The sequence below is a fragment of the Burkholderia sp. Bp9031 genome (genome assembly GCF_003857965.1).
GTDB classification, from domain to species: Bacteria; Pseudomonadota; Gammaproteobacteria; order Burkholderiales; family Burkholderiaceae; genus Burkholderia; species Burkholderia ambifaria_A.
In genome coordinates, this window is record NZ_QTPW01000026.1 from 57,672 (window position 1) to 107,331 (window position 49,660).

The 49,660-nt window shown below is 65.0% G+C and carries 42 protein-coding genes and 2 pseudogenes (1 of these 44 running past the window's edge); 31 read left to right on the forward strand and 13 right to left on the reverse strand.

The window, feature by feature from the left end; genetic code table 11:
- The 3 genes from DIE15_RS27140 to DIE15_RS27150 all read left to right on the forward strand — a co-directional run.
- A protein-coding gene (locus DIE15_RS27140) for an adenylosuccinate lyase family protein (protein WP_124834799.1) crosses the window boundary here: on the forward strand, window positions 1–890 show its 3' portion. Its footprint begins 481 nt before the window's first position; the window shows 890 of its 1,371 coding nt (coding positions 482–1,371); its start codon lies off the left edge, out of view; it ends in the stop codon at window positions 888–890.
- Window positions 891–916: 26 nt separating this feature from the next.
- Window positions 917–2,323: a cation:dicarboxylate symporter family transporter gene (locus DIE15_RS27145; RefSeq protein ID WP_057928757.1), complete on the forward strand. Its 1,407-nt coding sequence runs from the start codon at window positions 917–919 to the stop codon at window positions 2,321–2,323.
- Window positions 2,324–3,053: 730 nt separating this feature from the next.
- A complete protein-coding gene (locus tag DIE15_RS27150) occupies window positions 3,054–3,986 on the forward strand; it encodes an MBL fold metallo-hydrolase (RefSeq protein WP_124834800.1) in 933 nt (310 codons plus the stop codon).
- 119 nt (window positions 3,987–4,105) lie between these two features.
- On the opposite strand, the pseudogene DIE15_RS27155 reads toward DIE15_RS27150, so the two are convergent.
- Together DIE15_RS27155 and DIE15_RS27160 are read right to left on the reverse strand one after the other, a co-directional pair.
- A pseudogene (locus DIE15_RS27155) lies at window positions 4,106–4,501 on the reverse strand (aminotransferase class III-fold pyridoxal phosphate-dependent enzyme); the annotation flags it as partial.
- Window positions 4,462–5,007, reverse strand: a pseudogene (locus tag DIE15_RS27160) (aldehyde dehydrogenase family protein); the annotation flags it as partial. The pseudogenes DIE15_RS27160 and DIE15_RS27155, both read right to left, overlap by 40 nt.
- Window positions 5,008–5,406: 399 nt before the next feature.
- On the opposite strand from DIE15_RS27160, the gene DIE15_RS27170 reads away from it, so the two are divergent.
- The 8 genes from DIE15_RS27170 to DIE15_RS27205 all read left to right on the forward strand — a co-directional run bounded on the left by DIE15_RS27170 (window position 5,407) and on the right by DIE15_RS27205 (window position 12,496).
- On the forward strand, window positions 5,407–5,886 hold the full coding sequence (locus DIE15_RS27170; RefSeq protein ID WP_057928755.1) for a MarR family winged helix-turn-helix transcriptional regulator: 480 nt from the start codon (window positions 5,407–5,409) through the stop codon (window positions 5,884–5,886).
- On the forward strand, window positions 5,883–8,024 hold the full coding sequence (locus tag DIE15_RS27175) for an FUSC family protein (protein WP_124834802.1): 2,142 nt from the start codon (window positions 5,883–5,885) through the stop codon (window positions 8,022–8,024). The genes DIE15_RS27170 and DIE15_RS27175 overlap by 4 nt, the downstream gene beginning before the upstream one ends.
- Before the next feature lie 34 nt (window positions 8,025–8,058).
- Window positions 8,059–8,271, forward strand: a complete 213-nt coding sequence (locus tag DIE15_RS27180) for a DUF1656 domain-containing protein (protein ID WP_006755496.1) — start codon at window positions 8,059–8,061, stop codon at window positions 8,269–8,271.
- Between the two features lie 2 nt (window positions 8,272–8,273).
- Entirely contained in the window at window positions 8,274–9,242 is a 969-nt protein-coding gene (locus DIE15_RS27185; protein WP_124834803.1) for an HlyD family secretion protein, read from the forward strand.
- Entirely contained in the window at window positions 9,239–10,738 is a 1,500-nt protein-coding gene (locus tag DIE15_RS27190) for an efflux transporter outer membrane subunit (protein ID WP_057928751.1), read from the forward strand. The genes DIE15_RS27185 and DIE15_RS27190 overlap by 4 nt, the downstream gene beginning before the upstream one ends.
- Before the next feature lie 182 nt (window positions 10,739–10,920).
- Window positions 10,921–11,346, forward strand: coding sequence for a molybdopterin-binding protein (locus DIE15_RS27195; protein WP_057928750.1), 426 nt, complete (start codon window positions 10,921–10,923; stop codon window positions 11,344–11,346).
- Between the two features lie 75 nt (window positions 11,347–11,421).
- On the forward strand, window positions 11,422–12,012 hold the full coding sequence (locus tag DIE15_RS27200; protein WP_057928749.1) for a nitrogen fixation protein NifQ: 591 nt from the start codon (window positions 11,422–11,424) through the stop codon (window positions 12,010–12,012).
- Window positions 12,013–12,130: 118 nt separating this feature from the next.
- Complete coding sequence (locus tag DIE15_RS27205) at window positions 12,131–12,496, forward strand: bleomycin resistance protein (RefSeq protein WP_057928748.1); 366 nt, start codon at window positions 12,131–12,133, stop codon at window positions 12,494–12,496.
- Window positions 12,497–12,603: 107 nt separating this feature from the next.
- Here DIE15_RS27205 and DIE15_RS27210 read toward each other — a convergent pair whose 3' ends face one another.
- Both DIE15_RS27210 and DIE15_RS27215 read right to left on the reverse strand, forming a co-directional pair.
- On the reverse strand, window positions 12,604–13,665 hold the full coding sequence (locus DIE15_RS27210) for a DMT family transporter (protein ID WP_124834804.1): 1,062 nt from the start codon (window positions 13,663–13,665) through the stop codon (window positions 12,604–12,606).
- A gap of 672 nt (window positions 13,666–14,337) precedes the next feature.
- Window positions 14,338–15,006: a ProQ/FinO family protein gene (locus tag DIE15_RS27215; protein WP_124834805.1), complete on the reverse strand. Its 669-nt coding sequence runs from the start codon at window positions 15,004–15,006 to the stop codon at window positions 14,338–14,340.
- A gap of 675 nt (window positions 15,007–15,681) precedes the next feature.
- Between DIE15_RS27215 and DIE15_RS27220 the strand changes: the two genes are divergently transcribed.
- Entirely contained in the window at window positions 15,682–16,266 is a 585-nt protein-coding gene (locus tag DIE15_RS27220; protein ID WP_057928745.1) for a DUF2889 domain-containing protein, read from the forward strand.
- A gap of 176 nt (window positions 16,267–16,442) precedes the next feature.
- On the opposite strand, the gene DIE15_RS27225 is transcribed toward DIE15_RS27220, so the two are convergent.
- Together DIE15_RS27225 and DIE15_RS27230 are read right to left on the reverse strand one after the other, a co-directional pair.
- Complete coding sequence (locus DIE15_RS27225; protein WP_057928744.1) at window positions 16,443–16,934, reverse strand: flavodoxin family protein; 492 nt, start codon at window positions 16,932–16,934, stop codon at window positions 16,443–16,445.
- A gap of 191 nt (window positions 16,935–17,125) precedes the next feature.
- Window positions 17,126–17,779, reverse strand: a complete 654-nt coding sequence (locus tag DIE15_RS27230; RefSeq protein WP_057928743.1) for a TetR/AcrR family transcriptional regulator — start codon at window positions 17,777–17,779, stop codon at window positions 17,126–17,128.
- Between the two features lie 83 nt (window positions 17,780–17,862).
- On the opposite strand from DIE15_RS27230, the gene DIE15_RS27235 reads away from it, so the two are divergent.
- From DIE15_RS27235 to DIE15_RS27250, 4 genes are all read left to right on the forward strand, one after another.
- Window positions 17,863–18,987, forward strand: coding sequence for an MBL fold metallo-hydrolase (locus DIE15_RS27235; protein WP_124834806.1), 1,125 nt, complete (start codon window positions 17,863–17,865; stop codon window positions 18,985–18,987).
- Window positions 18,988–20,200: 1,213 nt separating this feature from the next.
- Complete coding sequence (locus tag DIE15_RS37185; protein ID WP_185734558.1) at window positions 20,201–20,428, forward strand: hypothetical protein; 228 nt, start codon at window positions 20,201–20,203, stop codon at window positions 20,426–20,428.
- 436 nt (window positions 20,429–20,864) lie between these two features.
- On the forward strand, window positions 20,865–21,560 hold the full coding sequence (locus tag DIE15_RS27245; RefSeq protein ID WP_057928740.1) for a ParA family protein: 696 nt from the start codon (window positions 20,865–20,867) through the stop codon (window positions 21,558–21,560).
- Entirely contained in the window at window positions 21,553–22,584 is a 1,032-nt protein-coding gene (locus DIE15_RS27250) for a ParB/RepB/Spo0J family partition protein (RefSeq protein ID WP_057928739.1), read from the forward strand. Before DIE15_RS27245 ends, DIE15_RS27250 begins: the two co-directional genes overlap by 8 nt.
- Window positions 22,585–22,673: 89 nt before the next feature.
- On the opposite strand, the gene DIE15_RS27255 is transcribed toward DIE15_RS27250, so the two are convergent.
- Window positions 22,674–23,990, reverse strand: a complete 1,317-nt coding sequence (locus DIE15_RS27255; protein ID WP_057928738.1) for a replication initiation protein — start codon at window positions 23,988–23,990, stop codon at window positions 22,674–22,676.
- Window positions 23,991–26,522: 2,532 nt separating this feature from the next.
- Between DIE15_RS27255 and DIE15_RS27260 the strand changes: the two genes are divergently transcribed.
- Window positions 26,523–26,840, forward strand: coding sequence for a hypothetical protein (locus DIE15_RS27260; RefSeq protein ID WP_057928737.1), 318 nt, complete (start codon window positions 26,523–26,525; stop codon window positions 26,838–26,840).
- Between the two features lie 335 nt (window positions 26,841–27,175).
- Here the strand turns inward: DIE15_RS27260 and gcvA are convergent, their stop codons facing one another.
- Window positions 27,176–28,078, reverse strand: coding sequence for a transcriptional regulator GcvA (gcvA, locus tag DIE15_RS27265; RefSeq protein WP_057928736.1), 903 nt, complete (start codon window positions 28,076–28,078; stop codon window positions 27,176–27,178).
- Between the two features lie 140 nt (window positions 28,079–28,218).
- Here gcvA and DIE15_RS27270 point away from each other — a divergent pair, with 140 nt between their 5' ends.
- From DIE15_RS27270 to DIE15_RS27280, 3 genes are all read left to right on the forward strand, one after another.
- Window positions 28,219–29,508: an adenylosuccinate synthase gene (locus DIE15_RS27270; RefSeq protein WP_124834807.1), complete on the forward strand. Its 1,290-nt coding sequence runs from the start codon at window positions 28,219–28,221 to the stop codon at window positions 29,506–29,508.
- A 237-nt stretch (window positions 29,509–29,745) separates the two neighbouring features.
- Window positions 29,746–30,687, forward strand: a complete 942-nt coding sequence (locus DIE15_RS27275; RefSeq protein ID WP_124834808.1) for a LysR family transcriptional regulator — start codon at window positions 29,746–29,748, stop codon at window positions 30,685–30,687.
- A 327-nt stretch (window positions 30,688–31,014) separates the two neighbouring features.
- Window positions 31,015–31,986 (forward strand): aliphatic sulfonate ABC transporter substrate-binding protein, encoded by a 972-nt coding sequence (locus DIE15_RS27280; RefSeq protein WP_124834809.1) that lies wholly within the window; start codon window positions 31,015–31,017, stop codon window positions 31,984–31,986.
- 97 nt (window positions 31,987–32,083) lie between these two features.
- On the opposite strand, the gene DIE15_RS27285 is transcribed toward DIE15_RS27280, so the two are convergent.
- The 3 genes from DIE15_RS27285 to DIE15_RS27295 all read right to left on the reverse strand — a co-directional run bounded on the left by DIE15_RS27285 (window position 32,084) and on the right by DIE15_RS27295 (window position 34,835).
- Window positions 32,084–32,797 carry a dienelactone hydrolase family protein gene (locus DIE15_RS27285; RefSeq protein WP_057928733.1) on the reverse strand — a complete coding sequence of 238 codons (714 nt, stop codon included), beginning with the start codon at window positions 32,795–32,797 and terminating at the stop codon, window positions 32,084–32,086.
- A 305-nt stretch (window positions 32,798–33,102) separates the two neighbouring features.
- Complete coding sequence (locus tag DIE15_RS27290; RefSeq protein WP_057928732.1) at window positions 33,103–33,414, reverse strand: DUF4148 domain-containing protein; 312 nt, start codon at window positions 33,412–33,414, stop codon at window positions 33,103–33,105.
- A 455-nt stretch (window positions 33,415–33,869) separates the two neighbouring features.
- Entirely contained in the window at window positions 33,870–34,835 is a 966-nt protein-coding gene (locus DIE15_RS27295; protein WP_124834810.1) for a GlxA family transcriptional regulator, read from the reverse strand.
- A 223-nt stretch (window positions 34,836–35,058) separates the two neighbouring features.
- Between DIE15_RS27295 and DIE15_RS27300 the strand changes: the two genes are divergently transcribed.
- The 3 genes from DIE15_RS27300 (at window position 35,059) to DIE15_RS27310 (ending at window position 36,983) form a co-directional block, all read left to right on the forward strand.
- Window positions 35,059–35,700, forward strand: a complete 642-nt coding sequence (locus tag DIE15_RS27300) for an HD domain-containing protein (RefSeq protein WP_124834811.1) — start codon at window positions 35,059–35,061, stop codon at window positions 35,698–35,700.
- A gap of 345 nt (window positions 35,701–36,045) precedes the next feature.
- Complete coding sequence (locus DIE15_RS27305; RefSeq protein WP_124834812.1) at window positions 36,046–36,501, forward strand: antitoxin Xre/MbcA/ParS toxin-binding domain-containing protein; 456 nt, start codon at window positions 36,046–36,048, stop codon at window positions 36,499–36,501.
- Window positions 36,498–36,983, forward strand: coding sequence for an RES family NAD+ phosphorylase (locus tag DIE15_RS27310; RefSeq protein WP_057928729.1), 486 nt, complete (start codon window positions 36,498–36,500; stop codon window positions 36,981–36,983). The genes DIE15_RS27305 and DIE15_RS27310 overlap by 4 nt, the downstream gene beginning before the upstream one ends.
- Window positions 36,984–37,017: 34 nt before the next feature.
- Here the strand turns inward: DIE15_RS27310 and DIE15_RS27315 are convergent, their stop codons facing one another.
- On the reverse strand, window positions 37,018–37,530 hold the full coding sequence (locus DIE15_RS27315) for a DUF2165 family protein (RefSeq protein WP_124834820.1): 513 nt from the start codon (window positions 37,528–37,530) through the stop codon (window positions 37,018–37,020).
- Between the two features lie 541 nt (window positions 37,531–38,071).
- On the opposite strand from DIE15_RS27315, the gene DIE15_RS27320 reads away from it, so the two are divergent.
- From DIE15_RS27320 to DIE15_RS27355, 8 genes are all read left to right on the forward strand, one after another.
- Window positions 38,072–40,060, forward strand: coding sequence for a gamma-glutamyltransferase family protein (locus tag DIE15_RS27320; protein WP_124834813.1), 1,989 nt, complete (start codon window positions 38,072–38,074; stop codon window positions 40,058–40,060).
- A gap of 94 nt (window positions 40,061–40,154) precedes the next feature.
- Window positions 40,155–40,577, forward strand: a complete 423-nt coding sequence (locus DIE15_RS27325; RefSeq protein ID WP_057928726.1) for a hypothetical protein — start codon at window positions 40,155–40,157, stop codon at window positions 40,575–40,577.
- A 247-nt stretch (window positions 40,578–40,824) separates the two neighbouring features.
- Window positions 40,825–41,364, forward strand: coding sequence for a hypothetical protein (locus tag DIE15_RS27330; RefSeq protein WP_057928725.1), 540 nt, complete (start codon window positions 40,825–40,827; stop codon window positions 41,362–41,364).
- Between the two features lie 297 nt (window positions 41,365–41,661).
- Window positions 41,662–42,441 (forward strand): hypothetical protein, encoded by a 780-nt coding sequence (locus DIE15_RS27335; protein WP_124834814.1) that lies wholly within the window; start codon window positions 41,662–41,664, stop codon window positions 42,439–42,441.
- Between the two features lie 188 nt (window positions 42,442–42,629).
- Entirely contained in the window at window positions 42,630–43,880 is a 1,251-nt protein-coding gene (locus DIE15_RS27340) for a DNA repair exonuclease (protein ID WP_124834815.1), read from the forward strand.
- A 3-nt stretch (window positions 43,881–43,883) separates the two neighbouring features.
- Entirely contained in the window at window positions 43,884–47,354 is a 3,471-nt protein-coding gene (locus tag DIE15_RS27345) for a YhaN family protein (protein WP_124834816.1), read from the forward strand.
- A gap of 121 nt (window positions 47,355–47,475) precedes the next feature.
- Window positions 47,476–48,000 carry an HD domain-containing protein gene (locus DIE15_RS27350; RefSeq protein ID WP_057930254.1) on the forward strand — a complete coding sequence of 175 codons (525 nt, stop codon included), beginning with the start codon at window positions 47,476–47,478 and terminating at the stop codon, window positions 47,998–48,000.
- A gap of 9 nt (window positions 48,001–48,009) precedes the next feature.
- A complete protein-coding gene (locus tag DIE15_RS27355; RefSeq protein ID WP_057930255.1) occupies window positions 48,010–48,723 on the forward strand; it encodes a DUF429 domain-containing protein in 714 nt (237 codons plus the stop codon).
- A 150-nt stretch (window positions 48,724–48,873) separates the two neighbouring features.
- Here the strand turns inward: DIE15_RS27355 and DIE15_RS27360 are convergent, their stop codons facing one another.
- Window positions 48,874–49,311, reverse strand: a complete 438-nt coding sequence (locus DIE15_RS27360; RefSeq protein ID WP_162840581.1) for an ATPase — start codon at window positions 49,309–49,311, stop codon at window positions 48,874–48,876.
- Window positions 49,312–49,660: the final 349 nt, after the last annotated feature.

Here is a 49,660-nt window from a genome sequence, read left to right on the forward strand (position 1 = left end):
ATCTGCAGCAGGCGCTGCCGGTCACGTTCGGATACAAGGCCGCAATCTGGCTCGCGATGTTCGACCGGCATCAGCAGCGGCTCGCGGAACTGCGCTCGCGCGTCGCGGTCGTCGAGTTCGCGGGCGCGGCTGGCACGCTGGCGTCGCTCGGCGACAAGGGTTTCGAAGTCCAGAAGGCGCTTGCGGAAGAACTGAAGCTCGGTGTGCCCGCGACGACGTGGCACGTCGCGCGCGACGGCTTCGCCGAAGCGGTCAACCTGCTCGCGCTGATCACCGGCTCGCTCGGCAAGATCGCGATCGACATCATGATCATGGCGTCGACCGAGTTCGCGGAAGTGTACGAACCGTTCGTCAAGGGACGCGGCGCGAGTAGCACGATGCCGCAGAAGCGCAATCCGATTTCGAGCGAACTGATGCTCGCAGCCGCGAAGGCGGTGCGCCAGCACGCGGGCCTGATGGTCGACGCGATGATCCAGGATTTCGAGCGCGCGACAGGTCCGTGGCATGCGGAATGGATCGCGATTCCCGAGAGCTTCATCCTGACATCGGGGGCGCTGCATCAGGCCAAGTTCGCGCTCGGCGGGCTGATCGTCGATGCGCAACGGATGAAGCAGAACCTCGGCATCAGCAAGGGGCTGATCGTCGCCGAAGCCGCGATGATGCAGATGGCGCCGTTTACCGGGCGCCAGCAGGCGCACGACATCGTGTATGACGCGTGCCGCACGGTCAACGAGATGGGCGGCACGCTCGCCGAAGCGCTGGCCGCACTGCCCGAGGTGACGCGGCACTTCGATCGCGACGCGATCGAACGCATGACGGATCCGGTCAACTACCTGGGCCTCGCGCCGCAGATGGTCGATCGGGCAATCGCACTGTCCCGCGAAATCTGAGCGGACGTCGTGGAGGAGACACCATCATGAATCACGCACAGACCTCGCGCGACGAACCGGTCGCCCCGGCGCCGAAGCGCCCGTGGTATCGCAAGCTCGGCATGCAGGTGCTCGCGTCGCTGGTGCTCGGCATCGTCGCCGGGCTGCTGTTTCCGAAATTCGGCACGCAGCTGAAGATCCTCGGCGACGTCTTTCTCGCGCTGATCAAGGCCGGCGTCGCGCCGCTCGTGTTCCTGACGATCGTGCATGGCATCGCTTCCGCCGGCGACGTGAAGAGCGCGGGGCGAGTCGGCTGGCGGGCGATCGTCTACTTTGAAGTCGTGTCGACGATCGCGCTGGCGTTCGGCCTGTTCGCCGGCAATCTGCTGCAGACCGGCCAGGGCATGACATCCGTGGCGGTCGGCAAGGTGCCGGTCGCCGCGGCAAAGGCGGCGCCACAAGGGTTCACCGAATTCGTGATGCATCTCGTGCCGGACAACTTCATCGGCGCGTTCGCGAAGGGCGAGCTGCTGCAGGTGGTCGTGCTCGCGGTGATGGTCGGCATCGGCATTCTTGCGATTCCCGAAGGGCGGCGCGCGCGAATCAACGACGGGCTCGACCAGATTTCGGAGGTCCTGTTCTCGTTCATCAATCTCGTGATGAAACTTGCCCCGCTCGGCACCTTCGGCGCGATCGCGTTCGCGGTTGGCAGCAACGGGACAGCCGTGCTGGTCGCGCTCGCGCAACTCGTACTCAGTTTCTACGCGGTCGTGGTGCTGTTCATCGTCGTCGTGATGGGCATCGTCGCGAAGCTGGCCGGCTTCAGCATGTGGCGCTTCATGCGCTACATCAAGGACGAGATCCTGATCGTGCTCGGCACCGCGTCATCGGAAAGCGCGTTGCCGCGCCTCCTGATCAAGCTCGAGCGACTCGGCTGCGCGAAGCAGACGGTCGGTCTCGTGCTGCCGACCGGCTATGCGTTCAATCTCGACGGGACGTCGATCTTCATGGCGATGGGCGTGATGTTCATCGCGCACGCGTACAACGTGCCGCTCACGTTCGAGCATCAGATGGGGATCCTGCTGCTGATGCTGTTGACGTCGAAAGGTGCCGCGACGGTATCGGGCGGATCGTTCGTCGTGTTCGCGGCAACGGTGACATCGACGGGGCTGCTGCCGGTAGAAGGACTCGCACTGATCTTCGGCGTCTACCGCTTCATGTCGATGGCGATCGCAACGTGCAATACGATCGGCAACAGCCTGGCCACGGTCGTCGTTGCGAAATGGTCTGGCACGTTCGACGAGACGGTCGCCCGACGCCACCTTTACCCCGAACGCTATCCCGCAACAGCGCGTGCCGATGCGAAGCTCGACGATGGCAACCTGCTTCCCGAAGATTCTGACGACGTGAATCCGCATCCGCAGGGAATCCCGCTCAAGCGCGGCGGTCTGTAGCATCGATTTTGGGCGGAAGAGCGCATCGGTTCTACACTTTTGTGATCAAGTCGATGTTCTCGCCGGATGCCGCGTTTGACATCACTATCCATATTGATTGGACGGTTCGCTTTTCCTCGCGATGACCGAATCCGGAACTGAAACGGTCGTTTGAGAATTATCGGCGGCTATCCGTCTTGGGTCGGCAAGCGACGCCCATCGAAATCTGCGAGACACCCCAAAATGACGCGCCGCAATACTCCCATGCGACGGCGTCACCTCGCGCGTCGCTCGCCAACAACTGGCCGATCGGCAAGACCGGCAAGACGATGGCTCCCACGTACGACATGATGGCCGCCTGCGAGATCGGGGGGCGTGGCGCCGTCCGGCGTGATCGCGACGCGCAGGTGCTCCCTGCAGCGAGGCACCGTCCTCGGCAAAGCCCTCCGACGCTTCGACAGCATCGACTGCTTCGATGACATCGACCGCATCGCCCGCCGCGCGGCAACGGACGGCAACGGACGGCAGGCGATATACGTTCCGGCGGTCGGCAACGCCGGTACCGGATTGTTGCCTCTCGAACAACATGGTGTGCGCACGCGCGGGGCTACTGGCATCCGCCGCCCTTTCCTACAATCGCTCACACGCTCGATCGCAATACGAGCGCAACGAAGTGCGCGACATTCACGGTCGTGCTCTCGAACCGCGCCGCGCAGTGCGGATTACCCCTCGATCAACAGGACAACTGACCATGAGCAAATTAATTCGCAACGTGCAACCGGTTACCGCCCATCTGGGCAACGAAGGTTCGGGTGAACTCGTTTCTTCCCGCTACGGCGTACGCATCGGCGACATCGATGTCGTGCTGATCAGCGACGGCATTCTGCCGCTGCCGACCTCCACGATGTCGACCAACGTGAGCGAAGCGGACCGCAACGAATGGTTCGACGGCCGCTTCCTGCAACGCGACATGTTCGACTGGGCGCTGAACATCGCGCTCGTGCGCAGCGGCGATCGACTGATCCTGATCGACTCCGGCGTGGGCGACGGTTTCGAATACTTCACGCGCGCCGGACGGTCGGTCATGCGCCTGGAATCGGCCGGCATCGACCTGGCTGCAATCACCGATATCGTGATCACGCACATGCACATGGACCACGTCGGCGGCCTGAACGTCGAAGGCGTCAAGGCCAAGCTGAACCCGGAGGTGCGCATTCACGTATCAGCCGCGGAAGTGGCGTTCTGGAAGAATCCGGACTTCAGCAAGACGGTGATGCCGGAAACCGTTCCGCCCGCGCTGCGCAAGGCGGCTGCCCGGTTCGTCGAACTCTACGGCGAAAACATCGTGCAGTTCGATCAGACCGTGCAGGTCGCGGCGGGCGTATCGGCGCGCGTGACGGGCGGGCACACGCCGGGACACTGCGTGGTGGACATCGCATCGAACGGCGAAAAGCTGACGTTCGTCGGCGACGCGGTCTTCGAAGTCAACTTCGACAATCCCGATTGGCAAAACGGCTTCGAACACGATCCCGAAGGGGCGGTCGACGTTCGTATCGCACTGTTCAACGAAGCCGCCGAAACCGGCGCGATGCTGGCCGCGGCGCACGTCGCATTCCCGTCCATCGGGCATATCGCAAAGAACGGCAACGGGTTCCGCTTCGTTCCCGTGACGTGGGATTACTAAGTTAGCCTGGACGGCGAACGCCGTTTTCTCTCACGGCACGCGTCATGAAAAAAGCCGTCGCACGGAAGTGCGACGGCGTCTCCGCGCGCACCGACGCGCGCGTCATTACTTCAAGAAGCTCATGCGATGGTCGACATGTTTCGCTCCGCGACCTCGTCCACCGCTTCCTTCACGATACCGACGATCTCGTCCGCTTCCGCACGCGTCATCACGAGCGGCGGCGCAAACCCGAGAATGTCCCCATGCGGCATCGCGCGCGCGATCACGCCGCGCTGCAGCGCCGCGGCCGACACCTGCGCGCCGATCTTCCGTGCGGGATCGAACGGCGTGCGCGCGTCCTTGTCGGCCATGAATGCGAGCGCAGCCAGCATCCCGACGCTGCGCACCTCACCGACGAGCGGATGCGCATCGAACGCGTCGCGCAGCTTCGCGCCGAAATACGCGCCCACTTCCGCGGCGTTGCCGACCAGGTTCTCGCGCTCGAGAATCGCGAGGTTCGCGAGTGCGGCGGCCGCGCGACGAAGACCCGGTTCGCCGCGCAACAGTCCTGCCCGGAGGTCTGGAACTTCGCACTGACGGCGATCCGCACCGCCTGGTCGAGATCCGCATCCCCGGTCACGATGAACGGCGCGTTGCCGCCCAGTTCGAGCGCGATCTTGCGAATGCTGGCCTTCGCCGCGGTTTCGGTCATGCGCCGCTCAACGCGCGTCGATCCGGTGAAGCTCATCGCACGCACGCGCGCATCGCCGACGAGCGTTTCCATCGTCATCTGCGGTTCGCCGAGCACGACGCTGAACACGCCGGCCGGGAACCCGGCCTCGTCGGCGAGCTGCACGAGCGCCGAGAACGGCGTCTCGTGCGCAGGCTTCACCACCACCGCGCAACCGGCCGCGATCGCGGCGGCGGCCTTGCGCGCGATCATCGCGACCGGGAAATTCCACGGCGTGATCAGCGCCGCGACACCGACCGGCTCCATCACCGTGCCGAGATGCGCGCCGTCGATATGCGTCGGGATCGTGCTCCGGCGAGTGCACGATGCACGATCGAGAAGTCGACCAGCTCGCGCTCGGCCGTATCGAGCATGTAGTTCGACATCGATTCGGTCACACGCGCGGTCACGAAGCTGCCGAGCCCGGCGTCGCAGCGGGCTTGCAACGCCCCGACACGCCGGGCACGGATCGGCCAATCGCCAAGGGGCATGTCGATCGCCCCGGTCCGACCGATCTGGTCTGGTCCGATCCACCGGATCGCACGCGCTGCCTCGCGATCCACCGCGCGCTCACAACCTTACAGCTTGACCGGCCCCTGCCCGCCGCCTAAATTGCTCGTTGCAGGTTGGCACCCCGGCGAGCGTCAATGACACCCGGGTGACGAAAACGATAGTTTGCTATCGAATGTTTTTGCCCCTATCATCCCGCCCATGACCAATCTGCACGATCTTCGCCTCGCCGTCAGCAGCCTGCTGGTGCTCACCGCGCGCAAGTGGCGCCGCACGAGCGACGCCGTGCTGACCGCGTACAACGTGTCCGAAGCCTGCGCGACGCCGCTGCTGATCGCCGGCCGCCTCGGCGAAGGCGTGCGCCAGGGCACGCTCGCCGAATACGTCGGCATCGAGGGGCCGTCGCTCGTGCGCCTGCTCGACCAGCTGTGCGCGGCTGGCCTCGCACGCCGCGACGAGGATCCGCACGACCGCCGCGCGAAAACGATTTCGCTGACGGCCGCCGGCCGCGCGGTCACCGCGAAGATGGAAGAAGACCTGCGCGTGCTGCGCGCCCAGGTGCTCAAGGGCGTCACGCGCGCCGATCTCGAAGCGACGCTGCGCGTCCTGAACGCATTCAACGCGGCCGATGCGCCTCATCCGGCGTCGCGCCCGTCCCACCCCGCCGATTCCGCGTCATGACCTATCCGAGCCTTCGCGACTGGCTGTTCTCGGGCAAGACGTTCGCCGCGTCGATGCTGGCGCTGTACCTCGGCCTGTATTTCCAGCTGCCGCGTCCGTACTGGGCGATGGCGAGCGTGTACATCGTGTCGAACCCGTTCGTCGGCGCGACGCGCTCGAAGGCGCTGTATCGCGCGCTCGGCACCGCACTCGGCGCGGCCGCCGCGATCCTGTTCGTGCCGCCGTTCGTCGAGACGCCGATCCTCTTCAGCGTCATCGTCGCGACGTGGTGCGGCACGCTGCTCTACCTCGCGATCTCCGACCGCACCGCACGCAGCTACGTGTTCATGCTCGCCGGCTACACGATGCCGTTGGTCGCGCTGCCGACCGTCGCCGATCCGTCGACGATCTTCGACGTCGCGATCGCGCGGACCGAGGAGATCGTGCTCGGCATCGTGTGCGCGAGCGTGGTCGGCAGCGCCGTGTTCCCGAACCGGCTCGCGCCGACACTGATCGAGCGCACCGACGCGTGGTTCAAGGACGCCGCGTTCTACGGCCGCGAGACCCTGTCCGGGCACCTTGCCGGCAAGGCACTGTCCGCGTGCCGGCAACGCCTCGCCGCGACCATCACCGGCCTCGAATTCCTGCTGAGCCAGCTGAGCTACGACCATGCGCACCCGCGCGTGCTTGCCCGCGCGCAGGCGCTCGCGGGCCGCATGCAGCTGTTCCTGCCGCTGATGTCGTCGCTCGCCGATCCGCTGATCGCGCTGATGCGCGACCTGCACGTGCGCCCGCCCGCGCTCGACGCGCTGCTCGCCGACGCCGCGAAGTGGTTCGACGCGCCGCTGCCGGCCGTGAAGGCCGGCACCGACGGCAAGATGGCCGACGATCCGGTCGCCGACAACCTGCGCGAGCGCATCGCGTCGCTGCAGCCGCCCGACAGCGCGCTGACGAGCTGGGACGGCGCGTTGCTGTCGAACGCGCTGTGGCGGCTGCACCAGGTCATCGACATCTGGCAGGACTGCCGCTCGCTGCGCGCGCTGATCGCGAACGAGTCGGGCGTCTGGCAGCCGCGTTACCGGCACTGGCGGCTCGGCGGCACCGAGCGCTTCTTCGATCGCGGGATGATGCTGTTCTCGACGCTGACCGTGGTCGGCGCGATCGTGTTCGCGTGCTGGCTGTGGATCCAGTCCGGCTGGCACGACGGCGCCGGCGCCGTCACGCTCGTCGCCGTCGCGTGCAGCTTCTTCGCCGCGCTCGACGAACCTGCGCCGCTGGTGTTCAAGTTCTTCCTGGCAACCACCGCGAGCGTCGTGTTCGCGGGCCTGTACCTGTTCGTCGTGCTGCCGCATGTGCACGACTTCGCGATGCTCGTGCTGATGTTCGCCGGCCCGTTCATCCTGATCGGCACGCTGCTGCCACGCCCGCAGTTCAACATGGTGACGATGCTCGTCGCGGTGAACACCGCGACCTTCGTCAGCATCCAGAGCGCGTACGAGGCCGACTTCTTCATGTTCCTGAACAGCAACCTCGCGGGCGTCGCCGGGCTGCTGTTCGCCTACGTATGGACGCGGGCGACGCGGCCGTTCGGCGCGGAACTCGCGGTGCGGCGCCTGCTGCGCTCGGGCTGGGAGGACGTCGCCCGCTCCGCTTCGACGCAGCCGCTCGACGACCAGCGCAACCATGCATCGCGCATGCTCGATCGCGTCACGCAGCTGCTGCCGCGCCTCGGCGCGTCCGATGACCACCGCCATCCGTCGATCGAGAGTTTCCGCGACCTGCGCATCGCGCTGAACGCGCTCGACCTGCGCCGCTCGCGCCGCAAGCTGTCGGGCGACGTGCCCGACGCGATCGATCGCGTGCTCGCCGGCGTCACCGATCACTACACCCGCTGCGCGGCCGCGAACGCGCGCCAGCCCGCGCCGCCGGCGCTGCTCGCGTCAATCGACGATGCGCTGCAGCGCGTGGCCGGCCGCAACCTGCCGGGCGCGCCGGCCGCATCGGCCGACGACGGCACGACGCCCACGGCGCCGGCCACGCCCGCGACGCACCGCCGGCTGCGCGACACGCTGCACGCGCTCGTCGGCCTGCGGTTGTCGCTGTATCCGGCCGCGGCTGCGCAACCGCCGCAGGCCGCACCGGACGGAGCACGCGCATGATCCCGCTTTCCAACCAGTCCTTCCGACCGCGACCATGATCGGCGAAATCGACATCTTCGGCGTATTCGTGCCGGCTCCGCTCGTGCTGATGCTGATCGCCTATCTGATCAACATCGTCGTGCGCGCGCTGCTCGAGCGCGTCGGCTTTTACCGCCTCGTCTGGCACCGTTCGATCTTCGACCTCGGCATCTACGTGTTCGTGTTTGCCGCCGTCGTCATCGTGTCTCACCATCTCGTGGCTAGCTAACCGTGAAAAAAACCTGGCTCTCGGCAGGGCAGATCCTGCTCACCCTGATCGTCGTCGTCGTGGCTGCCCTCGTGCTGTGGCGGATCATCAATTACTACATGTTCTCGCCGTGGACGCGCGACGGGCACGTGCGCGCCGACGTGATCCAGGTCGCGCCCGACGTGTCGGGGCTCATCACCGCGGTGCAGGTCGCCGACAACCAGGAGGTCAGGCGCGGCCAGGTGCTGTTCGTGATCGACCAGGCCCGCTACACGCTCGCGCAACGGCTGGCGGAGGCGACGCTCGCGCAGCGCCGCGCGACGCTCGCTCAGGCGAAGCGCGAATATGCGCGCAACCTGCAGCTCGGCAACCTGGTCGCTAGCGAACAGGTCGAGGAAAGCCGCACGCGCGTCGAGCAGGGCGAAGCCGCCGTCGCCGATGCGCAGGTGTCGCTCGACACCGCGAAGCTGAACCTGCAGCGCACGACGATCGTGAGCCCCGTCGACGGCTACCTGAACGACCGCGCGCCGCGCGCCGGCGAATACGTGCCGGCCGGCCGCGCGGTGCTGTCGGTCGTCGACCGCAATTCGTTTCGCGTCGACGGCTACTTCGAGGAAACCAAGCTGCGCGGCATTCATATCGGCCAGCCGGTCGATATCGTCGTGATGGGCGAGCCGCATCCGCTGCGCGGCCACGTGCAGAGCATCGTCGCCGCGATCGAGGATCGCGACCGCACGCAGGGTGCGAACCTGCTGCCGAACGTGAACCCGGCATTCAGCTGGGTGCGCCTCGCGCAGCGCGTGCCGGTGCGCGTCGTGCTCGACGAGGTGCCCGACGACTTCCGGATGATTGCCGGCCGCACCGCGACCGTTGCCATGCGCTCGCCCGATGCGCGCCGTGACGACAAGGCGAAGCCGGCTGACGGCGCGTCGATGGCGGCCGTGGCGTCAGCCGTGCCCGCAGCCGCCAGCGCGACGGGAGCATCGCAATGAAGCGGCATGGCCTGCGCCTCGCGGCGGCACTCGCGCCGCTCGCGCTCGCACTCGGCGCGTGCAAGTCCGTCGGCCCCGACTACACGCTGCCGCAGCAGGCGTACGTGAATGCGCCGCTCGCGAACCATGCGCTCGACGACGCGAACGGCACGCTCGTGTCGCGCGACGCGGTGCCCGGCAACTGGTGGCAGCTGTACGACGATCCCGTGCTCGACGAGCTCGTGCGCAGCGCGCTGAAATCGAACACCGACCTGCGCGTTGCCGCGGCCAATCTCGCGCGTTCGCGCGCGGCGCTGGAAGTGGCAAACGAGCAGGGCGGCTTCTCCGGCAGCGCGGAAGCGGCCGTGCAGCGTGCGCAGGAATCGGCCGAGCAATTTCTGCTCGAGAACAAGCTGCCGGTCGTGAACGAAGGCACGGTCGGGATCAGCGTGTCATATGAACTCGACCTGTTCGGCAAGTTGCGGCGTGGCGTCGAAGCCGCGCGTGCGGACAGCGAAGCCGTGCAGGCGGCCGCCGACCTGGCGCGCATCACCGTCGTCGCCGATGTGGTGCGGGCGTACGTCGAATCGTGCTCCGCCGGCGACGAGCTCGCGATCGCGAAGCAGTCGCTCGCGCTGCAGCAGCAGCGCGTGAAGCTGTCGCAGCGGCTGCGCGATGCCGGGCGCGGCAACCAGACCGACGTGACGCGCGGCGTCACGCAGGTGCGCACGCTGTCGGCTGACATTCCGCGTTTCGAAGGCCGCCGCAAGATCGCGCAATACCAGCTCGCCGCGCTGCTCGCGCGCTCGCCGGCCGACCTGCCGAAGGCGGTCGCCGAATGCGAGCGGCTGCCGAAGCTGCGCCAGCCGATTCCGATCGGCGACGGCGCCGCGCTGCTGCGTCGCCGCCCCGATGTTCGCGAGGCCGAGCGTCGGCTCGCCGCCGCGACCGCGCGGATCGGCGTCGCGACCGCCGCGCTGTATCCATCGATCAGCATCGGTGCGTCGGCCGGTTCGGTCGGCATCGCCGCCGACCTGTTCTCGTCCACCACGAATCGCTGGTCGTTCGGACCGCTGATCAGCTGGTCGTTCCCGGTCAACGGCCAGCGCGCACGCGTGCGCGAAGCCGAAGCCGCGACCGGCGGCGCACTCGCGCACTTCGACGGCGTCGTGCTGAACGCACTGCGCGAAACGCAGTCGAGCCTCGCGACCTATGCGGCCGACGTGCAGCGCACCGATGCGCTACGCACGGCCTACGAATCGGCGCGCAATTCCGCCGACGAAACGCACCGGCTCTATGCGGCCGGCCGCGAGTCGTTCATCTCCGATCTCGATGCGACGCGCACGCTGACGAGCGTGCGCGCGCAGGTCGCCGCGGCCGAAGGTCAGGTCGCCGCCGACCAGGTGAAGCTGTTCCTCGCGCTCGGCGGCGGATGGGAAGGCAATGCGGCGCCCGCTGCATCGCAGCAGACGTCGGCGGCCGGCGCACCGGCTGCCGCGTCGGCCGCGGCCAGATAGAACGCGCGCGGGGCGGCTCGGCGCGCGTGACACGCCTGCTGTCCCGCACCATCGTGCGCGGTCTCGCATGTCCGATATGTCGATACCGGCGTCGCGCGTTACCTGCATTGCCGGTAAACTCGTGCGCAGTTCCCGTCATTCGCTCGCCGCCTGCCGGGCGGCCCCTTTCCCGGAGAGTCATCATGCGCACCAGCGCCCGTAACCAGTTCGCCGGCCAGATCGATGCCGTCAAGCCCGGTGCCGTCAACGACGAAATCACGCTGCGTACCCAGGACGGCCTCGACATCGTCGCCGTGATCACGCACGGCAGCGCCGCATCGCTCGGTCTCGCGGCCGGCACGAACGCATTCGCGCTCGTCAAGGCATCGTCGGTGATCGTGATGGTCGACGTCGACAGCAGCAAGGTGTCGGCCCGCAACTGCGTCGCGGGTACCGTGTCGTCGATCGCGAAGGGCGCGGTCAATTCCGAAGTCGTGATCAAGGCCGCGGGCGGCGCGGAAATCGTCGCGATCGTCACCAACGACAGCGTCGAGCGTCTCGGTCTCGCGAGCGGCAAGGCCGCGTCCGCGATCTTCAAGGCGTCGAGCGTGATCGTCGGGGTCGAGTGATCGCCCGATCATCCGATCGATTGCAATGACGACCCGTCGTTCGCCGCGCCCGCAAGCGGCGCGCAAGCGCGCACGATGACATCCGCGCTCGAGCACGCGCATCAACGCACATTGCAATCGCTGCTGTCCGGGGCGGCCGACGCTGCTTCCCCGGATGCCTATCTGTTCGGCACACTCGTTGCGGCACGCGCATACCGCAACGAGCTCGCGCTGCTCGGCCTGTCCCCCGTCCGATTGAGCGGTCTGCTTGCCCGCCAGTTTCCCCATCTGCGTACCACCGATGCCGTCGCACTCGTGTCGACCGTCGCCATCGCGCCGCTGCCGGTCGCGCATGCGCAATTCGTTGCGACGCTGCACGCGCTGCTGATGCGGGATGCACATCCCGCTGTCGCGCGCGACGATGCCGACTGTGTCGCGGCAATCATCGCGCATGCGTGCCTCCGCCCCGATCACCTGTGGCGCGATCTCGGCCTCGACGGGCGCGATGCGGTAACCGCGATGCTCGACCGCTATTTCCCTGCGCTCGCCGCGCGCAACGTCGCGCAGTTGCGCTGGAAGAAATTTCTCGCACAGGAAGTGGCCGGATCGCTCGGCCTGCCGCCCGGGCCCGCGCCCGGATGTCCGGGCTGCGAGGATTTCGGATGCTGCTTTCCCGCGGAACGATAGCCGACAATGCAGCCCGCGCGGCTTGCCGGTACGCATCGTTTGACCGATCGTGCGCGGCATCTGTCTGCGCGCTGTCCGCGCCTTCGTTCGATTGCGAACGCTCACCGGAGAAACAACCGTGACCGACGTTGCGAGTCCCAATCTGCCGTCGCGCGATTTCGAAGCCACGTCGCTGTTCTACGCGAAGCTCGGCTTCGACGAAACCTGGCGCGATGACGGCTGGATGATCCTGAGACGCGGCGACCTGCTGCTGGAATTCTTCCCGCATCCCGGCCTCGACCCGGCCACGAGCTGGTTCAGCTGCTGTTTCCGGCTCGCCGACGTCGGCGCGTTTTTCGACGAAGTGCTCGCGGCCGGCATTCCGGAGCAGGCGACGGGCTGGCCGCGCGCGCATCGACCGAAACGCGAGGCATGGGGCGGCACCGTCGGCGCGCTGATCGACCCGGACGGTTCGTTGATTCGACTGATTCAGACGGACAACTGAATCGATCGGTGTCGGCGGGGGCAGAGGGCACGAAACGACACCCCATAAACGGTTACCTTGCGATACGCATTGCGCGCGGCGCGCATCGTTCTCCTTGCGCCACGCGGTCAGTGTCGATGGCGGTGATGAATGTCCGGGAAATGCGCGTGACTGTGCGTGATCGGCAGATGCACGTGCGGATGTGTGTGCGGCTCGTTGCCGTCGTACGGAAAGTCGTGCGTGTGCTGATGATGTTCGTCATGCCGATGCCGGTGCGTATGCTCGAGCCGCTCGTGCGCATGTTCGTGTTCGTGCCGTTCGCGCACGTGCAGCCAGATGCCGAGCGCCATCAGCGCGGCCGCGATCCAGAACGTGGCGGACGGCAGCGCCGGCCAGATCAGCAGCGACAGCACGACGCCGAATAGCGGTGCCACGGAAAAATACGCGCCCGTGCGCGCACTGCCGAGATGACGCAGCGCGACGACGAATAACACGAGACTGATCCCATAGCCGCCGAGGCCGGTCAGCATCGCGGCGGCCGTCGCCGGAACGGCGGGCAGCGACGCGCCGGCCGCGAGTGCGATGCCGATATTCACGGGCCCGGCGACCAGCCCTTTCACGCACGCGATGACCATCGCATCGTTCGCGGCGACCTTGCGAGTCAGGTTGTTGTCGATTGCCCAGCACAGGCATGCGCCGGCGATCAGCAGCGCGCCGACCGGCACGCCCGCGCGCCCCGGCACCCACGACAGCAGCGTGCCGCCGGCGACGATCGCGACCATGCCGAGAAACACCTGGAGATCCACGTTCTCGCGAAACACGACCCACGCGATGACCGCCGTCAGCACGCCTTCGAGATTGAGCAGCAGCGCACTCGTCGCGGCCGGGGTGCTCGACAGCCCGAGCATCAGCAGCGCCGGGCCCGCGACGCCGCCGGCCGCGATCGCGCCGGCGAGCCACGGCAGGTCCGCGCGTTGCAGCGGCGCGGCATCCTCGGCCTGCGCGCGCTTGCTGCGCAACTCGCGCAGCAGAATCCCGATCGCAAGGCCGATCCCGCTGCCGAGATAGAACAGGCCCGCGACCATGAACGGCGACATCGCGCCAATCAGTGCCTTGGCGATCGGCGTTGCGGCGCCGAACAGCGCGGCGGCGGCGAGCGCGACGAGAATCGCGGAGTGTCTCGGGTTCATGATGCGATCTTTGCGCAGGGCGTTGGGCGTATGGAGTGGGTGAGCTTCATGCGATGCCGTGGCCTGTACGGTTTGCCGATGGCGTTCAATTTCGGGGAATGCAGGGCGCGTCACGTCGGCTTTCAGGCACCTGTCGCGTCATGCGTCGTCGGCAATGTATGGCGGCCGACGGTCCCGGCCAGGAGATTATCGCGTTTGTGTCGCGGGTCGCCAACTGGTGGCTGGGTGGCCCCGCAGCAGTGGCGGCCAGCCCTGATACCGCACGTCGGTCTCGTGACCATGTCAGTCCTTCGCGCCTGACAACGGCGCATGCGAGACAGAAAGGCGTGGGAGTGAATGCAACGCTTCCTCTGCAATTCCATTACATTAGGAAAACGAATTATTTGAATGAAAAGGGAATAGGTTCGTGATGCACACTGCCTCGTTCGATTTCGGTCGCCATGCTCGGTCGGCACAAGCGATGCATTGCGCAAGTCGTGTCGGCCGCCGCGCTTTCATCGCCGATTCGATCGACAGTTCAATGCAGGCTGGATGATGACAGACTGGCGATGTCGCCAGCGGAGGCAGTCCCGACCCGCCCCGAGCGGGGACAGGTCGGTCTGTCACGTGATGCGCTGCACGCGTGGTGCAGGCAGGCCGTCACCGCACGGTCGCGCGGCGACGCATCGCGCGTTACTCGCTCGCGGCCGTTTGCTGCTCGGCCTGCGGTGCTGCATCGGCCGGTGCTTCCGCGGTTGCCGGCTGCGGCGCGGCGGCGGCGGCCTGCGCTTGCGCCTTCGGCTGCTGCGGTGCACCCTTCGCCGCTTGCGCGCCGCCCTTGCCGCCCGGACGGCGCGACTTCAGCCGGCGCGCACGCGCCGCGTCGTCGTGCGTCACGCGCCCGGCTTCGTTACCTTGCAGGTCGACCCGCACCGCGTCTTCGACGAGACACGACCAGTAACGATTGCCGCGACACCACGTGGACATCGCCTCGCGCAGTTCGGCCTCGCTCAGGCCGACCGCCTGCGCTTCGCGGGCGAGGTCGTCCCAGATACCGACCTTCAGCGGCACCTTCGGGGCCGGATTCTTCGGGAACGCGCTCGGGAACCGGCGCTGCAGTTTCCCGATCGCGACGATGACTGGATCGACCGGCGTCGACGGCTTCGACGGCTTCGCCGCAGCGGGCTTGGCACCGGACGGCGCTTTGGCCGCGGCACCCGATTTGGCCCCACGAGCGGGACGATCGCCGGACTTCGGCTTCGCGCCGGCGTCCGGTTGAGCAGCCGGTCGCTTCGCGTTGCGCTCCTGCTTGGCCTTGGCTGCGAGCTGCGCCCGCAATTCGGCAAGTTGTTCAAAACCCATAAATTCAATCCACCAGGAATATAAGGTGTGGTTCGTGCAAGCCATTCCGCACGTCGGCGTTTCGCCGCATCGCCTGCGGCGTGCTGCACCGATGCGTAATATTGCGGGGCCGCATCGCCACAACCGCTGTTTCAGGCACCCGGCCACGATGCCGGACAAAGGCAGGAGTGGAAGTATACCGGTACATGCGGCAGTCGGTTGACTCACCGGTTCGCATTTGACGGATCCGGAGCGCGGGCGATGCATCCGCGCGGTCGCGTTGCGCATTATGGCGACGTTTTCGACAGGTTTCGACACACGCGTTACGTAGTGTCGCTTTCGGCACATTCGGTTTGGGTGCGCGGGTCACGCATTGCATCGGTTATTCCACAGTACGGAATGACAAGCGATGGTGCAGGCAGCGAAGACACCGACGCTTGCGGACTCGCACCGCCCGACAGACCGGGCCTTCGCGTACGATCCGTGCGGCGTGGTGGCGTGCGCATCGATCGCTACCGGTATTCAATTAGTTGCGTCCGCACCGATCACCGATCGTACGGCTGCGCCGGAAAATGCGTAGTATGGCCGGATCGATATCGTCGGCAGTCTGTCGCGGCCGGTTTCACGCCGCGCGGGTCGGCCGATGATCGCTGTTGAATGCAAAGAGACCCCGGTTGTACGAAACGGAGCGGATATATGAATCCCCGGCACGACCTCCCGCGCGACGGCATTACGCGCGAAGAGATTCACCATAGGCAGATCGACATGCGCGGCTATCGGCGCAGCGACGGCCTGTTCGAAGTCACGGCCTGTCTCGCGGACCGCAAGACGAGCGATTTCACCCCGCCGGGCGGCACACGCACGGTCGCGGCGCTGGCTCCGATTCACGATCTCGGCGTGACGCTGGTCTTCGACGCCGACATGATCGTGCGCGCGGTATCCACGTTCATCAAGTCGCATCCTTATGCACAGTGTCCGGGCGGCGGCGACACGCTGCAGGCCCTCGTCGGACTGCGTATCGGTGCCGGCTGGAACAGCGAGGTCCGCAAGCGCCTGCCATCTTGCGACACGTGCACCCATCTGAAGGAAATTCTCGGTCCGGTCGCGACAGCGGCCTATCAGACGATGGTCGGCATGCGTCCGCCGTCGCTGAATGACCGCGACGGCGACGGAAAGCCGCTCAAGATCGACAGCTGCTATGCGTATGGCGCTTCGCGCGATCTCGTGAAAAGCCTGTGGCCTGAATACCATCAGCCGATGGTGTCGGCCAAGGGTGGCTAGGACATCGATACCCGACCGGTGCCGCTGCTGCGCAAGGCGATGCGGGCTAGCGGCGATGTTGCGCGAGAGGTGCGTGTCGCCCGGACTTGGTGCGATTGGAGACCGCTCGGCAAGCGTCGCACTCCGGTCCTTGCGTGCGGCCGTGGCCCCGCTTCGACCGCGTTGATCGCCGATAATCAGAACACGCCGAGCGCGAGCCCCGCAGCAAGACCGGCACCGATTTCCGCGCAGCGCGCGAGATCGTCGCTGTCGATCGTCTTCGGCGCGAGGATGCGCTCCGGCGTCTGCGCATGGGTACAGACGATCAGGCCGGGCGCCACATTCCTCAGCCGCCAGCCGGTCGCGATCCGGTCGATCTGGCGCAGCGCGTTCTGTCCGTCGCTGCCCGCGCAGATCATCACCGCATACGGGCGGCCGTTCACGCGATCGAGCACCGCGTAGTAGCAGCGATCGAAGAAATCCTTCATCAACCCGGACATCGCGGCGAGATTTTCCGGCGTCGCAAACAAGTAGGCGTCGGCGGCGAGCACGTCGTCCGCGCTCGTCGCATCCGCACGCTGCAACCTGACGTCGACGCCGGATTGCTCGCGTGCGGCAGCGGCGGCCGCTTCGGCCATCTGTTGCGTGCCTCCGGTCATCGTGTGATAGACGATCAACAGCGTCTTCATCGGTGTTCACTCACGTTCGGTTTCATATGCGCCCGTCACACGGGTCGGTACGGCTCAAACAGGCTCATGTCGACGTGTGTGCCGGCCCTGCGTCGCCCATAGGCACCAGGCGCTTTCTTCCAGGCGGCAGATGCATCACGCACGCGCAAATCGGCGCGCCCGTTCCGCGTCGCGCTTCGCACGACGCGCGGTCAGCCCTGCCCGGCACCTGACGCACCGGTGTGGTCCGGACGCGCGTAGTACGCAAGAAACATGTCGGCCGCCGTTTCCGCGACCTTCTGCTGTTCCTGCGCGCCCAGCGGCGGCTGGCCCATCGTCACCTGCGGCCAGAACGCGAATGCTTTCACGATCCCGTGCAGCTGATGTGCGGCGAATGCGGGATCCGTCGCCGACAGCCGGCCGGCCGCCGCTGCCGCACGAATCCAGACCGTCACGTCTTCTTCGCGCTCGCCCATGCGTTCGACCATGTCGCGCGCGCGCTCCGGTGAATGGATGGCCGCGCCGATCGCGACGCGTGCGAGCGCGAGAAACGCTTCGTCGTTCAGCAGCCGCAGTTTGCGGCTCAACAGCGCGAGCAATTGATCGCGCAACGGCACGTCGGCGCAGTAGGCCGGCGCGCCGGCGGTCAGTGTCGCGTCCCACAACTGATGCAGGATCGCTGCGAACAATGCTTCCTTGCCGGGGAAGTGATTGTAGACAGTGCGCTTCGACACGTCGGCGCGAGCGGCGATGCGATCCATGCTGGTCGCGTCGTAGCCGGCCGCGCGAAATTCCTGGATCGCGGCGGCGAGAATCGCCGCGCGCTTCCGATCGGTCAGGCGCTGGGGGGAAGAGCTCGTATCCATTAAAAAATTTTACACCGGCGAGTTTACTTTTCCCAGGGATAAACTACACTGCTTAGTGTACTTTTATTTCCGGACGAATCGACATGGCTTCGCCTCTCGTTTTTCTTCATCGTGTATTGGGTTTCGCCGCCGCCAGGCGTGGCCGCACGCTATCCGGCGAGTCGCCGCAGCACAACGGCGAACGTTTCAGCAATGTCGCGCCGCGACCGGCCGAAGGCTTCGCCAAGATGCTCGGCATTGCATGGAACATGCTGGTCAACAAGCCACGCAACACGATGCCGACAGGCGCATTGCCGATCGATTCGCTGACGCGCGAGCAACTCGACGCGGCCCCCGACCGCAGCCTGTATCGGCTCGGGCATTCGACGCTGCTGTTGAAGCTGCGCGGTGAGTTCTGGCTGACCGATCCGGTATTTGCCAAACGCGCATCGCCGTTTCGACGCGTCGGCCCCAAGCGCTTCCATGCGCCGCCGATTGCGCTCGAGGATCTCCCGCCGTTGCGCGGCGTAATCCTGTCGCACGATCATTACGACCACCTCGACCGTGACACGGTACTCGCGCTTGCGGCCACGACTGGCGTGTTCATCACGACGCTGGGCGTCGGCGACCGTCTGATCGAATGGGGTATCGACGCCAGGAAGGTGCGTCAGCTCGACTGGTGGCAAAGTGTCGACGTCGACGGACTGACCCTGACCGCGACACCGGCGCAGCACTTCTCCGGGCGCAGCCTGTTTGACGGCAACAGCACGCTGTGGGCGTCGTGGGTCATCGTCGACGACGATCTGCGGGTGTTCTTCAGCGGCGACACCGGTTACTTCGACGGCTTCCGGACAATCGGCGAACGCCTGGGTCCCTTTGACGTGACGCTAATCGAGACCGGAGCATACGACCCGCAATGGCCGTACGTACACATGCAGCCGGAGGAAACCATGCAGGCGCATCTCGACCTGCGCGGTCGCACGCTGATACCGATTCACAATGGCACGTTCGATCTCGCGATGCATCGTTGGCAGGAACCGTTCGAGCGCGTCACCGCGTTGGCAATGGTGCGAGGTGTCGATCTGTCGACGCCCAGGATGGGCGAACGGCTCGATCTGAATGAGCCACATCGCGGCGAACGGTGGTGGCGAACCGTCGATGACGCAGAAAAGATACGCGCAGCGAAAGTCAGTCGGTGGCAACCTTGCGCATCGCAAGCAGCGGAGTAAGGTCGCCGGTCGCCCGCGCTTCTGGTTGGAAGCGGGGCGACGGCTTTTTCCTCACGGCACGGGGGTTCGGCGACAAACTAACCGATTGATGATCGGTGACGCCAATCGTCAGCCCGGAAAGCAGATGTTCGGCGTCGGCCGAATGCTCGGGCCGACGACGGTGATGCCTTACTCCTCTCGACGCAGATTCCGAATTCGTCCACGCCTCGATCGTCCCCTGAGGCTGCGGCGGCGATCATCTCAGGCTGTCTACGGAGTTGTCTTTCGCTCAACGCCGTCCTTGGATGCCCTGTAGATTCAATATAGCCAGGCACAAGCCTCGACCTCTCCCGACATCTGTCAATTTCGCCATCCGGCAAGCGCGTTGTCACGTGACAACTGGAGATGGAGAGGAACCATATCTAGCGAACTCCTCTGGCCTGGTCAGCGTGATGTACCAAGTCGCTGGTGCGTCGGCCAGGCTGCGTGCTTCGGAGCATCTGGAACGTATTATTTACTACAAAATACGTTATCAATGACACATTTTGGCATCGGGCATCGTTGCCTTGAACCGATTTCCCGCGCGAGCTTCATGCGCCCCCATTTTGCATGTTGATCACGTTCATTTTGCGTGAAACAACATGAAGAAAGTGGCACAACCTATTGCTGGACAAGGGTTTACGAAGACACCCCATTTTTCTGAAATGTTTCACGCCCCGCGGATTCGTGTCGTCGTGGATCACCAAACATGTGAATTCGCCTTGGATAGAGGAATCGCACGACGATGCTGGGTAGATCCGATGCCGGTGCCGACCTCCATCACTCGTTGATACAACAAGCTCCGAATATCCGCCCCTCCCCTGCCCTCATTGCCGTTGCAACGGCAGACGTCCGTTCGCGGAATTTAATGGGGCCATATCATTAATCCGGAATCCCAACCGGCAGCCGTATTGAGGTTGTGCGCTCGCACCGATCAGAAACGCCTATCGGGAAAGCACCAGCCAGTCTGACCAGTTGGTGGGAATTCAGCTTGCGCACACATCTCGGCTCGAGAACGGGGGCCTACGCCGATATCCCACTGGTCATTTCGGCGTGACACCGCAGTGGTTGTCACGTGACAACCACTCAGCCTGCATGGCGCATACACCAGCGACGTGACGCAACTACAACCACGTGGATATCCCCGGATTCCTTCATGTTAGTAATCTCTACAGTGGCCCCGCTGAGGCAGAGGATGTCCGTCCACTATCGCCCGATGAGGTTGTCACGTAACAACCCGCAGTCGCAGTCGCAGTCGCAGTCGCAGTCGCAGTCGCAGTCGCAGTCGCAGTCGCAGTCGCACGAGCACGAGCACGAGCACGAGCACGAGCACGAGCACGAGCACCAGCACCAGCACCAGCACCAGCACCAGCACCAGCACCAGCACCAGCAGTTACATTTGGACTCAGACTGCAGCAACTAGGAAACAGGATCTGACGGAATCACAACCACATGTCGAATCTGCATGATTCCGTCGATACAGATTTACTGTCCCTGGTCAGCCTTGTCGACTTGTCACGTGACAACCGCAGATTCCGATGCCGTTCAGGCTAGCCAAGTCGTTAGCAAACGGCACCAGCGATTTCAGAAGAAGAACGAAACCGTGCTTCGAATCTCCACTGCGATTCCTGGTCGCTTCTCAACGCAGAGCACTCTATTTAGCGTCTTCTATATCGAATGATATTTTCGTCAGTTTTTATTTTTCATTCTATTTCAAGCAACAAATAACCTGTTGACCACTTGGTCGGCTTGTCACGTGACAATTGCATCAATCAGCAAACTCATTTCGTCATCTAATACTTTTCTGGACTTTCGAGCAATAACTGCATATATTATGCAAAACTCCTTGGAGGAATTTAATGGCTTTCAAGATCGCCGTCAGCAATCAAAAAGGTGGTACTGGAAAGACGACCATCTCTGTCAATATCGCAGCGGCCTTCGAGGCCGGCGGCAACAAGGTCGCGTTGATCGATGCCGACCCTCAAGGCACGTCAGTCAGATGGGTGACGAGCGGCGAAAATACGCTCCCGATGACAGTGCTGTCGTTGGCCCCCGCCGGTCGCGGAATTGGCGGCGAGATCAAGAAGCAAGACTCGAATTTCGATGTGATCGTCGTTGACTGCCCAGGCAACCTCGAAGATCCGCGCATCGCGTCCGTGCTCGAAGTCGCCGATTTCTGTCTCGTGCCGCTGTCTCCGTCGCCGGCCGACCTGTACAGCACCGTCGCGATGATTCGCATGATCGAGTCGATGCGTGCCGTTCGTAACCCGAATTTATCTTCCGCGCTGATGCTGAATAGCGTCAATGGAAAAACTAAAATGCGTGAAGAAATTTTAAAAATTCTAAGAGCTGAAGAAATAGGGGAGCATCTGCTCGACAGCCAGATCGCGCAGCGCGAGGTCTATCGGCAGACATTCGCTCTCGGCACCACGATCCATCATCACAATCGATACCTGAAGGGACTGAAGGAAGCCCGCGCGGAAATCGAGAGATTGGTCACCGAAATGGCCCAATACATCGCGTCGACGCGCGCTACCGGAGCCGCTCATGGCTAAGGACACCTCGAAAGACAAGAAGCCGACCGGCAACCTGCATCTCGCCGCCGGCCTGCTGCGCGGGCTCGCGCAGGAAAATGCGGCGCTGGAAACACGCCTGCCCGAGCCGGCGCCCGCATCGAATCCCGCTGCCGAAGCGGCCGCCCCCGTCGGGCCGAGCGCGGCCACGCCCGCCGATGCGCCGGATCTCGGCGCGCCGCAGAAGGTCGCGGTCAAGGATTGCATCCCGAACCCGTTCAACCCGCGCGTGTTCTATTCGGAGTCGAGCCTGCACGAGCTCGCGCTGACGCTGAAGCGGGAAGGGCAGATCGAGCCGATCAAGGTCACGCGGCTTCCGGAATTTCCCGGCAAGCTCGTCGTGATCGACGGACAACGCCGCTTGCGCGCGACGAGCATCAACGGCGACGAGACGATCAACGCGACGTTCCGCACGGACCACACACCCGAGCAGCTCTATACGATCGCGTATCGCGCCAACCACGACCACGAACGCCAGACGATCTTCGACGATGCAGTCGCGTGGAAGCGTCTTCTTGACGAAAAGGTCTTCCCCGACCAGAACACGCTCGCGGAGAAGATCGGCAAGGACAAGGCATCGATCAGCAAGACACTGTCGCTGAACGCACTGCCAAATACACTGCTCGAGCGGATGGCCAGCGCGAACGACGTGGTCGGCCTCCAGGCGGCGTACTTCCTGAAACTGATCTTCGAGCGCTTGGGCGAACCGGCTGCCGACCGTCTGCTCACGGCGGTGATCGACCGGAAAAAGTCGGTACGCGACCTCGAGAATTTCCTGCGCGCGCAGAGCGACGGCAACAAGAAGACGGGGCGCACGCGCTACAGTGTGCGTCACGATTTCGCGCTCGAATCGCGCGCGATCGGTCAGCTGAAGACCTATCCGGACGGACGCCTGGATCTGCAGCTGAAGGGCGTCGATGCGTCCCACCAGGAATCGCTCGCCGACCGGCTCAAGACAGTGATCGACGCGTACGTCGCTGAACTCGCGGTAGCCGCGCAAAAGTAAGCGCCCAAAGCAAAGGCCTCGCACCTGCACGACACCGCGCAGCCGGATAAAGTCCGGTGCACGACGCATGCCCGGCTGCGAGGCCTTGATCAGTTGGTCGCGAGACTGCTTTTCAGCAGGAATTCCAGCAAGTCGTCCGAGGTCGGTTCGCCCCAGGTATCGAGCGCCAGCCACCGGAAGAAACTGGTTTGCGCCAGCTTGCTCGCCTTCTTCTTCGGCGACAGCGTGAGATCCTTCGAACCGGCCACCGTCTCGTTGTAGCGCTCGATCAGCTTGGTCTGGTCGTCGATCTCCAGCTCGCGGAAATACGCACCCGCTTCGTCGACCTTCGCGGCCAGATATTTGTCGCGAATCTGTTCCTGCTTGCTCTGCGCGGATTCCTTCGCCGGCGCGGCCGTTTCGGTCCCCTGCCCCTCGGCCAGCGTATAGCCGTGCGTCAGCGCCTTGCGGAAATATGCGGCCACGTTGTCGACCGGCGCCGCGTTCTTCTTCGTAGTCCGATTGAGCGTATAGGCGATCGCCGCCTTGATGCGCTGCACGCCGTACTGCGTGATCAACCGGCGTGCTTCCGAACGCGGGATGCCGAACTTGGCGACTTCGTCGACAAGCGCTTCGTTCTTGACGTCGCCTTCCTCGACCATATCCGCGCTTTGCTTGCGCGTCACCTTGAACTGCACGGCCTCCACGCTGCGACCTGACTTGTGTTCGATCAGCTCGAGCGTGTGGTCGGAAACTTCGTTTACCTCCTGAATACACGGCACCAGGACCTTGCTCTTGAAGAGCTTGTACTCCTTGTACGACTGAGATGCCTTGTCCTGACCGAGAATGAGATCGCGGAATTTCGGCAGCGGAATCTTCGCCGTGATGCCGATCCCCTCGTAGCGCACCGTATTTTCCCAAAGGGCGAGCGAGTGCGAGCGCCGAAACTCGCGCGCGATCCGCATATCGATGAGTGCGTAGATCTCCGGATTGAGCAGCTCGCTGCGAATCTGGTCGGAGAAGCTGTACTTCAGCACCGATTGCTCGAGCTCGGCCCCGGCGAGGAGGCCGGACGCCTTCCACACCGTCGAGCGGTCTGCGGCAAGGTAGTCCCAGTTGACGACAGTACTGATCAGCGAGTTGACCGTATCCTTCACGTACTTCGTATTGTTGCTGTTCAACCCGCTCTCGTGCGAGAGCGCCGCGATCGAGATCGAGAAGCTCGTCCGGCCGGGCTCGAACGCTTCCTGACGAAGGGCGTTCTTGATCAGCGAGCTGAACATCTTGCGCTGCTGCAGGCCGATCTTTCCGGACTTCGGAGCGATATGAATGGCCTGGACCGCCTTGCGCAGCAGATCGGGAGGCTCGGGCGTCTGAAATAGCGAAACCTGCTTGTCGGAGCCTTTGATTGCGGGCTTACGCGGCATCGTGATGTCCGGAGAAGGTGACCGTGTTGATGGCGGACTTTATACCTTTTCGGTCCCACGAGCAACGCCTCTTTCTACAGCATTACATTCGATATCGCCGCTAACCTCTCGTCACAAAAGGGAAATTCCTTGTTTTCATGACTGTGCAATGCCCCATATCCATATACCTTTCGGCCAAAAATAGCTCCCAAATCCTGCTACCTGAGCGGTTCGCAACGAAGAACCGGCACGAGACTTGCCCTACAGAAGGTACCCATTCATGGGAAACAATCGACCGGAACGGGATTTTGCGAACCTGATTCGTGATGCCCTGCAACACGATCCGCATGCTCCCATAACAGGCTACCTTCAACGCTCCCCATGGATGGGTACCTGTCGAAATCCGCAGCCTTGCCGTTTTGTCTTCATACGTACCCGGCAAACGAAAAGAACCACCATAAACGACTACCTTCAGATTCCCCCACAGAAGGCAACCTTTCCTCCACCCCGATCCTGTTTATGGGACTCCACTCTTCGAGGGCAGATCAATATGAGATCATCTGGTCTGTGCAGGCACCCATAAACGACTACCTGAAATCCATCCCATAACCGGCAACCCGACATGAAATGCTGTGCTGGGCGCCCCGGACGGATCCGCAAGAGCGCACCATAAATGGCTACCAATAGATTTCCCCATAGAGGACTACCTGAAGCGTTTTTGGTCTGAAATCCCATAACAGACTACGCGTGCCCCATATCCACACCCCGGGTTTCCCACAACACGGTACCCAATTCCCCAAATCCACAGACCTGAAACCCCATACTCTTCCGCCTGTGCCCCCATAAATGGGTACCGAACACCTGTCAAACCCTTACCAGACAAGGCTGTGAGCCCTCTAAAAGTAGTTAAAGAAGTAAACGTCGTTTACCAAAGATGTAAACACACGTGTGTCTGTGCAGAAAAACAACCCCCATAAACCGCTACCAAAGCACGTCTGCAGCGCTCGATAGGCACAGCAATCCGGTTCCTCGGCCTGTGGAAGTCTCGAGATTTGTCCTTATTCTGCAAGCCTCCCCAAGCCTGATAAGGCTCTCCGAGGAGGTGAGTACCTACTCACAAGTACTCAAACGTAGAAACTTATGGGAGAAAACATCCGCTTTGAGGAGATAGGTACCCGCCTATGGGACCAAAAAATGTCCACTGAGGCCCACCTTCCGTCCAGGATTACCCGCAAGCGATGGGCGCTGCTCGCTGCCCGCATATATCGCCGGCTTCCCTCACAACAGTGGGAAATCATCGAGATCCGCCCGCAAGCGGATTTTTTGGCATCTGTGCCAGGGCTTCCGTGGATAAGTCTTCGGCTATCGCATGTCGGTCTGTCCGGCACTTTTTCAATCGCGGCCCTGTGCACGGACGAAATTACCAGGCGTCGCTCCGGTTATTCGACCTCGCGGTTTTCTACCTTTGGACAGGTATCGGAATCGGTACTGTGTCGCGATCGGCGAGGCACGGCCGGGGGCGGCCCAATCGCGACAACTCCAGGATTGCCCCGAACGTGAGGGGGCACCGTCAACGAAGCTCACCCTCGTCGGAACCGTGCTTGGATCCCGAACATCCTCACCGTCGAAAGGCGCTAAGTCCTGTAAAGGCTCACCGACAAGATGCTCTTCGGATTGGCAAACCGCGTGCGTGACGCCGCCGCACCACATGCCCCAATCGATGGAAAAGCTGTGACGCATATGCATAGCCACCGCACGTGCCGGCATCCTCGTCTCACAGGCGCAAGACTCTTTGCGACGCCGGTGCGACAACGGACCTCGCGCATTCGCACATACAAGCGCATCGTGCGACGCTTGCATGCAATCGTGAGCGAATGCCGATCGAAGCGTTCACCATGTGCGGCGATGATGTCTGTGTCTGCGAACGTCAATCCCACAAGTGGTAACGAAACGTGCCGAACAGGTAGCCATGCATGCAGCGAGCGGTTACCCGATCGTTCGCGCCGCATCGGGTGGACGTGCAGGGATCGCGCCGGACTCGGCACAGAATGAATCGTGGTCGTTTATGGGATGAACTGCCGTTCGCGCAGCCGCGAATCACAACCTGGGACACCGGTCTGCGATTCCGTCGGTGATCCCGTTCATGAAGCGAAGATCACGTTGCGCGAGCGGCGGATTCCACGGGTGAAACAGTCGGCGTCATGCGAGTGCACGACATACCGAAACGGATCTCATCTCCATCTGCAACCAGCATCGTATTGACGCAAGAATCCGGTTCGTCACACGGTTGCCGCGATCATGCACGCCGCGTGATCGTCGAGCGATGCATCGTTGCAATCCGGCGACACCGGGACCGGATGAGCATCGAGTACACATCACGGCACGACGTATCCCATACGTGTATCCCCACGAATGTGCTCACGATGACGCCACGTTTTTCACAACGCGGTTATGATGCAAAAGCCCTGATCGGAACATGAAGACCGACCAGGGGCAGGGGCGGTATCTCGATGTACTTTCACTCCGTGACCAATCAGAAAAGAGAGTTCAGCGATGCGAATCCAGATCAGAAAACTCACGCTGGCTGCTACGGCAGCCGCTTTCCTCTTCGGCTCGGCAGCTCCGGTGTTCGCGCAGACCGACGCCAGCGCACCGGCCGCCCAGGATGCGAAGGCTGCGAAGCGTGAAGCACGCAAGGCAGCGCGAGCAAAACGCAAAGCCGAACACAAGGCAGCGCGCGCGAAGAACACCGCCGAGCTGAAGAAACTCGAAGACGCCGGTTACAAGCCGGCGGCCAACGATCCGAACTATCCGCAGAACCTGCAGAACGCGCAGAAGAAGGCGGGCGAAGCCGCTGGCGCAAGCCAATAAGCGTCCTCCGCGACAAAGCCCCCCGGCTTCATCCGGGGGCTTTGTCGTTTGTGCTGCGTAAACACGATGCGCATCCGGGCACCATGCACGCATCGCATACGTGTTGATTTATTCGACATCCTTTGTTTGTTGGATGTGCACGGCGACATTCATTGAACCTTCCTGCGGATTCGTGAAAGAATCCGGCATCCGTCATGCTCTATCTCATAGGATTCCTATGGAATATGAATATCGTCGGATGAATCGCGAGACGATAAACGTTCGTGCTCGAGCAACACGGGCCGGCGCAACGATACTCGAAACCCGCACCAGTTGACCGGCTGCAGCCGCCATAGTCAGCGCCGTGCGTCTGCTGCCGCGTTACCCGTTGCTTTCAGCCAGTCCTTGAATGCCCGCACGGCTTCGTCCCCCGCGCGCGCGGCTGCCACGTAAGTGAAATAGCGCCACGGCGGCAGTGCCGGTTCGCTGAACGGCTGCACCAGCCGGCCTTCGGCAATGTCGTCCGCGACGAGCGCGATCGGCCCCATCGCGACACCGAGGCCGTCGAGCGCGCCTTGCAGCGTCAGATAGAAATGCTCAAGCGTGAGCGAGTGCCGCGGCACCAGGCTCGCGTGGCCGGCCGCGGCGAGCCATTCGGGCCACATGCCGGGATAAGTCGCCGCATGCAACAGTGTGAAGCCGGCGAGATCGGCCGGTGTGCGCAACGGCCGGCCCTCGAGCAGCTTCGGCGCGCATACGGGCAACCGGACTTCGGACAGGAATTCCTCCGCAACGTACCCGTCGATTGCCTGTGGGCCGCCGCGGATGATCAGGTCGACCTTGTCGCGCAACTTCTCGATCGGCTCGTTCGACGTCGACAGTCGCACCTCGATGGCCGGATGGGCAACCTGGAACGACGACAGCTTCGGCACGAGCCAGCGCAGCGAAAACGTCGCGGGCGCGCTGACGCGCAGCACGCGCTGTTGCCCCTGGCCGAAATGCTGCGCGGTGGCGAGCGCGATGCGGTCGAACGATGCGCCGACCTCGGCGAGGTATGCGCGCCCCGTCTCGGTCAGCTCGACCCTCCGGTTGTGCCGTTCGAACAGCGGCCGACCGAGCCATGCCTCCAGTTGCTGCACATGCCGGCTGATCGCACCATGCGTCACGCACAGCTCGTCGGCGGCGAGCGTGAAACTGCCGAGCCGGGCCGCGGCTTCGAACGCGCGTAGCGAATTCAATGGAGGGAGTCGTCGGGCCATGCGTTGTTTCGCGTGAATTTTACTCACGCGAATGCTCAGGTTTAATCGTTTGATCGGGCGGTCTTGCTCAGCCAATATGGCACACAAACGGCCGATACGGCCGGAATATGTGTCTGGATTTCTCACATGGAGTATGGAGCATGCCGAACGTGGTGGTGGTGGGCGCCCAATGGGGCGACGAGGGCAAGGGGCGCGTCGTGGACTGGCTGGCTGCGCAGGCCGATCTCGTCGCCCGCTACAACGGTGGCCACAACGCGGGCCATACGCTCGTCGTCGGCGACAAGACGTACAAGCTCGCGCTGCTGCCGAGCGGCATCGTGCGCGGCAAGCGCGGCGTGATCGGCAACGGCGTGGCGCTCGATCCGGAGGCGCTGCTCGCTGAGATCGGGCGGATGGCCGAGCTCGGACTGTCGGTGACGCCGGACAACCTGTCGATCGCGGAGAACGCCACGCTGGTCCTGCCGATTCATCGGGCGATCGACCAGGCGCAGGAGCGTCTGCGTCGCGAACCCATCGGCACCACGTTGCGCGGGATCGGGCCCGCCTACGAGGACAAGGTCGGGCGCCGCGGGCTGCGGGTCGCCGATCTGGCAGAACCGGGCCGGCTTGCCGACAAGCTCGACGTGCTGGTCGATCACCATAATGCATGGTTTCGCGGGCTGGGGCTCGAGCCATGTTCGCGCGACGCGATGCTGGCAATGCTGGTTGACATCGCGCCGAAGATCCTGCCGTTCGTGCGTCCCGTGTGGGCCGACCTCAACGACGCGACCGACCGCGGCGAGCGCATCCTGTTCGAGGGCTCGCAGGCCGTGATGCTCGACATCGACTGGGGCACGTATCCGTTCGTGACGTCCTCGGGCACCGTTGCATCGGCCGCGGCGGCCGGCACGGGTCTCGGCGCGTCGAAACTCGGCCACGTGCTGGGCGTGACCAAGGCGTACGCGACGCGTGTCGGCGGCGGTCCGTTCCTCACCGAACTGACCGACGCCACCGGCGAAACGCTGCGCGCGCGCGGGCAGGAGTTCGGCGTCAACACCGGCCGGCCGCGCCGCTGCGGATGGCTGGATGCCGCGCAGTTGCGGCAGGCCGTGCGGATCTCGGGGATCGATTCGCTCGCGCTCACCAAGCTCGACGTGCTCGACGGCTTCGCGTCGATCGAGCTGTGTGTCGGCTACGAACTCGACGGTGCACGCGTCGGCCATCTGCCCGCGAGCCTCGATGCGCAGGCGCGTGCGACGCCCGTCTACGAAACGTTCGCCGGGTGGGACGGCACCGTGAAGGGCGTGCGCGAGCGCGCGGCGTTGCCGCGTGCCGCGCAGGATTTCATTGCGCGCGTCGAGGCCGTCGCGGGCGTGCCCGTGTCGATGATCACGACCGGCGCCGAGCGCGACGACACGATCGTGCTGAGCAACCCCTTCGACCGGGACTGAGCGCGACGCGGCACGCGCAATGCGTGCCCGGCAGGTCGCCGCCGTGCGGCCGGCGCCGATCCGGTGCCGGTCGTCCCTGGGCATGGGTGGTCGCGTGAACGAGGGTTCGCAGCTGCGGCCCGCGGCAAACTGGACACGCGTGCATCGCTGCGGTACTGTTCCGCACCATTCGCGCCAGACCGGGCCGTGCCGGGGCGGGCGCCGCTGCAAAGCGATTTCAATCCCGGGGACATGTCGATGGACACGTTACAGATGATGCGCATTTTCGTCCGGGTGGCGGAGGAGGGCAGCTTCACGAGCGCGGCCCAGCGCCTGGACATCACCACCGCCTACGCATCGCGTTCGGTTGCGCAACTCGAAACGCACCTGCGCACGCGTCTGCTCAACCGGAGCACGCGCCGCATCGCATTGACCGATGCCGGACAGCGCTATCTCGACCGATGCCAGCGTATCCTCGGCTATATCGACGAAGCGGAAGCCGAGGCGGCCGACGCGCAGGCGAAGCCGTCGGGCCGGCTGCATGTGCACGCGACGACCAGCTTCGGTCAGGCCTACCTGGTGCCTGCGGTCGTGCGATACCGGCAGCGCTACCCGTCGGTGGCGGTCGAGATCACGCTGTCACAGCACGTGCCCGACATCATCGACGAAGGCTACGACGTGTCGCTGCAGCTGAGTGCGGCAGAGCTTCCCGATTCGGGGCTGGTGTCGCAGCGGCTCGGCGATGTGCACAGCGTGCTGTGCGCGTCGCCCGCGTACCTGAAGGAGCGCGGCACGCCGCGCTCCGTGCGCGATCTCGAAGCGCATTCGTGCCTGCAGATCGTCACGCCGATATTTCCGCGCGATCGCTGGCATCTTGACGGCCCGGACGGTCGCGAGACGTTCGAACTGCCGCTGCCGGATTTCCAGGTCAACATCGCCGACGCGCTCGGTGCCGCGCTGCGCGCCGGTCTGGGAATCGGCTCCCTGCCGATGTCGACCGCCGTGCCCGCACTGGCGAGTGGTGCGCTCGTTCGCGTATTGCCCGAGTATCGGTTGCAGAAACTGACGGTCTACACGCTGTATGCGTCGCGCCAGTACCTCGACGCGAAGATCCGGACGTTCGTCGATTTCCTGCGGGAATGCGTGCCCGAAATGCTGGCCGCCGACGAGGCGGCGCTGCGCGGTTCCTGCGAGTCCTGAGCGAAGGTGGACGACGTGTGCCGGGTCGCATGACGCGGTACACGTTACGTTATCCATGAATCGACGTTGGTTCGTGTCAAATAATTCGCATACCGAAATGGATGACGAAGGCGATTCGGCGCGACGTTTCCAATCGGTTGCATCGCTCGATGCTTGTCTTTATGAAAACGCCTGCTTTCGATATCGGACATCGTTGGTTCGGTGCGAAGCGTCGACCCCCTAGAATCGATTCGACTCGCGCTCGCGCCTCCACGCGACAGTTTCCATGTCGCGACCGGATACGCGCAACCCGCTCCTCCGCTTCCTTCCCATCGAACACAGGACACCATGGCAGACCGACTATCCAGATCCCGCCGCCGGCTCATCCAGGCCGGTCTGGTGCTCGCGGCGGGCGCTGCCGCCCGGCCGCGCTTCGCGCTCGCCGACGCGGCCGGCGCACGCACGTTGCGCATCGGCTACCAGAAAGGGCCGCTCAGCCTGCTGAAGGCGCGAGGCACGCTGCAGGGCAAGCTCGCGCCGCTCGGCGTGAACGTGACATGGACCGAGTTCCCGTCGGGACCGCCGCAGCTCGAGGCGCTCAACGCGGGGGCGATCGACTTCGGCGATGTCGGCGAGGCGCCGCCGATCTTCGCGCTCGCGGCGGGTGCGCCGCTCGTCTATTACGCGCAGACGCCGGCAGGACCCGCGACCGAGGCCGTGGTCGTTGCGAAGGATTCGCCGGTCAGGGTCTTCGCGGATCTGCGCGGCAAGCGCATCGCGCTGGTGAAGGGATCCAACACGCACTTCCTGCTGGTCCGCTTGCTGCAGGCCGCGAAGCTCGACTATGCGGACGTGAAGCCGGTCTGGCTGTCACCGTCCGACGCGCGTGCCGCGTTCGAGAACCGTTCGGTCGACGCGTGGATCATCTGGGATCCGTTTCTTGCCGTCGTCCAGCAGGCTTTGGGCGCACGCATCGTCGCGGATGGCACGGGGCTCGTCGAGAATCGCAGTTACTACTTCGCGTCGCGCACCTATGCGCAGCGCAATGCCGACGTGCTGGGCGTGGCCGTGTCCGAGCTGACGACGGTCCAGCGATGGCTCGATGCGAATCGCGCGCAGGGGGCGGCCGAGTTCTCGAAACTGTGGGGTATTCCAGAGCCCGCCGTGGCGCTCGCATTCCGGCGTGCGCGCTTCGGCGTCGAACCCGTGACGCGCGAGACGCTCGCGTACCAGCAGCGCATCGCGGACGTGTTCCATCAGGCGGGCATCCTGCCGAAACGCGTCGACGTCAGCCAGGCGGCGCCGCCGGCGCTCGCGTAACGGATTCGTACCCGCAAACGACAACGCCACGGATGCAGGTCCGTGGCGTTTCGCTTTACGTGCATCGCTGCATGGCAGCGGCGGTGCCGCTGCGGTATTACTGCTGCTTGTCCCAGAGCGTGCGCCCGAAGAACGTGAGCGTGCGATCCCATGCGATCTGCGACCACACCGGATCGTATTGCGTGCCGCCGATGCGGCCGGGGCCGACGGCCGTTTCGTTCGCGAACGCGTGATGCGCAAGATAGCGGTGGAATTCGACGTCGACCTTCGCATCGGTCAGCTTCTTCTCCAGCGCATCGACCTGGTCGATCGCGAAGAACGCATCCTGCGTACCCCAGTGCCCCATCAGCGGCACCTTGAGCTTGGACGGATCGAGGTAGTCGAGCGGAGGGAAGCCGTACCACGTGACGCCGGCATCCGCATCGGCGAACTGCAGCGACAGCAGCGTGAGTGCGCCGCCCATGCAGAAGCCGGTGACCGCCACGCGCGACGCGCGCGTCTTCAGGTATTGCACTGCGCCGGGAATGTCCTGCGATGCGGCGTCGCCGAAATCGAGGCCGGTCATCAGGTGATGCGCTTCTTCCTCCTCGACCGTCGACTTGCCGCGATACAGGTCGGGCACGAGCGCGAAGTAGCCGCAGCGCGCGAGGCGATCGGCGACGCCGCGGATCTGGTCATTCAGGCCCCACCACTCCTGGATGACGACGACCGCGGGTGCACCCTCGGTCTTTTCCGGCGTGGCGAGGTAGCCCTGCAGTTCCTGGCCGTCAGGGCGGCGAAACGTGATCATGGAACCGGATGTTTGAGACATGAAACCGCTCCTTTTCGAAAAATGCGATGAGTGCGGCATCGGGTCGGCCAGCGAATGCGGTATGTCCGGTGACTCGAGGTTTCGCTCGCGTTCGCTTCGGCCGGCGCCGACCACGCGGCCATTCTATGCGCAAACGCCGGCCGTCTGCGTGAGCGGCGCGGCGCCCGATCCGCGCTCGCGCATCGATCGCGCTTCGCACCGCGCATGTCCGATGCACCGAAAACGCAACACCCCGCCCCGATGAACGGGAGCGGGGTGTTGCGTCGGCTGTGCGCGTATCGAGGTACGCGCCGCGTGCGTCCGTCTTACTGACCGAAATAGATCGAGTCGCGAGTGTCCTGCTTGACCGCGATCGCGCGGCCGGCACGCACGCCGGCGGCGGCCTGCGCGCCGTAACCCGTTGCGTCGCTGTTCGTCACGCGTGCCTGCGCGGTCTGCAGCGCGTTCGGGTAGTGGGCGTCGGACACTTCCGGCTTGTAACCGGCCTGCTCGAGCTGGACGAGTTCCGCGCGGACTTGGGCGCGCGTCAGTTCGCCCGACGGGTTCGACTGGGCGAATGCGCCAAAGGATGCGGACAGGGCGGTGGCAGCGGCGACTGCGTAGATGAACGACTTCATGGTGACCTCCGGTTTTCGTAGATTTCGCGCTTCGCTCGTTGCGTTCAGCGGTTGATTGCATCGTAGCGATCGCGTTACCGGTCGGAAATAGGCGTTCCAGCGAATAATTATTGCAACTGGGTAAACGATCCACGGGAAAAATGGTGTTTTGTCTGATGATATTTGATGGTGTGCCGGAGTGCAGTCATGGGGTGGAGGATTGGCGGCGCTCGGTCGTCGGGGCATTGGGCGATGCGCGTGGCATGCCGGCGTTGAATCACGGGCCGGTGTGACCCGAGACAGTGGCGTATTGCGACCGCACGCCTACCTTGACCGGTAGAAGGATCAATTGAATCGGATACCGAAGCATTGACGGCGGGCACGGGAATGCGTTCGCCCCATCGCTTTGCCATTCGGACCTGCCGTATCTTCACGCATCGACGTAATTTCCACGCCGCATCGTCGCGCGTATCGCGTCACTCCTCGACGACCGCCTGTCGTTTCCGGTATTCGGCAGGCGTGATCCCGACATGCCGGACGAACGACCGTCTGAGCGTATCGACATTCGCGAAGCCGCATTTTGCGGCGACCTGTTTCGGCGTGTCATGTCCGTCTTCGAGCAACTGACGCGCTGCTGAAACACGGGTCGCTTCGACCCACGCGGCTGGCGTCATGCCGACCTCCGCGCGAAAGAGCCGTGCGAAGTGCCGCGGGCTCATGCCCGCGTGCTTCGCGAGTTCTGCCACCGAGTGTTCGAGTTCCGGATGGCCGGCGATCCAGCGCTGGACTTCCTGCAGCACGGAGCGCCCGGTCGGCCGTGCCTCGCCGCTGCGGCTGAACTGGAGTTGTCCGCCTGGCCGCTTGAAGAACATGACCAGTTGCGCGGCGACGCGCCGCGCGATGTCCCGGCCGAGATCTTCCTCGACCAGCGCGAGCGCGAGATCGAGGCCGGCCGTGACGCCCGCCCCCGTGCGCAGCTTGCCGTCGCGTACGTACAGCGCATCCGCTTCGACCGTGAGTGATGGATACGCGTCGGCGAGCGCGTCCGCGGCGGCCCAGTGCGTCGTCAGGCGTCGTCCTTTCAGCAGGCCGGTTGCCGCGAGGACGAACGCGCCGGTGCAGATCGAGCCGTACCGTTTGCTTTGCACGGCGGCCGAGCGCAGCCACGCGAGAACGTCGGTCGGCAGCGCAATGCGGCCGGCACCCGGCGCACCGGCGACGAGCAGCGTGTCGAGGCGATCGGGAATGTCGGGAGCGATCCAGTCCGCCAGCAATTGCGCGCCCGATGACGTACGGATCGGGCCGGACTCGCTCGCGATGATCCGCAGCACGTAGAACGGTTTGCCGCATTCGGCGTTGGCCTGGGCGAATACGTCGAGCGGCGCGGAGACGTCGAGCAGTTGTACGCCCGGTACCGCGAAAATACCCACGACCTTCGGCATGTTCGGTTGCGTGTTGTGTCGATGTGTCGAACGTGACGCGTAGCAGTATAGACGCGCAGTGCGATGCGGCGAGCAGGGCATCCGCGCATTTCGCGGACACGATTCGATGGTTCCGGCGGCGATGGCCGTCGATCGAGTGAAATGGCAGAATTTGGCGTAATACGTCGATTGATGCCAAATATCGGTCTCCGGAGAATGGGTCTGTCTTCAACGGAGGTCGATCATGACTGTGAATGTCGCCGGCATCACCCTTCCCGATAGCCAACTCGCTCGCGAGATCACCGAACTCGTCCGGGATACCGAGTCGGAGCTGCTGTTTCATCATTCCAGCCGCGTCTACTACTTTGGCGCGCTTGCGGGGCAGCGCCGCGGGCTCGACTACGATCCCGAACTGCTCTATTGCGGCTGCATGTTTCATGACATGGGGCTCACGCAACGGCACAGCAGCGCGTGCGAACGATTCGAAGTGGACGGCGCCAATGCCGCACGCGATTTCCTGAAGAGCAAGGGCATTTCGCAGCAGGACATCGACGTCGTGTGGACCGCGATCGCGCTGCACACCACGCCCGGCATTGCGCAGCACATGCATCCGGTCGTCGCGCTCGTTACCGCGGGTGTCGAGATGGACGTGCTGGGTCTTACGTATCCGGAGTACTGCGACGTCGAGCGGGAAGCCGTCGTCCGCGCACATCCGCGCACGCGGCATTTCAAGGAAGACATCATCCAGGCGTTCTACGACGGCATCCGGCACAAGCCGGAAACGACGTTCGGGAACGTGAAGGCCGATGTGCTGGCCGACAAGGATCCGCATTTCCATGCAGGCAACTTCTGCAGCGTGATCCGATCGTCGGCGTGGGCCGGCTGATTGATGTCGATGCCCGGGGGGAAGGCATCCTGGGTGTCGCGCGAGACGCCCCAACCAGGCGCACGCGACCTGCCGGTCGTTATTTATTAGAAAAATTGTTACGTGACAACTGCATGACGCCGGCGAGCAAGTTCATCTGCTGAATTCCGCTGCCCCCGTTCCAGGGAGCGAATCGTCGATTCGCGCTATCCCCGCCAACGCGTTGCGCGGCCCGGGACGGGCAGGCGCGCGGAAAACCCGGCTCGCTGACACCCGTAACGGCGCGTCATCGATCCGCTGAAGACCGCCTTCGCTCATTTTTGGCAAAACGCCTATAATGGTTGGGCAAATTGCCGGAGAAGAGTCATGAGCACGATCGCGTTCCACCCTTCGGGCGTCGCGCACCCGCGTCAGGCCGAATTCACGATACTCGAGCAACTGCTCGCGATTCGCGTGCGCTCGAGCGCCGATCTCGCCGAGCTGGCGAGCGCGCGTGTCGATGTCGCGGTGATCGATCGGCTGTCGGAGCGCGGCCTGAAGTCGGACGAACTCGCGTTCATCATTCCGCGGCGCACGTTGAGCCATCGTCGTCAGGCGCATGAGCGCCTGTCGCCGGAGGAGTCCGACAAGGCGATCCGGCTGGCGCGTATCGTCGCGCAGGCGACGGCCACGTTCGGCGACCAGGACAAGGCGATGGCGTGGCTGCGTAACGGGCTCCAGCGCTTCGGCGGCCGCACGTCGCTCGACATGTCGAGCACCGAGCATGGCGCGCGCCTCGTCGAAGAGGCCCTCACGCAGATCGACGAGGGGTACTTCGCGTGACGACGCTGTGGCGGATCAGCAATTACGCGGACCTGAAAGGCATCGGCGGATTGCGGGCCGGCGGGCGCTGGCATTTCGCCGGGCAGCCCGTCGTCTACCTCGCCGAGCATCCGGCGCTCGCGCTGCTCGAGACGCTCGTGCACTTCGAAATCGCCACCGTTGCGCAATTGCCGAGCGGATACCAGTTGCTGCGCGTCGAGGTGCCTGAATCGGTGGACGTTGCCGAAATCGCGGAAGGCGATGCGCCGGCCGACTGGCGAGAGAACGTCGACTGGACCCGCAGCGCCGGCACCGAGTGGCTGCACACGCAGCCGAGCGCACTGCTGCGCGTGCCGAGCGTCGTCGTGCCGCACGCGCACAACTTCCTGCTGAATCCGCTGCACCCGGCCGCATCGGACATCCGCATCGCGGAAGTCATGCAGTCACCGTACGACAGCCGGATTCTGCGGCTGATCCAGTCGAACAAGAGCGAACAAGCATAAGGCTTGTCGCGCGTCGTCGCGTGCCCGAGGCCGATCAGCGCATCTCGTCGGTCTCGTCGATCCCATCGTTTTGCATCGTCAGATAGACGAGCACGAGCAGCAGCGTGATGAAGAAGCGAAACGCGTCCGGCACCCCGTTCCACTGTTTCGACATCCACATGCCGAACCATTCGCCCCCGACTGACATGAACCCGACCTGCCACGTGAGGAAGCCGAGCGTGAGCCCCGCGATCGCGCACGACTTGGCCGCGCGGAACGCCGCGTCGTCCGCGCGCCGTGCGCGCAGCAACCGGATGCCGCCGATCCAGCACAGAACGGCTGTCAGCGTTTCCATCGCGATGATCGAGAGGTAGCCGGCATGGTGGATCCACGGTGTCATGATCGCGCGATACATGATGCCGTTGCCGGGAAAGGTCGTGTCCATCAGGAACACGTGGTGAACGAACGCAAAATTCGTCGCGTAGTCGGTCAGGTTGCCGAATGCGACGAGCGACGCGAACAATGCCATGGCGATCACCATGGCCGCCTTGGAAAGACGAATCATCATATTGGACTCCAAAATGAATGGGCAGGCGCGTGCGCGAGCGTGCGGTGCCGAACCGGCGTTCGGGGCGATACCTGCGAAAGTGTTTCCGGATGGGCCGGAAGGCTTGCGTGCGCGAGCACGGCGGCGCGGAGATCGGGACTGGAAGACCTGAAGCCGGTGCGGCGCCGAGGAGACGCGCGTGCCGGCTGGATCGAGTGCCCGCGCCAGGAGGGTGCGGCGATTGTCGGCGTAACCGCCCGTGCCGTCAAGCAAGCCCCTGTGTTCTGTGCCGCCGAATCGGACTGCGAGCGCGTCCCGACACGCCGAAGGGCGCCGGTCGCATGGCCTGAAATCGCTCGTCTTACCGGAAATGGCGCGTCGAGATGGCGCGATCGCGAACCGGGTCAGTGACGTTGCGCACACAACCGCCGGCCACATTGCATCAATTCCTTGTTGCGCAAAAAAATCCGTTCGTGGGACTATGGATTGCGTTGCCCGCCCGCCGAGGGAGCGCGGGCAGCATGACGAACATCGCAACGATCTACAAGAATCCCGAGAGATAATGAACAGAACAGCGATTTTCCCGTACGCGTCCGCATTGATCGCGGCCGTCCTGATGACGGCGTGCGGCGGTGACGATATCGAAAACAACGCAGGTGCCACTTCGCCGCCCGTATCGGATGCGAGCTGCCTCGCGATCGACAACAGCGGCTCGACGGTCGTCGTGGGCTCGAACCAGCCGGGCGATCCGTCGCTGCCGGAGGCATCATCCGGCTATCGCACCGGCATGAAGCCCGTCTACGCGAAGACGTATCTCGTGGCGACCTCGAACGCGTATGCAAGCGCGGCCGGTTGCGCGGTACTGAAGCGGGGCGGCACGGCCGCCGATGCGGCAGTCGCCGTGCAGGCCGTGCTCGGCCTGACGGTGCCCGAGGCGACCGGCCTCGGCTCGGGCGGCGTGCTGCTCTATTACGATGCGCGCGGCAAGACGCTGCAGGCGTACGACGGACGGGAAACGGCACCGGCCGCGGCAACGGAGAACTACCTGCGCTACGTCGACGACCGGAACGACCAGTCGGCACCGCAACCGAGCGCGCGCGCAAGCGGCCGTTCGATCGGCACGATCGGCGTACCGAGGCTCATCGAGGCGCTGCAGCAGGATCACGGCAAGCTGCCGTGGCAGGGGCTGTTCGGCGATGCGATCACGCTCGCGACCAACGGCTTCCCGATCGGTGGCCGCCTGGCCGATGCGATCGCGTCGAACGCCGCGAACCTGAAGCGCGATCCCGAAGCTGCCGCGTATTTCCTGAATACGGACGGCACGCCGAAAACGCTCGGCACCGTGTTGAAGAACCCGGCTTATGCGCACACGCTGACGCTGATGGCGCAGTCCGGCGCGAACGCGCTGTACACGGGGCAGATCGCGCAGGATATCGTCGCGAAGATCGCGACGACGCAGGGCGCCGACGGCTCGACGATCACGCCGGGCAAGACGACCGTCGCCGACCTGGCCGCGTACCAGGCGAAGCGTCGCGAACCCGTGTGCACGACCTATCGCAGCTACTGGGTATGCGGGATGCCGCCACCGTCGTCGGGCGGTATCGCGGTCGCGTCGGCGCTCGGCATTCTCGAGAACTTCGACCTGAAGCCGCTGAAGCCGACTGCAATCGATCTCGAAGGCGGCAAGCCGACCGTCGCCGGCGTGCACCTGATCACCGAAGCCGAGCGTCTCGCGTATGCCGATCGCGACAAGTACGTGGCCGATACGGATTTCGTGCCGCTGCCGGGCGGCACGTGGGACACGCTGCTGAACAAGCCGTACCTGCAGTCGCGTGCCGCATTGATCGATGCGAGCCGCAGCATGGGCACTGCGCAGCCCGGCAATCTCGGTGCCGTGCCGCTCGGCGTCGACACGACGCTGATCGAACACGGCACGAACCAGTTCACGATTGTCGATGGCGACGGCAGCGTGCTGAGCGCGACGACGACCGTCGAGTCGAGCATGGGCTCGTTCCACATGACCAACGGCTTCCTGCTGAACAACCAGCTGACCGATTTCTCGGCGAACCCGCTCGACAGTGCCGGCAATCCGGTGGCGAACCGCGTGCAGCCGGGCAAGCGGCCGCGCAGCTCGATGGCGCCGACGATCGTGTTCGGCAAGGCCGCGGACGGCTCGCGCGGCGATTTCGTGATGGCTACCGGTTCGCCGGGTGGCGGTACGATTCCGCAATACGTGGTGAAGACGCTCGTCGGCGCGCTCGACTGGGGGCTCGATGCGCAGCAGTCCGCGGGCCTCGTCGACTTCGGCGCGAGCAACAGCCCGACGACGAACATCGGCGGCGAGCATCCGAACGTCGACGCGTCGAACAACGGTGCGAACGATCCGCTGATCGCGGGCCTCGTCGCGCTCGGGCACAAGGTATCGACGTCGGCGCAGGCGAGCGGCGTCAACTCCGTGATGCGCGTGACGGTCGGACAGTCGCCCGCGCTGCAGGGCGGTACCGATCCGCGTCGCGAAGGCGTCGTGCTCGGCGATACGTTCAGGCCGTAAGCGGGCGGTATCGGAGGGATGGCGTGCAACTCCGGTCTGCCGGTAGCGGCGGATACGCGGTTGCGCGTCGCCGGTGCGGAACGTGAAGCGGCGCATGGCGGCCACGATCGATGAACAGAACGGCCACGCATCGTGGCAAGGGGCCGCCGTGACGAACGCGCATCTGCTTGAAATGGACGCAATCCTGTCGGGGCCGGGATTTTTCGATTTCCTCGGCGACCTCGATTGCGATTGCGCGCTGGCCAGTCGCGACGCGGAGCCGTTCGACGCATGCTGGATGACGGCGTTCGATGAAGTCGACGGCGATCCGGGTGCCGCGCTCGGCAAGCCGGCGGTGGATGCGCTCAGGGAAAAAGCGTTCAGGCTCGCATTCCGGGCATCGGGGAATGCGGGCGTCGCGGCGTGCGTGTCCGACGACATCGAGCTGATCGCGAGAAGCTGTTTGTCGGGCCGCATCGACGGTTGGCCGACCCACGTTCTTTGGGAGGCCTACAGAAACGGTCGGTTTCCCTGCTAGCCGACGCGTTGTGCCGGGGCCGCCGATGCATGCCATCGGGCGACCCCAATCACGAGCCGGCCGCGATCATTGTCAAACAGTGTGAGTCAATCGTCAGCATTTGCAACGGAAGTAACAGTCCCCGCAATTCGATGGTTTTGGACGTCGGCGCCGCTACATTAGCTCCACCTGCCGCACGTCGCGGCGAGGCATGCGACAAGCCGCACGAACGCGGCCCGCAGCAACAACGTCTTTGGGGAGAATGACCATGAACAAGATTCGCACGATTCTGCTTGGTGCCGCGCTGACGGCGATCGCATCGGCTGCTTTCGCACAAACGGCGCAGACGGGCGCAGAGGGTTCCGCAGGCGTCGGCGCGCAAGTCCAGACGCCGTTGCTCGGCGGTGGCGTGGGCGTGCAGGCCGGCGCGGACGCGAATGCCGCGGGCTCGGGTTCGGGCGCAGGCAACCTCGTCGGCGGTGCGCTGCACGGCGTCGGCAAGACGGTCGGCGGCGTTGGCTCGGCAGCCGGTAACGCGGTCGGTGGCGCGACGCAGGCAGTCGGCTCGGCTGCCGGTTCGGCAAAGGATGCGGCAGCATCGGCCGTGCACGCGACGAAGTCGCACGTGAAGCACGTCGCGCGCTCGGCGAAGAGCCACGCGCAAGGCGCGGTGTCGACGGCGGGCGATGTCGCCGGCGGCGCGAAGGCGAAGGCCGGCGAAGCGCTCGAGGGTGCGACGAACTCGGTCCAAGGCGGCGCATCGGTCGGCGTGAAGGGATCGGCGTCGACACAAGGCGGCGCGCTCTAAGCGATACGCTTCCCGCGAAAGCCCGGCCCGCTGCGATGCGGGCCGGGCTTTTTTTATTGACGCTCCGCGCATCGTGACCGGATGCGTGTGCCTCGGACCGAAACAGGCCGCCCGCGCACCCTCTGCCCATTGCCTGTCCGCCATGCTTAAATAGCGGTGCTCCCGGTCGCCGGGCCGCCCACATGGCGGCACCAGTCCAGGCCAGCATGTCCGATCGGCATCATGACGACAGACGATACCAAAGTGCCGCTCCGGCTCGCCCGGCGTGGTCCGATAACATTCCGACGCATCACGATCATGACCATCCTGTTCCGTCTTCTCGCGCTCGCTTGCGTGCTGTGGCTCGCGGCATGCGCGTCACCGCCTGCGCCGTCCGCGAGCACGGCGGCGCCGGCCGCTTCGTCGACCAGCCGGGAAGCCGGCGAACGCCGTGGGCTTGGCACCGCATGGGGCGAGTCGGTGCGTTCCGAAACCCGCAAGGTCGATTTCGAACGCGCGGACCCGGCGACGCCGACGGATCTCGCGTCGGTCTACTACAACGATGCGCTGCCCGGGCATCCGCCCGCGTCGCGGATTCGCCGGTTGCCGACGCGCGTCGCGCTTGCGAATGGCGACATCGCGCTGTCGTTCACGGACGAGAAAGGTGTGCCGCTGCGGCTCGCGCGCAGCAACGGCCGCTGGCACATGGCAGGCGTCGAAGGGGCGCGCTATATGATCGTGCTGCGTAACCAGGGGCGCCGTACGTTCGAGGTCGTGTCGTCGGTCGACGGGCTCGACGTGCTGTCGGGGCGGCCAGGCAGCTATACGAATGGCGGCTATGTGCTGTATCCGGGCCGCACGCTGACGATCGAGGGCTTCCGCAAGAGTCGCGACGAAGTCGCCGCGTTCCGCTTCGCATCGGTGCCCGACAGCTACGTCGCGAATTCGAAGTACGGCGATACGGCGAACGTCGGTGTGGTCGGCGTCGCGCTGTTCGCGCAGAAGGAGAGTGACGAGGAGGCGCTGCGTCGCAATGCGAATCCGTTCGCGGGCAACGACGACGGTTTTGCACCGCCGCCCGTGCCGCGCGGCGAGTGACACGCCTGGGCGAACATGGCGGGCGCCAGGCCATGTGCATTCGCGGCGCCCGCTTTCAGGTACCATCGCGACCCGCGACGGGCGGCATCATCGGTTCGTGCGAGCGCCGCGTCGCAACGATGCACCCGGCGGCGCTCCGGATCGCGACCGGCCACATCGCCCCTTCGTCATGAAACCGAGGAATCTTCGTGAAGTTCATCCACGCGGCAGACATTCATCTTGACAGCCCGTTGCACGGCCTGAGCGCATATCCCGACGCGCCTGCCGCGCAGTTGCGCAATGCGTCGCGCGAGGCGCTGCGGCAACTCGTGGATCGTGCGATCGAAGAGGAGGTTGCGTTCCTCGTGATCGCCGGCGACCTGTACGACGGCGACTGGAAGGACCACAACACCGGCATTTTCTTCGGCCAGCAAATGGGCCGCCTGCGCAAGGCCGGCATTCGCGCATTCGTGCTCGGCGGCAATCACGATGCCGAAAGCGAGATGACGAAGAAGCTGACCCTGCCCGACAACGTCACAGTGTTCGGCCACCGCAAGCCGGAAACGTACAGGCTGCCGGAATTCGACGTGGCGCTGCACGGGCAGAGCTTCAAGGACAAGGCCGTCGTCGACAATCTCGCGATCGGTTATCCGGACCCCGTGCCGGGCTGCTACAACATCGGCGTGCTGCACACCGCGCTCGAAGGCTATGCGGCGCATGCGAACTATGCGCCGTGCACGCTGGCGGAACTGCATGCGAAAGGCTACGACTACTGGGCGCTCGGCCACGTGCACGAGTTCCAGCAATGGTCGGGGCCGTCGACCGTCGTGTTTCCCGGCAACCTGCAGGGCCGCCATATCCGCGAGACGGGCCGTCGCGGCGCAGTGCTCGTGACGGTCGAGCCGGGTCGCACGCACGTCGAACGTCTGTACCTCGACGTGCTGCGGTGGGAGGCCATGTCGGTCGACGCGTCCGACTGCTTCACGGTCGCGGATCTGTCGAGAAAGATCGGCCAGTCGCTGGAGGCGCTGCTGAGCGTCGATGGTCACGTGCCGCGCGCGGTGCGCGTGACGGTCACGGGGCGCACGCCCGCGCACGGCCTCTTTTTCGGCCGCGCGCCGCAACTGCGTGCGGAAGTGTTGAACCAGATCGGCATCATCGGCAACGAGCGGCTGTGGCTGGAGAAGGTCAGGCTCGCGACATCCGCGCCCGAGCAACCGCAAGGCGAGAGCGAGCAGCTCGAGGCGCTCGAGGACCTGAAGCAGATACTGGCCGATGCCGCGCACGATCCGGACTTCCTCGCGCTGCTCGAGCGCGACCTGAAGCCGTTCGTCGGCAAGGTGCGCAGCGACGTGAAGGAGGAAGTGCCGCTGCTGACGATGGCGCGCGCCGGCGAACTCACGGCGCTGGTCGAGCAGGTTGGTCCCGCGTTGCTCGCGCGGCTGGCGAGGGGGGAATAAGCGATGCGCATCAGCCAGCTCGATCTGATCAAGTACGGCAAGTTCACCGACGAGACGCTGCGCTTTCCGTCGGCGGGCCAGGATTTCCACGTGATCGTGGGGCCGAACGAGGCCGGCAAGTCGACGATCCGGACGGCCGTGTCGGAACTGCTGTTCGGGATGAAGCTGCAGACGCCGCTCGATTTTCTGCACGCAACGCCCGAACTGCGGATCGGCGGCGTGCTGGAGAGCGGCACCGGCGCGCTCGCATTTCATCGCGCCCGCGGGCGCACCCCGCTGCGCACGCCCGCCGACGACAAGCTGCCGGACGACTATCTGAACGCCATCCTCGACGGCGCGACGCGCGAATTCTTCGAGCAGATGTTCGGGCTCGACCACGGGCGGCTCGTCGACGGCGGCCGGAGCATTCTCGACGCGTCAGACAAGCTCGGTCAGGTGCTGTTCGAATCGGCGGCGGGCGTCGGCACGCTCGGGCCCGTGCGCGAGGAACTCGACGCGCGCTCGGGCGAGCTGTGGGCGCCGCGACGCAGCGGCAGCGCATTCGCGCAGGCGGAAGCGTCGTTCAACGAAGCGGTCGGCGAACTGAAGGCGGTTCAGGTACGTACGCGCGACTGGGTTGATCGCAAGGAGGCGCGCGATGCGGTCGAGCAGGAGATCGAGCAGGCGCGCGCGGAGCAGCGTCGCCTCGAAGCGCTGCGCTCGAAGCTCGAGCGCGTGCGGCGGCTGGCACCGTACCTGAAGGAATTGACGATCAAGGAAGCGGCCCTTGCCGAACTGGGCGCTGTCGTCGAATTGCCGCCGACCGCGTACGCGGACCTGCTGAAAGCGCAAGGCGATCTCGCGGCCGAACAGAAGGTGCTCGAGGAGCGCCGTGCGGACCTGCTCGCGAAACGGCAGGCGCGCGATGCGATCGATCCGGATGCCGACGCGCTGGCGCTCGAAGGCGACATCGAAGCGCTTGACCGGTTGCGCGGCGCATGCATGAATCACGCGCAGGATCTGCTGTTGCTGGGCGCGGACGTCGAGCGGCATCTGTCCGCCGCCGGTTCCGCTGCGGCGCAGCTCGGCTGGCCGACCGACGAGGCGTCGCTGCGCGCGGCACTGCCGAGCGCGCTGTCGCTGAAAACGATCGCGAACCTGTTGCGCGACCATGGCGCGCTGCATCAGGCGCTGGCCGGTGCGCGCGAATCGCTCGACGAGCGCATGCAGGAACTCGCGCAGGCGCAGGAACAACTGGCGCGCCTGTCGACGGTCGATGTGCCGGAAGTGCTTCGCGCGGCGCTTGCCGAGGCACAGGGTTTTCGCGGCAGTGGCCAGCGCGAACAGGCGCTCGAACGCGACATCGCCGCCGCGGAGCGCACGCTTGCCGGCGCGCTCGATGCGCTCGGCCGGTGGCGCAAGCCGGTCGACGCGCTGCGTGTGCTCGATGTACCGTCGGCGGCGCGGCTCGGGGCGCTGCTCAACGAAGCAAGCGAGCGCGCGAGTGCTGCGGTCGCCGCTCGCGATGCGCGGGACGGCGCGCAGGAAGAACACGAGCGGCTCGAACTGCAGGAGAAGCATTTCGCGGAGACCCACAAGGTCGTCACGACCGCCGAGGTGCTGGCGGCGCGCGCACGCCGCGACGGTGCGTGGGGCGACGTTCGCAGCGGCGCGGTCGATCTTGCAACGGGTGCGCCTGCCGTCGACGATGCGATTCGCCTCGCCGACGAACTCGTCGATGCGCAGCTCGGCGCCACGCAAGCGGCGGCGACGCTGCAATCGCTGCGTCAGCAGGTCGAATCCGCCCGCGCCGTATTGACGCGCCGGCAGGCGGCGGTGGACGAGCGTGAGCGCGAGCTGGCCGCGCATCGCGACGCATGGTCGGAACTGGCGACGACGGCCGGCCTGCCCGGCATGCCGCTCGCGGCGATGGGCGACTGGCTCGCGAAGCGCGACACGGTGTTTGCCGCGCAGCTCGAGCTTGAGCGCCAGCGCCGCGAATTCGCGACGATCCGGGATGCGCGGGCCGACGCGGAAGCCGCGTTGCGTTCGGCGCTGCGCCTGGTATCGCGCGGCAGCGACGCCGAAGGGCTGGCGGCACTCATCGCGATCGCCGAGACGTTCGTGCAATCGGCCGAGAAGACGCTCGCGCAGAAGGACAGCCTGGAGGACCGTGCGCGCGAAGCCGAACGCGGATGCGCGACCGCCCGTTCACGCGCCGGCCAGGCCCAGACCGCCTACGATGCGTGGCAAGCGCAATGGCACGACGCGCTCGCCGACGCGAAGCTCTCCGCGAATGCGGTGACGCTGGCTGCGGCGGAAGGGGCGCTCGGGCTCGCGAATGCAGTGACGGCCGAACTGGCCGACGCCGATGCGCCGCGCAACCGGATGGCCGCGATCCGTGCGGAGCTGGCTGCGCTCGAGGCCGGCGCACGGCGGCTCGCCGAAGCGCTCGAGCCCGTATGGCTCGCGAGCGGCGACTGGCTGGACGTGGCGCGCCGATTGACGATGCGCGTTGCGGCCGCGCGGGAAACCGCGCGCGCGATCGGGCGCGCCGACGACGCGCTGCGGCAGGCCGACGGCAAGGTTGCCGATGCGTCCGCCGCGGTCGCGGGTGCGGATGCGCGCATTCAGCCGTTGCTGCAACTGGCCGGCGTCGTGTCGATCGATGCGGCGCTGCCGCTGGCCGAACGATCGGATCGGCAGCGCCAGCTTCGGCAGGCCGTCGATGCCGCGAAGGAGGCACTGGTGCGTGACGGCGACGGGTTGTCCCAAGTGGCCGTCGAGGCCGAGGTCGCGGAACAGGACATCGCCGACGTGCCCGCGCATCTCGAAGCGGTGAAGCAGTCGCTCGGCGACGTCGGCAAGCGCCTGAACGCGCTCGCGCAGCAACAGGTCGTCGCCCAACAGGCATTCGGCGCGATCGACGGCCAGGCGAACGCGGCCGTGGCCGAGGCGAAGCGGCAGGAAGCGCTGGCCGCGATGGGCGACGCGGCGGAACAGTATCTGGAAGCGGCGACCGCGAGCCGTCTGCTGAAGTGGGCGACCGATCGCTATCGCGACCAGAAGCAGGGGCCGATGCTGCGCCGGGCGGGCGAGATTTTCGCGGGGCTCACGCTCGGCGAATTCGCGCGGTTGACCGTCGACACCGAGCGGACGCCGCCCGCGCTGTACGCCCGGCGCACGAAGGGCACGTCGGTCGAGGTCGTCGGCCTGAGCGAAGGGACGCGCGATCAGCTGTTCCTCGCGTTGCGGATCGCGGCGCTCGAACTGCAGCTCGCCAGCCGGACCGGGTTGCCGTTCGTTGCCGACGATCTGTTCATCAACTTCGACGATGCGCGTGCGAAGGCGGGGCTCGAGGCGCTGCGCGATCTGTCGACGCGGACCCAGGTGCTGTTCCTGACGCATCACGATCACCTGCTGCCGCTCGTGCGGGACGTGTTCGGCGCGCAGGTCAACGTGGTCGCGCTGCAGCGCGAGGCGCCCGGCGCATGACGCCAGGCGGCTCGATATTCCAATATATGGGAATGGTCATCGCGTACAGGTAGTATGTGCGGTTCCGAAACGCACGCGACCGGCTCTGCCGGTCGAGGTCAGGCCACACGAGGGGTCAACAATGAACAAGCTGGTAGCTGCCATCGCGTTCGCGGCGGACAAGCATCGCAATCAGCGGCGCAAGGACGACGAGGCGTCGCCGTACATCAACCATCCGATCGCGCTGGCGGATGTGCTGGCCAATGAAGCCGGCATCGAGGACGAGCGCGTGATCGTCGCGGCGGTGTTGCACGACACGATCGAGGACACGGAGACCACCGAGCAGGAACTGCTGCGGCTGTTCGGCAAGGACGTCGCGGACATCGTGATGGAAGTCACCGACGACAAGTCGCTGCCGAAGGACGAACGCAAGCGCCTGCAGGTCGAGCATGCGGCGAGCATCAGCCGGCGCGCCAAGCTCGTGAAGCTGGCCGACAAGATCTGCAACCTGCGCGACATCGCGCGGCATCCGCCCGCGGACTGGCCGCTCGAGCGCAAGCAGGCGTACTTCGACTGGGCGAAGTCGGTCGTCGACCGGATGCGCGGCGTGCATCCGGGCCTGGAAGGGATCTTCGATGCCGCGTACGACGCGCGGCCGGTGGACTGACGCGCAGCCATGCAGGCGGCCCGATCCCGATCCGTCGCGCGATCATTGCCTGCGGTGGCGGGCGTCGACGTGGGCGGCGACAGGAAGCAATGCGATCTCGTGATCCTGCGCGGCTCGACGATCGTCTGCCGCGAGGCGCGGATCGCGCCCGAAGTGCTGCCTTCGCTGTGTATCGAGCATGACGTGGTGGCCGTCGGCATCGATGCGCCGAGCCTGTGGTGGACGGGAAGCGGGCGCCGCGCGGCCGAGCAGGCGCTCGCGCGTGAACGGATCTCGTGCTTTCCGACGCCGTCGCGCGAGCAGGCCGTGGCGAGCACGTCGGGCTTCTTCGACTGGATGTTCATGGGCGAGCGCGTCTATCGCGCGCTGGCGGATGCCTATCCGCTGCTCACCGACGCGCGGTATGCCGGCGGGCGCGTGAGCTTCGAGACTTATCCGTACGCGATTACCTGCGCGATGCTAGGCAAGGCGATCGCGTCGGCGAAGCAGAAACGCAACCAGCGCCGGCAGTTGCTGGCGCAACTCGGAATCGACGTGTCGGCTCTGCGCTCGGTCGACGCGCGCGATGCCACGCTGTGTGCACTGACCGCGCAATACGTGATCGATGGAAACGCGCACGCGTATGGCGATGCGGAGGGCGGGTATATCCGTGTGCCGATCGTCGGCGAGACGATCGTGCTCGATACGCTCCCGTCAGGGGCTGCGGCTGGCCGGTGCCCGTGAACCCGTGACAACAGGGTGAGCTTTTTCGGGAGAGGGTATCGGTCTGTCGACGTCGGGGTGTCGAGCAGTGGCAGCCGGTCGGCATGTGCAAGGCCGGTGGCGTGCGCAACATATGGAGTCGTTGCGCCGTACGTTTCCCGGCCGTGATGCTCAGTCCTCGAGAATGGACTTCGGCACGCTCGAGAGATCGCAAGCATCCGCTTGTTCGAAATAGGCGTGCGCATCGTCGATCATCACGACCGCGACGTCGATCAGTTCGTCGAGTCGCTGCAGTAGCGATTCGCGCCACTCGATGTCCTCGTCGCGCTCGGGGGTCTTGTCGAGCTGCTCGATGATCGAATCGGCCGTCTGCAGGAACGGGATCGCCTGCTGATAGTTTTCGATCGAGACCATCGCCGCGTTGCGCGCGCCGACGAGCCGTTCGCGATGCTCGTCCGCCAGCTCGGACTCGCCGCTGATGCGCGGCAGGACATCCGAGATGCGTTGCAAAAGCGGCGGAACCTGTTCTTCCAGCATGACGGCGCGCTCGCGCAGTGCCGCATATTCGTCGCGAAGATCGGCGTCGCCGGATTGAGTGGTGCTGTCCATCGTCGGTATGAGTGCGTTGTTCGATCGCGGCATGATACTCGACGGCACGTACCCTTACGTTTGTTCCGCCGCCTGGTGACTGGCGTGAGGTGAATACGGGAAGCTGTCGACCTCCTATATAGGCGGAAAGAAGGACGCGTATTGGATCCTTCGCAAGCGCCTCGCGCTGCAGTAGGTAGAGCGCTGTGTGCCGAGCCCCCGTGCGCGGCAGCGCACGGGGGCTTTTTCAAAATATTTTCACAAAGGGGGTTGCGGAGACGGGGTGGGGTGCTTAGAATCACGCCTCTTTCGCGCTAACGGAAACGCGGCGCGGGGGAAGAAGGGAAGCGGTGCGGTTGAGGGCGGGTTG

Bases quoted from the DNA above. Each gene is read 5' to 3' on its own strand.
- DIE15_RS27230 (WP_057928743.1), bottom strand. From the start codon at position 17,779: ATGGATACGAGCTCTTCCCCCCAGCGCCTGACCGATCGGAAGCGCGCG.
- DIE15_RS27145 (WP_057928757.1), top strand. From the start codon at position 917: ATGAATCACGCACAGACCTCGCGCGACGAACCGGTCGCCCCGGCGCCG.
- DIE15_RS27245 (WP_057928740.1), top strand. From the start codon at position 20,865: ATGGCTTTCAAGATCGCCGTCAGCAATCAAAAAGGTGGTACTGGAAAG.
- DIE15_RS27295 (WP_124834810.1), bottom strand. From the start codon at position 34,835: ATGCCGAAGGTCGTGGGTATTTTCGCGGTACCGGGCGTACAACTGCTC.
- DIE15_RS27170 (WP_057928755.1), top strand. From the start codon at position 5,407: ATGACCAATCTGCACGATCTTCGCCTCGCCGTCAGCAGCCTGCTGGTG.
- DIE15_RS27335 (WP_124834814.1), top strand. From the start codon at position 41,662: ATGACCATCCTGTTCCGTCTTCTCGCGCTCGCTTGCGTGCTGTGGCTC.
- DIE15_RS27330 (WP_057928725.1), top strand. From the start codon at position 40,825: ATGAACAAGATTCGCACGATTCTGCTTGGTGCCGCGCTGACGGCGATC.
- DIE15_RS27180 (WP_006755496.1), top strand. From the start codon at position 8,059: ATGATCGGCGAAATCGACATCTTCGGCGTATTCGTGCCGGCTCCGCTC.
- DIE15_RS27355 (WP_057930255.1), top strand. From the start codon at position 48,010: ATGCAGGCGGCCCGATCCCGATCCGTCGCGCGATCATTGCCTGCGGTG.
- DIE15_RS27200 (WP_057928749.1), top strand. From the start codon at position 11,422: ATGACATCCGCGCTCGAGCACGCGCATCAACGCACATTGCAATCGCTG.
- DIE15_RS37185 (WP_185734558.1), top strand. From the start codon at position 20,201: ATGTCCGTCCACTATCGCCCGATGAGGTTGTCACGTAACAACCCGCAG.
- DIE15_RS27290 (WP_057928732.1), bottom strand. From the start codon at position 33,414: ATGAAGTCGTTCATCTACGCAGTCGCCGCTGCCACCGCCCTGTCCGCA.
- DIE15_RS27190 (WP_057928751.1), top strand. From the start codon at position 9,239: ATGAAGCGGCATGGCCTGCGCCTCGCGGCGGCACTCGCGCCGCTCGCG.
- DIE15_RS27325 (WP_057928726.1), top strand. From the start codon at position 40,155: ATGGCGGCCACGATCGATGAACAGAACGGCCACGCATCGTGGCAAGGG.
- DIE15_RS27345 (WP_124834816.1), top strand. From the start codon at position 43,884: ATGCGCATCAGCCAGCTCGATCTGATCAAGTACGGCAAGTTCACCGAC.
- DIE15_RS27285 (WP_057928733.1), bottom strand. From the start codon at position 32,797: ATGTCTCAAACATCCGGTTCCATGATCACGTTTCGCCGCCCTGACGGC.
- DIE15_RS27270 (WP_124834807.1), top strand. From the start codon at position 28,219: ATGCCGAACGTGGTGGTGGTGGGCGCCCAATGGGGCGACGAGGGCAAG.
- DIE15_RS27195 (WP_057928750.1), top strand. From the start codon at position 10,921: ATGCGCACCAGCGCCCGTAACCAGTTCGCCGGCCAGATCGATGCCGTC.
- DIE15_RS27350 (WP_057930254.1), top strand. From the start codon at position 47,476: ATGAACAAGCTGGTAGCTGCCATCGCGTTCGCGGCGGACAAGCATCGC.
- DIE15_RS27305 (WP_124834812.1), top strand. From the start codon at position 36,046: ATGAGCACGATCGCGTTCCACCCTTCGGGCGTCGCGCACCCGCGTCAG.
- DIE15_RS27315 (WP_124834820.1), bottom strand. From the start codon at position 37,530: ATGATGATTCGTCTTTCCAAGGCGGCCATGGTGATCGCCATGGCATTG.
- DIE15_RS27255 (WP_057928738.1), bottom strand. From the start codon at position 23,990: ATGCCGCGTAAGCCCGCAATCAAAGGCTCCGACAAGCAGGTTTCGCTA.
- DIE15_RS27280 (WP_124834809.1), top strand. From the start codon at position 31,015: ATGGCAGACCGACTATCCAGATCCCGCCGCCGGCTCATCCAGGCCGGT.
- DIE15_RS27275 (WP_124834808.1), top strand. From the start codon at position 29,746: ATGGACACGTTACAGATGATGCGCATTTTCGTCCGGGTGGCGGAGGAG.
- gcvA (WP_057928736.1), bottom strand. From the start codon at position 28,078: ATGGCCCGACGACTCCCTCCATTGAATTCGCTACGCGCGTTCGAAGCC.
- DIE15_RS27250 (WP_057928739.1), top strand. From the start codon at position 21,553: ATGGCTAAGGACACCTCGAAAGACAAGAAGCCGACCGGCAACCTGCAT.
- DIE15_RS27360 (WP_162840581.1), bottom strand. From the start codon at position 49,311: ATGGACAGCACCACTCAATCCGGCGACGCCGATCTTCGCGACGAATAT.
- DIE15_RS27300 (WP_124834811.1), top strand. From the start codon at position 35,059: ATGACTGTGAATGTCGCCGGCATCACCCTTCCCGATAGCCAACTCGCT.
- DIE15_RS27225 (WP_057928744.1), bottom strand. From the start codon at position 16,934: ATGAAGACGCTGTTGATCGTCTATCACACGATGACCGGAGGCACGCAA.
- DIE15_RS27220 (WP_057928745.1), top strand. From the start codon at position 15,682: ATGAATCCCCGGCACGACCTCCCGCGCGACGGCATTACGCGCGAAGAG.
- DIE15_RS27215 (WP_124834805.1), bottom strand. From the start codon at position 15,006: ATGGGTTTTGAACAACTTGCCGAATTGCGGGCGCAGCTCGCAGCCAAG.
- DIE15_RS27320 (WP_124834813.1), top strand. From the start codon at position 38,072: ATGAACAGAACAGCGATTTTCCCGTACGCGTCCGCATTGATCGCGGCC.
- DIE15_RS27260 (WP_057928737.1), top strand. From the start codon at position 26,523: ATGCGAATCCAGATCAGAAAACTCACGCTGGCTGCTACGGCAGCCGCT.
- DIE15_RS27210 (WP_124834804.1), bottom strand. From the start codon at position 13,665: ATGAACCCGAGACACTCCGCGATTCTCGTCGCGCTCGCCGCCGCCGCG.
- DIE15_RS27235 (WP_124834806.1), top strand. From the start codon at position 17,863: ATGGCTTCGCCTCTCGTTTTTCTTCATCGTGTATTGGGTTTCGCCGCC.
- DIE15_RS27175 (WP_124834802.1), top strand. From the start codon at position 5,883: ATGACCTATCCGAGCCTTCGCGACTGGCTGTTCTCGGGCAAGACGTTC.
- DIE15_RS27150 (WP_124834800.1), top strand. From the start codon at position 3,054: ATGAGCAAATTAATTCGCAACGTGCAACCGGTTACCGCCCATCTGGGC.